General features: G+C 66.2%; 43 protein-coding genes (2 of these 43 only partly in view). 21 read left to right on the top strand and 22 right to left on the bottom strand.

The window, feature by feature from the left end:
• Positions 1-514, top strand: partial view of a translation elongation factor 4 gene (gene lepA / locus ACZ1I5_RS13370; RefSeq protein WP_465169740.1) — the 3' portion only. The gene continues 1,298 nt to the left of window position 1, outside the view; 514 of the gene's 1,812 nt are visible here — the last part of the coding sequence; its start codon lies off the left edge, out of view; the stop codon is at positions 512-514.
• 402 nt (positions 515-916) lie between these two features.
• On the opposite strand, the gene ACZ1I5_RS13365 is transcribed toward lepA, so the two are convergent.
• The 4 genes from ACZ1I5_RS13365 to ACZ1I5_RS13350 form a co-directional block, all read right to left on the bottom strand.
• Positions 917-1,762 carry an IS3 family transposase gene (locus ACZ1I5_RS13365; RefSeq protein ID WP_465169739.1) on the bottom strand — a complete coding sequence of 282 codons (846 nt, stop codon included), beginning with the start codon at positions 1,760-1,762 and terminating at the stop codon, positions 917-919.
• 23 nt (positions 1,763-1,785) lie between these two features.
• Positions 1,786-2,196, bottom strand: a complete 411-nt coding sequence (locus ACZ1I5_RS13360; protein ID WP_465169738.1) for a transposase — start codon at positions 2,194-2,196, stop codon at positions 1,786-1,788.
• Positions 2,197-2,461: 265 nt separating this feature from the next.
• Entirely contained in the window at positions 2,462-3,433 is a 972-nt protein-coding gene (locus ACZ1I5_RS13355; RefSeq protein WP_465169737.1) for a hypothetical protein, read from the bottom strand.
• Between the two features lie 431 nt (positions 3,434-3,864).
• Positions 3,865-5,178 (bottom strand): hypothetical protein, encoded by a 1,314-nt coding sequence (locus tag ACZ1I5_RS13350; protein ID WP_465169736.1) that lies wholly within the window; start codon positions 5,176-5,178, stop codon positions 3,865-3,867.
• 268 nt (positions 5,179-5,446) lie between these two features.
• On the opposite strand from ACZ1I5_RS13350, the gene ACZ1I5_RS13345 reads away from it, so the two are divergent.
• The 6 genes from ACZ1I5_RS13345 (at position 5,447) to ACZ1I5_RS13320 (ending at position 10,269) form a co-directional block, all read left to right on the top strand.
• Positions 5,447-6,277: a DUF1444 domain-containing protein gene (locus ACZ1I5_RS13345; protein WP_465169735.1), complete on the top strand. Its 831-nt coding sequence runs from the start codon at positions 5,447-5,449 to the stop codon at positions 6,275-6,277.
• A 319-nt stretch (positions 6,278-6,596) separates the two neighbouring features.
• The gene (locus ACZ1I5_RS13340; RefSeq protein WP_465169734.1) at positions 6,597-7,307 is read left to right on the top strand and encodes a DUF2490 domain-containing protein; all 711 of its coding nucleotides are present in this window, start codon (positions 6,597-6,599) and stop codon (positions 7,305-7,307) included.
• Between the two features lie 128 nt (positions 7,308-7,435).
• Positions 7,436-8,071 (top strand): 2OG-Fe(II) oxygenase, encoded by a 636-nt coding sequence (locus ACZ1I5_RS13335; RefSeq protein ID WP_465169733.1) that lies wholly within the window; start codon positions 7,436-7,438, stop codon positions 8,069-8,071.
• A gap of 146 nt (positions 8,072-8,217) precedes the next feature.
• Positions 8,218-8,502 (top strand): PqqD family protein, encoded by a 285-nt coding sequence (locus ACZ1I5_RS13330; protein ID WP_465169732.1) that lies wholly within the window; start codon positions 8,218-8,220, stop codon positions 8,500-8,502.
• Complete coding sequence (locus tag ACZ1I5_RS13325; protein WP_465169731.1) at positions 8,492-9,436, top strand: HPr kinase/phosphorylase; 945 nt, start codon at positions 8,492-8,494, stop codon at positions 9,434-9,436. Before ACZ1I5_RS13330 ends, ACZ1I5_RS13325 begins: the two co-directional genes overlap by 11 nt.
• Complete coding sequence (locus ACZ1I5_RS13320) at positions 9,433-10,269, top strand: sulfotransferase domain-containing protein (RefSeq protein WP_465169730.1); 837 nt, start codon at positions 9,433-9,435, stop codon at positions 10,267-10,269. The genes ACZ1I5_RS13325 and ACZ1I5_RS13320 overlap by 4 nt, the downstream gene beginning before the upstream one ends.
• Positions 10,270-10,516: 247 nt before the next feature.
• Here ACZ1I5_RS13320 and ACZ1I5_RS13315 read toward each other — a convergent pair whose 3' ends face one another.
• The 4 genes from ACZ1I5_RS13315 to ACZ1I5_RS13300 form a co-directional block, all read right to left on the bottom strand.
• Positions 10,517-12,367, bottom strand: a complete 1,851-nt coding sequence (locus ACZ1I5_RS13315) for an asparagine synthetase B family protein (protein ID WP_465169729.1) — start codon at positions 12,365-12,367, stop codon at positions 10,517-10,519.
• A 73-nt stretch (positions 12,368-12,440) separates the two neighbouring features.
• Positions 12,441-13,802, bottom strand: a complete 1,362-nt coding sequence (locus ACZ1I5_RS13310; RefSeq protein ID WP_465169728.1) for a PepSY-associated TM helix domain-containing protein — start codon at positions 13,800-13,802, stop codon at positions 12,441-12,443.
• On the bottom strand, positions 13,799-14,374 hold the full coding sequence (locus tag ACZ1I5_RS13305) for a hypothetical protein (RefSeq protein ID WP_465169727.1): 576 nt from the start codon (positions 14,372-14,374) through the stop codon (positions 13,799-13,801). The genes ACZ1I5_RS13310 and ACZ1I5_RS13305 overlap by 4 nt, the downstream gene beginning before the upstream one ends.
• Positions 14,374-16,524: a TonB-dependent siderophore receptor gene (locus ACZ1I5_RS13300; RefSeq protein WP_465169726.1), complete on the bottom strand. Its 2,151-nt coding sequence runs from the start codon at positions 16,522-16,524 to the stop codon at positions 14,374-14,376. Before ACZ1I5_RS13300 ends, ACZ1I5_RS13305 begins: the two co-directional genes overlap by 1 nt.
• 235 nt (positions 16,525-16,759) lie before the next feature.
• Here ACZ1I5_RS13300 and ACZ1I5_RS13295 point away from each other — a divergent pair, with 235 nt between their 5' ends.
• The 6 genes from ACZ1I5_RS13295 to ACZ1I5_RS13270 all read left to right on the top strand — a co-directional run bounded on the left by ACZ1I5_RS13295 (position 16,760) and on the right by ACZ1I5_RS13270 (position 24,771).
• Positions 16,760-18,283, top strand: a complete 1,524-nt coding sequence (locus ACZ1I5_RS13295) for a carboxylesterase/lipase family protein (protein ID WP_465169725.1) — start codon at positions 16,760-16,762, stop codon at positions 18,281-18,283.
• Between the two features lie 128 nt (positions 18,284-18,411).
• On the top strand, positions 18,412-19,722 hold the full coding sequence (locus tag ACZ1I5_RS13290; protein ID WP_465169724.1) for an MFS transporter: 1,311 nt from the start codon (positions 18,412-18,414) through the stop codon (positions 19,720-19,722).
• Between the two features lie 12 nt (positions 19,723-19,734).
• Positions 19,735-20,391: an ureidoglycolate lyase gene (locus ACZ1I5_RS13285; protein ID WP_465169723.1), complete on the top strand. Its 657-nt coding sequence runs from the start codon at positions 19,735-19,737 to the stop codon at positions 20,389-20,391.
• A gap of 345 nt (positions 20,392-20,736) precedes the next feature.
• Complete coding sequence (locus tag ACZ1I5_RS13280) at positions 20,737-21,912, top strand: alpha/beta hydrolase-fold protein (RefSeq protein WP_465169722.1); 1,176 nt, start codon at positions 20,737-20,739, stop codon at positions 21,910-21,912.
• 126 nt (positions 21,913-22,038) lie between these two features.
• Positions 22,039-23,937, top strand: coding sequence for an NPCBM/NEW2 domain-containing protein (locus ACZ1I5_RS13275; protein WP_465169721.1), 1,899 nt, complete (start codon positions 22,039-22,041; stop codon positions 23,935-23,937).
• 132 nt (positions 23,938-24,069) lie between these two features.
• A complete protein-coding gene (locus ACZ1I5_RS13270) occupies positions 24,070-24,771 on the top strand; it encodes an HPP family protein (RefSeq protein ID WP_465173963.1) in 702 nt (233 codons plus the stop codon).
• 156 nt (positions 24,772-24,927) lie between these two features.
• Here ACZ1I5_RS13270 and ACZ1I5_RS13265 read toward each other — a convergent pair whose 3' ends face one another.
• Together ACZ1I5_RS13265 and ACZ1I5_RS13260 are read right to left on the bottom strand one after the other, a co-directional pair.
• Positions 24,928-26,637 carry an alpha-keto acid decarboxylase family protein gene (locus ACZ1I5_RS13265; RefSeq protein WP_465169720.1) on the bottom strand — a complete coding sequence of 570 codons (1,710 nt, stop codon included), beginning with the start codon at positions 26,635-26,637 and terminating at the stop codon, positions 24,928-24,930.
• 1 nt (position 26,638) lies between these two features.
• Positions 26,639-28,393: a flavin monoamine oxidase family protein gene (locus tag ACZ1I5_RS13260; protein ID WP_465169719.1), complete on the bottom strand. Its 1,755-nt coding sequence runs from the start codon at positions 28,391-28,393 to the stop codon at positions 26,639-26,641.
• Between the two features lie 316 nt (positions 28,394-28,709).
• Here ACZ1I5_RS13260 and ACZ1I5_RS13255 point away from each other — a divergent pair, with 316 nt between their 5' ends.
• Complete coding sequence (locus ACZ1I5_RS13255) at positions 28,710-31,331, top strand: glycoside hydrolase family 3 protein (RefSeq protein ID WP_465169718.1); 2,622 nt, start codon at positions 28,710-28,712, stop codon at positions 31,329-31,331.
• A gap of 171 nt (positions 31,332-31,502) precedes the next feature.
• Here the strand turns inward: ACZ1I5_RS13255 and ACZ1I5_RS13250 are convergent, their stop codons facing one another.
• Complete coding sequence (locus tag ACZ1I5_RS13250) at positions 31,503-32,480, bottom strand: MBL fold metallo-hydrolase (RefSeq protein WP_465169717.1); 978 nt, start codon at positions 32,478-32,480, stop codon at positions 31,503-31,505.
• Between the two features lie 138 nt (positions 32,481-32,618).
• Here ACZ1I5_RS13250 and ACZ1I5_RS13245 point away from each other — a divergent pair, with 138 nt between their 5' ends.
• Entirely contained in the window at positions 32,619-34,757 is a 2,139-nt protein-coding gene (locus ACZ1I5_RS13245; RefSeq protein ID WP_465169716.1) for a TonB-dependent siderophore receptor, read from the top strand.
• Here the strand turns inward: ACZ1I5_RS13245 and ACZ1I5_RS13240 are convergent.
• The 8 genes from ACZ1I5_RS13240 to ACZ1I5_RS13205 all read right to left on the bottom strand — a co-directional run bounded on the left by ACZ1I5_RS13240 (position 34,751) and on the right by ACZ1I5_RS13205 (position 44,506).
• The gene (locus ACZ1I5_RS13240; RefSeq protein WP_465169715.1) at positions 34,751-36,658 is read right to left on the bottom strand and encodes an asparagine synthetase B family protein; all 1,908 of its coding nucleotides are present in this window, start codon (positions 36,656-36,658) and stop codon (positions 34,751-34,753) included. The genes ACZ1I5_RS13245 and ACZ1I5_RS13240 overlap by 7 nt on opposite strands.
• 214 nt (positions 36,659-36,872) lie before the next feature.
• On the bottom strand, positions 36,873-37,577 hold the full coding sequence (locus ACZ1I5_RS13235) for a phosphocholine cytidylyltransferase family protein (RefSeq protein WP_465169714.1): 705 nt from the start codon (positions 37,575-37,577) through the stop codon (positions 36,873-36,875).
• A complete protein-coding gene (locus ACZ1I5_RS13230) occupies positions 37,574-38,662 on the bottom strand; it encodes an inositol-3-phosphate synthase (RefSeq protein WP_465169713.1) in 1,089 nt (362 codons plus the stop codon). The genes ACZ1I5_RS13235 and ACZ1I5_RS13230 overlap by 4 nt, the downstream gene beginning before the upstream one ends.
• A complete protein-coding gene (locus ACZ1I5_RS13225) occupies positions 38,659-39,543 on the bottom strand; it encodes a CDP-alcohol phosphatidyltransferase family protein (RefSeq protein WP_465169712.1) in 885 nt (294 codons plus the stop codon). Before ACZ1I5_RS13225 ends, ACZ1I5_RS13230 begins: the two co-directional genes overlap by 4 nt.
• 225 nt (positions 39,544-39,768) lie before the next feature.
• A complete protein-coding gene (locus ACZ1I5_RS13220) occupies positions 39,769-40,419 on the bottom strand; it encodes a DsbA family oxidoreductase (protein ID WP_465169711.1) in 651 nt (216 codons plus the stop codon).
• Positions 40,420-40,499: 80 nt separating this feature from the next.
• Positions 40,500-41,840 carry a c-type cytochrome gene (locus ACZ1I5_RS13215; RefSeq protein ID WP_465169710.1) on the bottom strand — a complete coding sequence of 447 codons (1,341 nt, stop codon included), beginning with the start codon at positions 41,838-41,840 and terminating at the stop codon, positions 40,500-40,502.
• A complete protein-coding gene (locus ACZ1I5_RS13210; protein WP_465169709.1) occupies positions 41,837-44,008 on the bottom strand; it encodes a xanthine dehydrogenase family protein molybdopterin-binding subunit in 2,172 nt (723 codons plus the stop codon). The genes ACZ1I5_RS13215 and ACZ1I5_RS13210 overlap by 4 nt, the downstream gene beginning before the upstream one ends.
• Positions 44,009-44,053: 45 nt before the next feature.
• Complete coding sequence (locus ACZ1I5_RS13205; RefSeq protein WP_465169708.1) at positions 44,054-44,506, bottom strand: (2Fe-2S)-binding protein; 453 nt, start codon at positions 44,504-44,506, stop codon at positions 44,054-44,056.
• Between the two features lie 272 nt (positions 44,507-44,778).
• Between ACZ1I5_RS13205 and ACZ1I5_RS13200 the strand changes: the two genes are divergently transcribed.
• Positions 44,779-48,126 carry a glycosyltransferase gene (locus ACZ1I5_RS13200; protein ID WP_465169707.1) on the top strand — a complete coding sequence of 1,116 codons (3,348 nt, stop codon included), beginning with the start codon at positions 44,779-44,781 and terminating at the stop codon, positions 48,124-48,126.
• Positions 48,127-48,425: 299 nt separating this feature from the next.
• Here ACZ1I5_RS13200 and ACZ1I5_RS13195 read toward each other — a convergent pair whose 3' ends face one another.
• A complete protein-coding gene (locus ACZ1I5_RS13195) occupies positions 48,426-49,748 on the bottom strand; it encodes an alginate export family protein (RefSeq protein ID WP_465169706.1) in 1,323 nt (440 codons plus the stop codon).
• A 90-nt stretch (positions 49,749-49,838) separates the two neighbouring features.
• On the opposite strand from ACZ1I5_RS13195, the gene modA reads away from it, so the two are divergent.
• The 4 genes from modA to ACZ1I5_RS13175 all read left to right on the top strand — a co-directional run bounded on the left by modA (position 49,839) and on the right by ACZ1I5_RS13175 (position 52,670).
• On the top strand, positions 49,839-50,600 hold the full coding sequence (gene modA / locus ACZ1I5_RS13190; RefSeq protein WP_465169705.1) for a molybdate ABC transporter substrate-binding protein: 762 nt from the start codon (positions 49,839-49,841) through the stop codon (positions 50,598-50,600).
• Between the two features lie 273 nt (positions 50,601-50,873).
• Entirely contained in the window at positions 50,874-51,563 is a 690-nt protein-coding gene (gene modB, locus ACZ1I5_RS13185; RefSeq protein ID WP_465169704.1) for a molybdate ABC transporter permease subunit, read from the top strand.
• Positions 51,553-52,167, top strand: coding sequence for an ATP-binding cassette domain-containing protein (locus ACZ1I5_RS13180; RefSeq protein WP_465169703.1), 615 nt, complete (start codon positions 51,553-51,555; stop codon positions 52,165-52,167). The genes modB and ACZ1I5_RS13180 overlap by 11 nt, the downstream gene beginning before the upstream one ends.
• Positions 52,168-52,397: 230 nt before the next feature.
• Positions 52,398-52,670 carry a hypothetical protein gene (locus tag ACZ1I5_RS13175; protein ID WP_465169702.1) on the top strand — a complete coding sequence of 91 codons (273 nt, stop codon included), beginning with the start codon at positions 52,398-52,400 and terminating at the stop codon, positions 52,668-52,670.
• A gap of 185 nt (positions 52,671-52,855) precedes the next feature.
• Here ACZ1I5_RS13175 and ACZ1I5_RS13170 read toward each other — a convergent pair whose 3' ends face one another.
• Positions 52,856-55,123, bottom strand: a complete 2,268-nt coding sequence (locus ACZ1I5_RS13170) for a TonB-dependent receptor (RefSeq protein WP_465169701.1) — start codon at positions 55,121-55,123, stop codon at positions 52,856-52,858.
• A gap of 137 nt (positions 55,124-55,260) precedes the next feature.
• Positions 55,261-56,379: a nucleoside hydrolase gene (locus ACZ1I5_RS13165; RefSeq protein WP_465169700.1), complete on the bottom strand. Its 1,119-nt coding sequence runs from the start codon at positions 56,377-56,379 to the stop codon at positions 55,261-55,263.
• 290 nt (positions 56,380-56,669) lie between these two features.
• Here ACZ1I5_RS13165 and ACZ1I5_RS13160 point away from each other — a divergent pair, with 290 nt between their 5' ends.
• On the top strand, positions 56,670-57,671 hold the 5' end (the start) of the coding sequence (locus ACZ1I5_RS13160) for a TonB-dependent receptor (protein ID WP_465169699.1). It continues 1,443 nt past the right edge of the window; the window shows 1,002 of its 2,445 coding nt (coding positions 1-1,002); the start codon lies at positions 56,670-56,672; its stop codon lies off the right edge, out of view.

Raw genomic sequence — 57,671 nt, 5'->3', positions numbered from 1 at the left:
CCAGAAGAACCTGACCTATGTCGGCGGCCGCGCGCAGGCGACATACGAGCTGCCGCTCAATGAAGTGGTGTTCGATTTCTACGACCGGCTGAAGAGCATCAGCCGCGGCTATGCCAGCTTCGACTATCACCAGATCGGCTATCGCGAGGGCGACCTCGTCAAGATGAGCATCCTGGTGAACAACGAGCCGGTCGATGCGCTGAGCATGATCGTGCACCGCGGCACCGCCGAGGCGCGCGGGCGCGGCATGTGCGAGCGGCTGAAGGACCTGATCCCGCGGCATCTGTTCAAGATCCCGATCCAGGCCGCGATCGGCGGCAAGGTGATCGCGCGCGAGACGATCGCGGCGCTGCGCAAGGACGTGACGGCGAAATGCTATGGCGGCGATGCCAGCCGCAAGCGCAAGCTGCTCGACAAGCAGAAAGAGGGCAAGAAGCGGATGCGGGAATATGGCTCGGTGAGCATTCCGCAGGAGGCGTTTATCGCGGCGCTGAGGATGGGCGACGACGCCTGAGCGCCCGAGACCGGGGAGGGGATTGCGCCAGCAATCGCCGAGCCGGGCGAGGATCAGCGCCAGGCCGGCCGGCGACCGGTCGAGCTTGTCCTCGACCGGATCGTCCGGCGACGCGGCTTTGCCGCGGCGCCACCCGCTATCCCGGGCGGTTTTCCGACTTTTATTTTTCCGCTGTTATGTTGGAGTTTCGGGCGGGAATAGGCGTGTGAATTCAGCGGCTTGATGTCCGTTTTCCCTGTTACACCGTAACAGCGGAAAAACGCGTCGATTTTCAGCGATTTTTTCCGCTGTTCGTGACGAATTCGCAGAGTTCCGGTGACAGTCCACTCAATTGATAAGTCAGTGGGGCGGTGGAGTGCACCCCAGTGTTGAGACACGATAATTAGGGACAGCGCGTTGCTGTCATGGCGAGGGGCTGCTGCGCAGCACCCCTGGCGACATTTCTTCATACTCGTCCGGTGACAGATAGGCCAAGGCGGAGTGCAGGCGCTGTCGGTTGTAGACCTGCTCGATGAAGGCGCCGATCTCGGCCCTGGCATGCGCGAGATCGCGGTAGTCTGCGCCGTTTACCTGCTCCTGCTTCAGCGTCTTCATGAAGCTCTCGGCCATCGCATTGTCATACGGGCAGGCGATCCGGCTCATGCTGGGCAGGATACCGACGGCCTCCAGACGGGCGATGTAATCGCCACACGCGTACTGAACGCCGCGGTCGGAGTGGTGGACCAGCGCACCCGATACGACCGGGCGCCGCTCCAGCGCCATCGCAAGCGCATCGAGCGCCAGCTCCGCGCGCAGGTGATCCGCCATTGCCCAGCCGACCACCTTGCGACTGAACGCATCGAGGATCACCGCGAGATAGACGAACGCCTCGGCCAGGCGGACATAGGTGATGTCCGCCACCCACAGCTGATTGACGGCGGTGGGCATCAGATGACGCGCCAGGTTGGGCCACACCCGCCAGCCATGGCGCGAGTCTGTGGTGGCCGGCCGGAACAGTGGCTTCCTCAGGCACAGCAGGTTGTCCTCCCGCATCAGGCGAAGCACGCGCTTGTGGTTGATGACCCAGTCATCGCGCCTGAGCAGCGCTACGATCCGGCGATAGCCGTAATGCCGGTGCGTGATGCAAAGGCGTTGCAGCCGATCGCGCAGCGCCGTCTCCTCGACCTTGGGGGCGCTATCGTGCCAACGCCGATAGAAAGCGGCCCGGCTCACCAGAGAGAGCCGGCACAACTGCTCCACCGACAGCATCGATCCACAGCCTTGCAGACCTGTCATCGCCTGAATCTGGGCGATGACCCCGTCACGCCATTGCCGTCGCTCGGCTGACGTGACGCCTCGATACGCTGCAAGGCACCCCTGAAAAAATCCAGCGCCACCTGCTGCTCGCCGACCTTGCGCTCCAGCTCGGCAATCTGCTGCCGCGCTTCGCTCAGGTCACGCGCGCGCGCCGCCGGACCTCGCGCCAGCGCCATCGCTGCCTTCTCCACGCCGTTGGGGCGGCCGGGGCCATCGCGTAGCGCTTCTTCGCCACCATCGCGAACCGCATCACGCCAACGGTACAGGATCGTCCGCTTGATCCCCAACTCGCGCGATAGCGCCGTCCCGCTCTCGCCCGCCGCCATGCGAGCGACCACCTCCAGCTTGAACGCTCGGCCAAATCTTCGTCGAACAATCTTGGACATCAAACCCTCCTCCAAAAGGGCTGTCCCTAATTTTACTGTCTCAATCTAGGGGTGCACTCCAGCGGCGATATGAAGCGCGCCCAGTTAAGTGAAGAGCCACTGGAAGCGCTAATTAGTAAACTGGCACCGTAATTCCTGTAATGCGGGATCGTGCAGCGAGGATGATATCTGCTGCGAAAGTCGATTCAGCTGCCCGGTGAGGTAAGTAAGTGGACTGTCACCGGGATTCCCCATGTAATTCCGTAACGCGACGATCCCCCGCAGATCAACGCAGCGGCAACGTGCCGGTGAATGTACCGTCATTACCGCTGTTGCCGTTCAAGCGATTGTTGCCATAGGAATAAATGACACCGCCGCCTGACGCATTCACGCCGCCGCCATTGTTGTTGATGTTGGAATTGTTGACCAATATACCGGCCAGCGTGCCGGCTGCGGTTATGCCGAAGGTTTGACTACCCGCGACCACGACGCCGTCGAGCGAAATAGTCGAAAAGGCGGCGGTCCCGTTGCTGGTGCGGACACCCGTCTGTCCGCTGTTGGTGATATTGGTATCCTTCAGGGCGATGAAGATCGAACCGGTGGTGCTGCTGCCGACCGCCAGAATGCCAAAGCTGGCGTTGCTGAACTGGCTGCGCGATACGTTGGCGCGAACCGAAGCCGCGCCCGTCGGGAAAACGTTGATCGCCCCGTATCCTCCGACGTTGCCGACATTTAAGATCGTGGTGTTGTCGACCGTGAGCTTGGAACTGGCTGCAGGCGAGAAATCGATCCCGGCCCGGGCAAAGTTGCGGATCACCGTGTTGCGCACGATCAGCGAGCCGCCGGCAATAAAATCGATACCGTTAAGGCCGACGCCAGCACCGTCGATTTCGAGGCCATCGATGATGACCACGTCGCTTGCCCCGGCATTGATGATGATGCCCGCCGTACCTGTAGACAAGATGCCGCCGTTGCCGAGTCCGGTGCAATAGATCGTGATTGATTTGGTGATGGTGACGGCGCCGAACCCACCGGGATCAAGGCAGTTGATCTCGCCGCTGACGGCAGTATTGCTGATTGCGCCTGCGAAGGTCTTGCACGGTGCCGTGCGGCTGCATGGGTTCGCATCGTCACCGACGCCCGACACCCAGGTTCGGGTAGCCTGCGCAGAAGCGGGTGCCGCGGCGGCGATGCTCGCCAGGAGGAGCGCCATACCCAGCGCCAGCCAACGAGATAAGCGATTACCCAGAATAGCCATGGTACCCCCCAGAAGAGTCGTGTGTTGACCATAGGTCTCATAGATCCAACAAAGTGGCAACTCTTGATTGATGCATGCCGTGCCAGTGAAATTCCGGAACAACGGTGAGAGCTTCCATTGGGTAAATAGGGGTCCGGTCTTTGTCAGGATGTGGTTGCTGACACCAATCTCGGGTGTCTAGGTGGCGCCGCACGTACTCCACCCGGGAAATACCTTGCTTGTTCCGGAGGACGATGGACGTTTGACGTCTCGGGGGGCCCATCGTGAACTCGTTTTCGTGAGTCGCAAACCACAAGGAAAGTCACGATGAGCGAGCGGCGTCACGCCACGCGACTTGGCAGCGCCCCGCGACGATCGCGTTAGAATTACTCCGCGGGTTCCGGTGACAGACCACTCAATTGACCGAAGCGCGCGGTCGTGCTTGCACGCTCTTAGATACCTGCGCCGCCACCGGCATTCGCAGCCGCGCGCCGATCGCCCAAAGTCCGCGCGATCAGCACCGCCAGCACCGGAATGAGCACCGCGTAGATATATTGCGTCCGCGAGACTCCGATGCCGAACGGAAACCAGATGCCCGGCACGCCGATCGGGTCCAGCAACTCGCCGCCGAAGAAGGCGAGGGTGGTCAATGCCAGAGCGATGAGGGCGTGACTCCGCATCGGCCCGCCCCGGGCGATGCGCGCGCCGATCACGGCTAACAATGCGATCGATCCGAGGCGGCTGACGCTTGTCACGCTCGCTGCGTGAGTTGTGGCAGCGATGATCTGGACCCCAGCGAGCGCGAGCGCCGTCACATCGATGATGCGCCATGGACGCTCGCACCAGCGATTCCACGCCAGCGCCCAGGCGGCCACCGTCGGTATCCACATGAACGTCGCCAGCCACGCGTAGGTGGGCAGGTCCATCAGGTCGGTCCAGGCAGTGATCGCGTTGTTGAGGCGGCGGGCCCCCGTCAATACGAGTGCGATGGCGGCAAAGAGCAGGAAGCCCCGGAAATGGCCGCGCCTTCGGCACCAGAGCGCCAGTCCGGCCAGCAGGAACATCGCCAGCGGCTCGATCGCGTCGACGATATAACCGGCGATCGTCCGCTCCCATTGCGCGCGGTGAAGCCCGTCGCTGACCGGTCGGGGCGCGAGGATGGGCGGGCTGTGCAGGCCGCCGGCTTCGGCACTGGGCGTGGAGCCGGGCAGCATGAGGGTGCGGACGGCGAGTACGCCGCGCGTGCCTGCCGCATCGGCCGGAAGGGCAAAGCGCATCGGTCGCGTGCCGACGACCCTCGGAGGCGGGCCGAGCCTGCCCGAGCCGCCCAGCAGCTTGCCGTTCCAATAAAGTTCGTATCCGTCCTCGACGAGCGTCGGCCCGAGCATGTCCCATGAGGCGCGCCCGGCCGGCACCGTCACCACGCGCCGGTACCAGGCGTAGCCGGTATAGCCCGGATGGCCGTGCGCCATCCAGCCGCCGACATAGTCGGGCAGGCCGACATCGCCGTCATGGCTGCCGGGCGTGGCGGTCAGGTCGATCGTTTCCCAATCGCTGTCGTCCGTTTTGGCGTCTGCCCAGTGCGGATCGCCACCGATGTGGAATCGCCAGGAGCCGTCGAGCAGCGTTGCCGCAGCGCGCAGCGACGGCGGATCGGGCCGGCCGCCGCGCGCCAGATCGGCGATCACGACGGCCCAGGCCAGCAGGGTCGCCAGGGCGATCCAGACGAACAGCGTGCGTCGCGTGGCGTCGATCGGTCTTTGCATGGCGCGGGCAGGTTAGGGGCGGAACGGGCGGGCACGCAACCGGTGCCGGGCGAGCGGGCCATTTGGGCATTCGAGCGTCGGGCACGCCTGTCCCAGCTACCCCATCGAAGGGACCGCCACCGAGTTCGGTGGCGTCAAAGCGCTTCGTATCGACCTGTGCCGGCAGTAGAACCGATTGCTTACCGGCAGATGAGTCGTCGGGTAGGGCGATCATGTGGGTACGGGGGCGAGCATGCGGACAATCGGAACGGCAACGTTATTCGCGATCGTGACGCTGGCAAGTGCCTCCGCGACCGCTGCAAAGGCCCAAACCCTGCGCGACGAAACGATCGCCACGATCAAGGCCGCGTTGCCGAGCGCTGAAATAACGACGCCCGACCCGCTGACCATCAAGATCAAACCGCCCGCCGGCGAAGAGATGCAGATCAACCTCGATCGCATTCAGCACTTTTGCGACATCAACAGCGCTGCGGACTGCGCGATGGAGAAACAGCATTTCCTGGGCGGGATCGCCGAGGCCCTGACGATGGAGGAGGCGATCAAGCCGGCGCAGCTCCGGTTGCTCATTCGCTCCAGTGACTATGCCGCGGCCTATGCCAGGGAAATCGGCGATGCCGCAGAAGGGACCAGCGGCAAGGCGGACCCACCTATTGCCAGACCCTTTGCCGAGGGCGTCTCGGTGATTCTCGGCGCGGATTACCCGAATACGACCAAGATCTCCGGTCATGCCCAGTTGAAGGAACTTGGGCTCGGCGAGGACGACGCCATCGCCCTGGCCACGCGACAGGTGCTGGCAACCCTGCCCAAGCTGCCCGAGCCCGGCGAGGTCGAGGGCAAGCTGCTGGTGGTGGCGGGAATCGACTATGGGGCGAGCATGATGCTCGAACCCGAGCGGTGGCGGGCGCTGGCGCTTGCCACCGGCGGACGGCTGTTCGTCGCCATTCCGTCCGACGACAATGTGCTGATCGGCACCGTCGCGCCGGGCAAGGACCTGCGGAAGATCGAAAAATTGGTGGCGGAGAGCTTCGCCACGGCGGGGCGGGGGATATCGCCCTATGTGTACCGGTGGTCGCCGCAGGGGTGGGTGGTGGCAAAGTAAGGGGTAATTTTACGCGTAGCGCCGGCGTGTCAGGCCTGTTGGAAGCGCGTCAGATGGGAAGCCGTGACGCGCCTGCTTCCGGCAACCGCCGGTATCCACCCCGCTCGCGGGAGCACCGGCGGATGACAGGCGGATGGGGTGCGGCTAGTGTCCCGAACCGGCGGTTCGTTTACCTGCCGTCATGCTGAACGCGTTTCAGCATCCAACGCTCCACAAGCGGCGGCATTGGTCGTTGCGCCTTGGATGCTGAAACCAGTTCAGCATGACGGACTTACATATGTATCGAACGGCCTTCGGATTCAGGACATCAGGATCGTTTATGCCCAGCCGTTCCCGACGCCCGGCCCTGCGCCGCCTGCTTCCCGCTTTGCCGCTCGCGCTGGCCTCGACGCCGGCGCGCGCGCAGCAGGAGGACGAGCAGGTCTGGCTGCAGGTCAACACCAATGTGCCGCTCGCGAACCGGGTGCGCGTCACGCTCGAGCAGATCGCGCGGTTCAGCGACCGGCAGGATGGGTTGTACCAGACCGAATTCGGCGCCCTGCTCGGCTATCGCGTGTCGAAGAAGATCGAGCTGGGGTTCGGCTATCGCTGGGTCGGGGCGCATAACGGCAATAGCGGTGCTGACGAGAACCGGTTGCGCCAGCAGATGGTGGGGACGTTCGGGCCGGTCACCACGCGTTTCCGCGTCGACGAGCGGTTCAACCCGCGGGGTAGCGAGGTGGGTTTCCGCATCCGTCCGCTGATCCGCTACAATCACGAGGTCGGCGACAAGGGCGTCGCGCTGTTCGCCAGCCATGAGAGCTTCTTCCTGCCCAACAGCACCAGCTGGGGGCAGCGCAGCGGTTATGAGCGGATGCGCAATATCGTGGGGGTCACCCTGCCGCTGGGGCGGGCGGTGACGACCGATATCGGGTATCTCAACCAATATCGTCCGGGCCGCAGCGGCGCCCGCGCGCAGATGGACCATGCGCTGAACCTGCAGCTGACGATCAACCTGCGCGGTTTTGCCGGGGCGCACATCAACGACTGACGGGCGCGCGCGACATTATTTCGGCCGACGTGACGCTTGTGGAGCGTTGGGTGCTGAAACGAGTTCAGCATGACGGCAGTTTTGTAGTGGAAGACCTTCAGTTCCAGGCCGCTAACGGCTAGGGGCATGTGCCTGTGTTCGCGTCCAATCCCCTTCAGGACATTCCGCCGCATCGCCGGGTGGCGCGGTTTTTCGGCGAGGCGGTCGTCGAGCGGCTGCTCGCGCATGTCGCGGCGCGGGAAGGCGATTTCGAGACGACCCGGCTGAGCGAGCAACGCGTCGACCGGTCGATCCGCGCGTCGCGCCTGTTGCGCGATTTCGGCGATCTCCGGGCCGAGGTGGAGGCGCGTTTCCGGGGCCTCCTGGAAGAGGCGGTGCGCGACCTGGCCTTGCCGCCGATCCGGCTGGATTCGCTGGAGCTGGAGCTGGTGCAGCATGGCGACGGCGCCTTTTACCGCGAGCATATCGACACCGCGACCGACCGGCCCGGATCGGCGACGGCACGCGTGCTGGCGGCGGTCCATTATTTCCACCGCCGGCCACAGGGCTTTTCGGGCGGCGCGCTGCGGCTGCATGCCATGGCGCCGGGCCCGGACGGGCGGCGCGCCTTTGCCGATATCGCGCCCGATCGCGACCTGCTGCTGCTGTTTCCGGCCTGGGCACCGCATGAGGTGCGGCCGATATCCTGCCCGTCCGGCGCGTTCCTCGACAGCCGTTTCGCGATCAATTGCTGGTATCGCCATCGCTGGGAGAATGGTCGCTGACGCGCAGGTCGCCTGACCCCGTCGCGCGTCGTGTCGCCCGAAAAATCCGTGCCTTGGGTTGCCATCGCGGGAGAAGTATTTGATTGCGCGGGACAAGCCCCGTCGCGGGTTGTTCCTGTACCCCGACGAGCGAGGTCCCGATCCAGATGTCCGATGTTCTGAAGCTCACCGACCGGGTGGTGCAGGGGCGCAAGCAGCTGGCGACCGAGGCGGGCGGCACCATCCTGATGATGAGCGTCGACAATGGCGTCTATTGCGGGCTCGACGCGATCGGCAGCGACATCTGGCGCCGTCTCGACCAGCCCATGACGATCGACGCGCTGTGCGACGCGCTGGCCGCCGATTACCGCGCCGATCGCGCCCTGATCGCCGCCGATGTCCTCGAATTGCTGTCGTCGCTGCACGCCCGGGGGCTGATCGATGTCGTCTGATGCCGGGGCGATGCCGGCCGACAGGTTCCTGTGCGGCTGGCGCGTGCGCACCCGCATCGCCATGCCCGAGCTCGCGCCCTGGACGGGAGACGATCGCCAGCCCGACCTGCTGATCCATAGCGGGACGATTCCGCCGCGGCTGGCGGAGGCTGAGGACGTCTCGCCCCTGCTGCAGGTCAATGCCGAGCGGCAGGCGCGCCTCTCGATCGAGGGAGTCGCGACCTATTGGCTGCGGAGCGATCATGAGATCGTGATCGATCCCGAGATCGACGTGGACAGCCCCGATGTGCGGACCTTTCTGTTCGGCACGATGCTGGGCCTGTTGTGCCACCGCCGCGGCCTGTTCCCGCTGCACGCGTCGTGCGTGGTGGTCGCGGGCAGGGCGATCGCGATCTCGGGCTTCTCCGGCGCGGGCAAATCGACGCTTGCCGCCGCCCTGGTCCGGCGCGGGCACCGGCTCGTCTCCGACGATGTCTGCGCGATCGATGCCGGCGCGGCGGGCGGGCCGGTCGTGCGCCCCGCCTTTCCGCGCGTGAAATTGTGGCAGGATTCGCTCGAGGCGATGCGCATCGCCGCCGACGGGCTCCACGCCAACCGCTTCGGGCAGAACAAATATTATCTGCGGTTCAGCGATCCAGCCGACTTTCAGGCGACCCCGGTCCCGCTGGAATCGGTCTATCTGCTTCAGACGCTCGCCGCGCCGATCGCGGGCCGCGCGGAGATCATGCGCCTGGCGGTCCCGCAAGCGGCGATGGGGCTGCACGAACAGGTCTATCGCAAGCGGACGGCGCTGCGCTGGGGGCGCGCGGCCGAGCTGTTCGCCGCGGTCGGGCAGATCGTCGGCGCGACCGCCGTCCACCGCCTGACGCGCGGCCCCGATCTGACCGGGCTCGACCCGCTGGTGCGGCGGATCGAGGCGCATGTCGCGGCATGAGCGGGGTCGGCCTGATCGCGTCCTATCCGCGATCGGGCAATACCTGGGTGCGCGCGGTGCTGACGGCGCTGGTGCGCGGGGACGGCGCGCTCGATCTCAACGCCCTTGAAGGCCCGATCGCGGCCGACCGCGCCTTCATCGACGATGCGCTGGAGATCGAGACTTCCGACCTGCTGCCCGACGAGGAACGCCGTCTGCGCCCGATCGCGTACCGGGCCGGGCTTCCCGCGGGCAGGCGCGCCTTTCCGATCAAGACTCACGACGCCTGGCTGCCGGCGGCGGGCGCGGCGGAACCGCCCTTTCCCCGCGAGCGGATCGACCGGGTCGTCCTGATCGTGCGCGATCCGCGCGACGTGGTGGTGTCGTTCGCGCGCTATTTCGGGTTCACGATCGACGAGGCGATCGATGCGATGGCTCATCCGCGCTTTTCGCTCGGCACGAGCAGGACGGGACTGCGGCCGCAGGTCTCGCAGCTCGTGTCGAGCTGGAGCGGGCACGCGGCGAGCTGGCTCGGCTCTGGCCTGCCGCTCACGCTCATCTGCTATGAGGATCTGGTCGCCGCGCCGGTTAAGGGGTTCGCGGCGATTGCCGGGGCGTTCGGCCACGCGGCCGATCCGGCGCGTCTGGCGGCGGCGATCGGCGCGGCCAGGCTGGACCGGCTCACCGCCGCCGAGGCGCGCACGGGGTTTCGCGAATCCTCGCCGCATGCGCCCAACCGCTTCTTCGGCCCGGGCACGCCGGGCGGGTGGTCCGGCACGCTGACCCCCGCCCAGGCGGCGCGGATCGTCCGTGATCACGGCGCGATGATGCGCGAATTGCGGTTTATCCATTGAAAACGGGCGTTAACGCCGCGGACACGGCTGTACAGCATGCGACACGTCCGCTACCGGTGACGAGCATCGGAAGATACAGGGGTAAAGCGTGCAGAAACCTCAAGAAGCAGCAGAGACGAAGCCCGCTGCGGCGGAAGCCCCACGCAGCGACTGGCACAAGCCCGTCGCCACCTTCGTTGAGGCCAGCAGCGCCGAAAACGCCCCGGGTTCCACCCCGGACGCGGGCGTGGATTACTCCTGATCCGGATCAGTCGTTTCCGCCTTCGAATTGGCGCAGGAAACGGCCCGTCGCCACGCCGCGCATGAGCGCCAGCCGGTAGCTGCGCATGACGTGCAGGCTATGCCAGCCAGTCTCGGGCCAGCTGTCCAGCAGGCCGCGCAGGCGCGGCAGATCGAGACTGGCGCTGGCCAGCGGGCTGCGCTCCAGCCGGTCGAGTTCGGCCGCGATCTGAGCCCGTTCCGCATTGAGCGTCAGCGCCCAGTCGGCGCCCTGCAATCCCCGGCGGCGTTCGAGCCGGATCTGATCGGGCAGAATCCCCGCCATCGCGCGCCGGACGAGCGAGCGGCTTTCGCCGTGCAGCAGATATTGCTCGGGCGGGATGGCTAGGCAGAATTCGACGAGCCGGCGATCCGCCATCGGATCGCGCTGGACGAAGCCGAAGCGCCGCCGCTCCGCGCGGAACAGCATGCCCGGATCGACCCTGCCGAGCACGGCCATGCGCGTCGCGCGGCTGGTCGCGTCATGGCCGACATTCCCGGCGACCCTCTCGGCTTCGTCGAGTAGCCCCAGATCGTCGGCGAAGCTGGTGCGCAGCGCCGAGAAGTCGCGCAGCCGTTCCTCCGGCCGGCCGATCAGCCGCCGGGTCCGCTGGCGCAGCCGCCGGGGCAGCGCGGGCAGGATCACGCGACCGGCGAGCGCGCGCCAGCCATGGCCGGCGCGGTGCAGCGCTGCCATGTGCCGCCCGAGCGCGATCCACCGGCCGCGCCGCGCGAGATCCGTGAGCGATCCGAAGCCGTCATAGCTGATCGACATATTGCCCTTGCCGGCGCTCAGCATCACGGTGACGCCGCGCTGCTTTGCCGCATGGCCGATCGCTTCGACCCAGGCCTGGTTGACCGGCACCAGCGGCGGCATGCCCGCGGTGCCGGAGACGCGATCGAAGGTGTCGAACAGCGGTTCGGTCCGGTTGGGCACCAGGACATGATCGATATTGGGACAGGCCCGGGCGAGGCGCGCCGCGAGCGGCCCTTCGTTCCAGAGGTGATCGCGATCGGAGCCGCCGTCGAATCCGGCAACGGGCACCGCGGTGAAGCTGGTCAGCCTGAGTCCCCGGGCGGCCAGCTGGCGCGCCGCGAGCGCGGTGACGCTCGAACTGTCGAGGCCCGCGCTCAACTGACTGCCCACCGTGTCGACCCCGGCGATCCGGCACCGGATCGCCTCGTCCAGCAGCGCGCGGGCGGCTTCGGCATAATCGGCATCGCGCGCCAGCCTGACGGGCGGCAGTTCCTCCGGCTTCCACCTCCGGACCTGCCGGACCGCAACCTCGTCGAGGATCGCGACATGGCCGGGCAGCACGCGATCGATGCCGCGATAGGCGGTGCCGGGCTCGTCCTGCGGCAGCAGCGCCAGCCAGCGCGCGACCCAGCGCTGGTCGATCTCCCGCGCGACCTCGGGCAGCGCCAGCAAGCCCTGCGGCTCGGTCGCGAACAGGATGGAACGCCCGTCGCGCCAGAAATGCAGCGGCTCCACGCCGAACGGATCGCGCGCGAGCAGCAGGCGCCGCGTCGCCCCGTCCCAGATCACGCAGGCGAAATCGCCGATCAGCCGCGCCGGAAAGTCGGCGCCCCAACGCCGATAGGCCTGGATCGCGATCACCGCGGCGGACCGGCCCGCGAGACCATCCGCCTGATCGAGACGGCCCTGGAAGAGCGCGACGACTGGGCCCTCGACCGCGATCTGCCCATCGTCGCATGCGCCGAGAAGGATATCGGTCTCGCGGTGGAGGCGGGGTTTGCCGGGGCCAAGCGCCATTGCCCGGAGCGATCGGGCGATATCGGGCATGTCGCCGACGAAATGGAGTGCGCCGGCGATCGTCACGACAAAGCCCCTTGATGAGCGGCCGCGGCTAGCATGGCGGCCCGGGCCGGTCACTAAAGATCGCGCCGCGCGGTCAGGCGGTGGTGACGAAGCCCGCAACCGCCAGCCCCGAGCCCAGCAGCAGTGCCGCCGCGAGCGACCGGCTGAGCAGCTTCTCCAGCCTCCCCGGCGCGGGCATGAACCAGGCCGCGACGAGCAGCGCGGCGGTGGCGAGCCAATAGGTCGCGACGAGCGGCACGCCGTTGCCGGCGAGCTTGCGCAGGATGAAGGTGGCGGCGAGGATCAGCGGCGAGCCCCAGACCACGGCATCCCACATCGCGCGGAGGCGGGGTTCGTCGATGCCGCGGCGGCGGCGCTTGCCGAGCCAGATATAGCTGCCGGTCGCGCAGATTCCGGTCAGCGCCAGGCCTAGGATGAAATAGACGATCTTGACCGGCAGGCCGCCGAAATTGCCGAAATGGAGATTATAGGCCGACGCCGAGGCCTGCTGGCCGAGCGCGCCGTCGGACAGGCCCGCGGTGCCGAGGAAGCGGCCGCGCCCGTCGAAATTATAATATTCGCCAAAGACCAGCCGGCGGTCGGGGGTGCCGAGGATCTGGATATGCTGACCCGCGGTCATCGGATCGTGCAGGGTGGCATAGGTGAGGCGCAGGCCGGGATGATGCGTCTTCATATAGCCGAGCGCGGTCGCGACATCGGGCACGGGCGCGGCCTTCTTGTCAGGCTTGCCTTCGGCGCCGAAGATCGGGGCGTAGACGGCGAGGAGATCGCCGCGATAGCTGAGCTGCGCCACGCCATAAGCGGTGACGCTGGCCAGGCCGATCAGCGCGCCGGTGAGCGCGATCGCGACGGTGAAGGGCAGCGTCCAGACGCTCAGCCGGTTGTGCCAGTCGGCGAGGCCGAGGCCGTTCGCATCACGGGCGCGCAGGCGAAAGGCGTCGCGGAAGATGCGGGGGTGGGCGATGACGCCGGACAGCGCCAGCGCAAGCATCATCACGCCGAGGATACCGACGATGGTGATGCCGACCACGCCGGGGATGTTGAGGATGTAGTGGAGCTCGACGAGGAAATCGGACCAGGCGATCTCCTCCTTGCCCGCGATCTTGCCGCTGGTGTCGAGATGCACCGCCTGGGTGTCGGTGGTGATAGTGGCGCGGGGCAGGGATTCGACCGGCAGATGGACATAGAGATGCGTGGTGCGGGGCTTGCCCGCTTCGCTCGCCAGCACCGCCGCGACGCCGCGCTGGACGGCGTGGGGATCGATCGCGGCCATTTCCGGCGCGTTGGGCTGCTCGATGCGCTGCCATTCCTCGTAGAAGACGGCGACGGTGCCGGTGAGGCTGACGATGTAGAGCAGCATGCCGGCGAGCAGGCCGATCGCGGCATGGGCGGAGAGGGCGCGCTTGACCGTGGACCTTTCGGGGGCGACCGTCATGTCGCCACTCCGGCGACCACCGCGAGCAGGCCGGGCACGGCGCACAGCGCGAGCAGGCGCCATTGCCGCGCGCGGCGCTCCTCCATCAGCAGCGCGAAGGCGAGCAGGGTCCAGGCAAGCGGCATGACGAAGAAACTCGCGACATTGGCATTGGCGTCGCCCGCGCCGGACCAGGCGATGATCCCGCGCGCCGCGACGGCGAGGCCGATCGAGACGATCATCGCGACGAGGATGACGATCGCGAAAGTGCCGATCCGCCGTCCGATCCGCCATGGCTCGCCGCCTTCGGGCAGGGCACCGGCGCGGCGGTTGGAGGCTTTGGCGGTTGTGGCCGGCGCAGTGGCGGCTGCGTAGGCGAGGAACAGCAAAGCCGCGCTCATGCCGAACAGCGACGCGACGGCCGCGCCCCAGGCGCCGGCGCTGAGCCAGCCCAGCACTGCGCCGAGCGCGAACAGGCCCCAGCCCAGGCTGTTCCAGGCCCGCGAGCGCCGGGGCAGGGACCATGCGAAGCGCAGCGCCGCGCTGCCGCCTGCCGCGCTGGCACTCGCCGCGATGAGGAGCGCGTCCGCCATCAGAAGCGGTAGGTCGCGCCGATGGTGAAGCTGCGCGGCGCGCCATAGCGATACTGGCTGTAGAAGCCGATCTGGCTGTAATAGGTCTTGTCGAGCAGGTTCTCGATATTGGCCTGGAGCTGCAGCTTCTCAGTGAGGGCGTAGCGGGCCATCAGGCTGACCAGCGCATAGCCGTCCTGCTGGAAGCGGAAGGCGGCGTTGGTGACCGGGTTGGCGCCGGTCGAATAGGCCTTGCTGCGATAATTGACGCCGCCGCCGACCGTCAGGCCGCTCAGCGCGCCGGGCAGGGTGTAGGTAGTGAACAGCTTGACCAGGGTGCGTGGCTGATCGGTGTTGATCGGCCCGCCATTCTCGTCCTCGATCTTGAAATGGCTGAGGCCGAAATTGACGTTCCAGCCAGGCAAGGGCTTGCCGGTGACTTCGAGCTCGAAGCCCTGGCTGACCGTATTGTCGGCGGCGCGATATTGGCTCACCGGCAGCCCACCGCCGGGCGGTATGACGGGGTCGCCCGGGAGCAGCACCGCCAGATTGTCCTGCTCGATGCGGAACAGCGCGAGCGAGGTCTGCAGCGCTTCGTTAAAGAAGGCGCTCTTCAGGCCGATCTCATAGGCCTTGCCGTCGAGCGGGGCGAGCTGGCGGAAACTGGTGTCCACGGCGTTCTGCGGCTGGAAGATCTTGGTGTAGCTCGCATAGAGCCGGTGGTTCGAAGTCACGTCATAGAGCGCGCCGACATAGGGGATGAAGACATTGTCGTCACCGTAATTGCTGGTGATGCCGAAGGAGAAGCCGGTCTGTTTCCAGCTCGACAGGCGGCCGCCGCCGATCAGCTTGAGCCGCTCGCTGACGTTGAGGCGCAGCGCGCCATAATAGCCGGTCTGCTCGACGCGTTCCTTGACGTCCAGCGAGCCGGTGGTCGAGAAACCGGGATAAGGATAGGCGCTGCCGCCGAGCGTGGCGAAATCCGTGCCGGGCAGGAAGGCGAGCGCCGAATAGGTCGTGTCGTCGCGGTTCTGCACGCTGTGCAGCGCGCCCAGCACCAGCTCATGATCGCGGCCGAACAGGCTGATCCGGCCCTTCACCTGCGCGTCGAAGCTGTTCTGGATGCTCTTGCCCTTGTCCTTGTAGGGATAGCCATACTGGATATCGCCGGTCGCCTTGTCGACCAGGCCGGAGAGGTAGAGCAGCTCGGTGGACTGCGAATTCTTGATCCGGTTGTAATTGGCGGTGACGCTCCAGCCGCCGCCGAAATCATGGCTCAGGGTGGCGAAGATGTTCTGGTTGACGGTGTCCCAGAAGGTCCAGGGCGCCGCGGGCGTATGCGAGCGCGGCCATACCGCGAAGCTGCCATCGGTGTAGAAGCTGGGCAGGGCGCCCCAGGTCGGCGCATCCGGCCGGCCTTCCTGGTGGCTGATGCCGGCGCGCAGCAAGGTGTTGTCGGTGATGTCGGCATCGACCACGCCGTAGAGGACGAATTTCTGGTTCTTGTAGAGATCGATATAGCTTTCGCCCTCTTCGTAGCGGCCGACCGCGCGGACGCGGATGCGGCCGTCCGAAGTGAGCGCGCCGCCGACATCGCCCGAGACGCGCCAGGTATTCCAGCTGCCATAGCTGGCATTGGCATAGCCGGTCCAATCGGTGCCGTCGGCATGCTTGCGGACCAGGTTGACCGAGGCGGACGGGTCGCCCGCGCCGCTGAGCAGCCCGGTCGCGCCGCGGACGATCTCGACGCGGTCGTAAATCGACACATCGGCCATGGTCTCGCCCGCGCCGCCGGCGAGCGTCCAGGCGGTCGGCACGCCGTCCACCTGATAGTTCCGGATCTCGAAGCCGCGCGCGTAGAAGCTGTTGCGGACATCGTCGACTTCATTGACCGTCACGCCGACGCCGTTCTGGATCACGTCGGCGACGGTGGTCAGATTCTGGTCGAGGATGCGCTGCGCGGTGATGATGCTGACCGATTGCGGCGTCTCCCGCACCGTCAGACCAAGGCCGGTCGCCGTGTCGATCTTGTCGGGCAGCGTATAGGTGCCGGTGACGACGATATCGTCGCCTGACTCCACCTTTTCCTCCGCGGTCTGCGCGGCCGCCGGAAAGGCCAGTGCGAGCAAGGAGCCGCCGAGAAGCAGTGATGCAGTGCGTGTCAAAACCATGTCCCCAATATGTGCGCGCGAACCCGGCGCGCCGCCGCGGTTCGTTCGATCCTCGAATCACGGGGTTGCTAGTGCAACTAAGAAGCGCTCGCAATAACAATCGTGCCGGTGCGGAAGGTGGCTGCGATCGCGATAATAAGGGGACCGTCGCCGCGCGCCGGACAAAGCGTCACATATCTCGCATAAGGCTCGCCGGACATTCGGGGAGACGGTGATGGCGATATGGCGGACCTTCATGACGGCCCTGGCCCTTTGCGCCGGTGCCGTCATGGCCAGTGCGGCGATAGCCCGCACCGCCACGGCGCCGACCATCGTCGCGACAAGGGCCGGCCGCGTCGAGGGTGTGGCGGTCGAGAACGGCATCCTCGCCTTCAAGGGCATTCCCTTCGCCCAGCCGCCGCTCGGCGCGTTGCGCTGGCGTGCGCCGCTGCCGGCGCTGCCGTGGCGGGGTGTGCGAAAGGCGGCCGCGCCCGGCCCCGCCTGTCCGCAGCACAATCCGGAAACGGGTGGCTATGGCCCCGATCCGGTGCAGAGCGAGGATTGCCTGACCCTCAATATCTGGAAGCCGCGCGCCGCCGCCGGTCCCCTTCCGGTGATGGTGTGGATCTATGGCGGGTCCTTCGTGCGCGGCGATGGCGCCAATGCCATGGTCGACGGCGCGAGGCTGGCCGGCAACGGCGTGATCGTGGTGACGTTCAACTACCGGCTGGGGCGGCTCGGGTGGTTCGCTCATCCGGCATTGACCCGCGAGACGGCCGTCACCGGCAATTTTGGGATGATGGACCAGATCGCCGCGCTGACGTGGGTGCGCGACAATATTGCCGCCTTTGGGGGCGATCCCGCCAATGTCACCATTTTTGGTGAATCCGCCGGCGCCATGTCCGTGAACCTGCTGATGGTCTCGCCGTCGGCGCGGGGCCTGTTCGCCAAGGCGATCACCCAGTCCGGGCTCGGGCGAATCGACGCCAAATCGCTCGCCGCCGCCGAAACGCAGGGCGACGCCTTTGCCAGGGCAACGGGCGCGGCGGACATGGCCGCGCTCCGCGCGCTGCCGCTCGAGACGATATTGGCAGGACAATCCGCGCCGACCGCGAGCGACGCCAGGCCGGGGCCGATCGTCGACGGCGTGCTGGTTCCGGGGAATGTCGACCGCGCCTTTGCCGAGGGCAGGCAGGCCCCGGTTCCCTGGCTGATCGGCTCCAACGATTATGAGGCTGATCTCTTCCCGGCGCTGCTCGAGCATCCGGACGTCACGGTCTTTCCGCTGATCCCCGAACCGGCGCGCCCGCTGGCGATGAGTCTGTTCGATCCGGGCAGGACCGGGGACGAAAAGGTCGTCGCCGCCAATCTGATGACCGATTATGTCTTCACCGAGCCGGCCCGCTTTCTCGCCGCCGCGCAGGCGCGGCTGGGCCAGCCGGTCTATCGCTATTTCTTCACCTATGTGCCGCACGATTATCGCAGCGCCACGCCGGGCGCGGGGCACGGCGCGGAGATCCAGTTCGTGTTCGGCAATCTGGGGACCTTCCCCTGGTCCAGCAGCACCTATGTGCCGTTCGACCGGCGCATCGCCGCGGACATGGGCCGGTACTGGACCAATTTCGCTAGGACCGGGAATCCCGGTGGGCAGGGCCTCGCGGCCTGGCCGATGGACCGGGGCGACCAGGTGCTGGTGGTCGACGCAGCGGGCGAGCATGCCGAAACAGGGCTGCGCAAGCCGCGCCTCGACCTGCTGGCGGCGGGCGCGAGCGTGAAATAGCGGCGTTCGGCGGAAAGCTCTCCCGCGAAAATCCGCCGACCGTCACATATCCATTACGGAGTCGTTCTATTGCGCCAGGAGCGGGCATGCCGCCGGCGATGATGGGTGATGTGAATGACCGCAGGATCATGACGACGACCATCGAGTCCGTGACGCTGAACAAGGTCGGCGCACGCGTGATCCCCTTCCTTGCCCTACTCTATTTCGCCGCGTTCATCGATCGTTCGAACGTCAGTTTCGCGGCCGAGGGCATGAACCGCGATCTGGGCTTCTCGGCCTATGTCTATGGGCTGGGCGCCGGCATCTTCTTCATCGGCTATGTCCTGTTCGAGGTGCCCAGCAACCTGATCCTCCACCGGGTCGGGGCGCGGCGCTGGATCGCCCGGATCGCGATCACCTGGGCGCTCGTCGCGGTCGCCATGGTCTTCGTGAAAAGCGCGACGAGCTTCTACGTCGTCCGTTTCCTGCTGGGCGTGGCGGAGGCGGGGTTCTTTCCCGGCGTCATCTATTACCTCACGCAGTGGGTGCCAGCGTCGCAACGGGCGCGGCTGATCGGCCTGTTCATGACCGCTATTCCGATCTCGACCGCGCTGGGCGGGCCGATTTCCGGCGCCATCCTCAGCCTGGATGGCGCCTATGGGCTGGCCGGATGGCAGTGGCTGTTCCTGCTGGAGACGATTCCGTCGCTGCTGCTGGGTGTCGCGACGCTTTTCTATCTGACGGACACTCCAGCCCAGGCGACCTGGCTCAACGCCGAGGAAAAGGAGTGGCTCGTCCGCACCCTCGCGGCCGAGGCATCCGAGCGCGAGGCGCGCTACGGCTCCGGCTTCCTGCGCATGCTGACCGATCCGCGCACGCTCCTTTTGTGCCTCGCCTATTTCGGGGTCGAGATCGGGCTGTACGGCGTCATCCTCTGGCTCCCCCAGATCTTTCGGTCGACCGGCATTCCCGTGTCGATGGTGGGTTATGCCGTGGCCATTCCCTATGGGCTCGCCGCGATCGGCATGGTGCTGTGGTGCCGTCATTCCGACCGGACCAACGAGCGGGTACTGCATATCGCGGCGGCGTCGGTCGTCGGTTTCCTCGGCCTCGCGGCAAGTGCCTTCCTTCCCGACGCGCCGCTCCTGTCGGTGGCGGCCATCACCGTCGGCGCCGTCGGCACGCTCGCGATCCTGCCGATTTTCTGGACCTTGCCCGCGGCGCGGCTGAGCGGCCCGGCGGCGGCGGGCGGTATCGCCCTGATCAACGCCGTCGGCAATATCGGCGGCTTTGCCGGCCCCTTCGTGATCGGCTGGATCAGGGACTCGACCGGGGACTTCACCTATGGCCTGCTGGTGGTCGCGGGCGGCGTGCTGCTGACCGGGATCGTCATATGGCTGATGGGCCATGATTCAGCGGCGGAACGGGCGGGCGCCGCGCCCGCCGCCGCCGCGGCATAGACAGGAGGCGAGATGAACTTCGACCCGGGCGAGATCGCCTATGTTCCGACCACGGGCGTCCGAAAGGTCCATGAGACGCCGCTGGTGATGGCCACCGACGAAAGCCTGCAGGGTTATGGCTGCCTGGTCGACGAGCCCGCAAGCTTTCCCATCGAGATCGTGCGCTGGCCGGCCCAGGGCTGGCGGCCGGTGGACGCCAATTCGGGCGACCAGGGGGGCGTCACCGAGGGGCTGTTCGAATTCTGGTGGAAGGGCGAGACGCTCTACGCCCGCAACAATGCGGTGGGCGACAGCTATCTTTTCGGCTGGAGCAACTGGCCCGAAGAGGCGACGTCGGAGGGCACGGGCGGCGCGCGCGACCGGGCGCTCATCTGGCGCGCCAATTATCATCCCGATGGCGGGCAGCTTTTCTATCCCCTGAACGGACAGAGCTTCGTGGTGCCGCTTGCCCTGCCCGGCGACGATGTCACGCCGGACAAGTTCACCACCTTCCGCTCGGACGGGCGGGGCCTCTATATCCATCCGGGCGTCTGGCACGGCGCCTTCGTGCCGATCGACGATCATGGCGAATTCCTGGACCGCCAGGGCCGGGTCCATGCCCGTGTCTCGGTCGATTTCGTGAAGGAATTCGGCTGCTATCTGTCCGCTCCGCTGACGAGCCCGCGCTGACGGGCGGCCGCCGGAGGGCGGTCAGGCCGAGCCGGGGATGTTCGCGGTGACCGCACGAGGTGTGATGGTCGCATATGGATCGGCGAAGGTCATGGCGATCGAGCCCGAGGGTGTCGATCAATAGGCTCGCTGACCGTTTATCGGCCTTCGCTCGCCCATGTGAACGACAGGCAAGCGACCATTTGATTGCGCCGCGATAAGTCTGACAAGTTGGCAGCAGCGTCGCTGGATCGGCCGTATTTCGGCTGCATGGCCTCTTGCAGCGTTGCCGATGTCTTGCAATAAGTCCGAGTAATAAGAGCAACGCGGGCCTCAAGACCGCGACATTCATCCTGGGAGGATCGTTTGAAAAGAGCTGCAGCCATATTGTTTGCCGCGATTGCCGCCGTCGGATCGGCGTCGGCGCAAACCGCCGCGCCGGCGATCGTCGAGGATTTCAAGCCGTCTTCCGTAAACCAGCCGGGGCAACAATATCCGCAGGTCAATTCGCAGGGTTATGTCCGCTTTCGCGTCACGGCGCCCGATGCACAGGCCGTCAAGGTGAGCCTAGGGCTGGGCGGCCGCGGCGGCACCGTGCTGACCAAGGGCGCCGACGGCACGTGGACCGGCACCACCGAGGGGCCGCTCGACGAGGGATTCCATTATTATCATCTGACTGTCGACGGCGGTACGTTCAACGACCCGGGGACGCTGAACTTCTACGGCTCGACGCGGTGGGAGAGCGGCGTGGAGGTTCCGGCGCACGACGCGGATTTCTATGCGCTGAAGGACGTGCCGCACGGCCGGGTGGAGCAGGTGCTGTTTCCGTCCGCCAGTACCGGCACGCAACGCCGCGCCTTTGTCTACACCCCGCCGGGATATGACCAGAACCAGCGCGCGCGCTATCCGGTCTTGTATCTGCAGCATGGCTGGGGTGAGGACGAGACCGCCTGGTCCAACCAGGGCCATGCCAATCTGATCATGGATAATCTGATCGCCGCCGGCAAGGCGAAGCCGTTCATCATCGTGATGACCTATGGCATGACCAACAACGTGCGCCCGGGCAGCCCCGGCGGTCTCGCCAGTTTCGACATCAAGCCGTTCCAGACGGTACTGGTCAAGGAACTGATCCCCTATGTCGATACGCACTTCCGCACGCTGGCCGATCAGCGCCAGCGCGCGATGGCGGGCCTGTCGATGGGCGGTTTCGAAACCAAGCTGATCGCGCCGAAGAATCTCGATACATTCGCCTATATCGGCCTGCTGAGCGGTGGGACGGTCTCGGTCGACGACGTCAACAGCACCCCGGGGTACAAGGACAAGATCAAGCTGACCTTCGTCAGCTTCGGCAGCCGCGAACTCGAAGGCCGGGGTATGGCCGGGCCTCCGGGTGTGCCCCGCGCCGACCCGCGGGCGAACGCAGAGGCGCTGAAGGCCGCCGGGATCAACAGCGTCTTCTATGTGTCGCCCAATACGGGACACGAATTCCTGTCCTGGCGGCGCAGCCTGTACGAAATGGCCCCGCTGCTGTTCCGGAACTGAAAGAGCGGGCCGGCCGTGAGCCCATAGGCGCGGCACCTGCCGCGGCCTGGTTGGGTGGTTTCGGCCGGCCCTGATGATCCCTGCGCGCGGTTCAATGCGCCGGACGCGAACGAGATGGAGAGAGCGATGAAGAAACTGCTGACCGCGGGGCTGATGGCCGCGCTCTCCGGATCGTCGCTGTCCGCCGCTCCGCCCGATCCGCTGGCACCGACCGGGCGCTGGTCGGGCTATACCGCCGGGCGGGCCGCGCTGCCGCCGATGGGGTGGAGCACGTGGAACGCCTTCGCCACCGCCATCGACGAGGACAAGATCATCGGGTCGGCGCAGCAGATCGTCGATAGCGGTCTGGCGGCCAAGGGCTATCGCTACATCAATATCGACGATGGCTGGGCGCTGAAGCGTCGGATGCCGGATGGCCATATGATCATCCGCACCGACAAGTTTCCATCAGCGCAGGTGGGCGGCGACACCCCCAGTTTCAGGCCGTTCACCGATCGGCTCCATGCGATGGGCCTGAAGGCGGGCATCTATTCCGATCTGGGTCGGAACACCTGTTCCGAAGCCTGGTCGCCGACCGACGACGATCTGCCCAAGGGCAATGTCCTGGAACGCGAGGTCGGTCTTTACGGGCGCATCGATCAGGATATCGCGCTCTATTTCGCCAAATGGGGCTTCGACTTCATCAAGGTCGATGGCTGCGGCCTGCGCGATTATGCGCCCGACAATGACCGGGTGCGCTCCGGCAAGTTCCGCGCGCTGGGGCCGATCCTGGATTCCGGCGCGGTGACGCGCACCGACATTCCCGCGATTCAGGCACTGTTCCGGCAGATCAACGCGGCGCTGTCACGCGAGAATCCGGACGGCGACTATCTGTTGTCGCTGTGCATCTGGGGCGCCGCGAACGTGCGCGCCTGGGGCAAGGATTATGGCGGGATTTCGCGCACCAGCGACGACATCTCGCCGGCCTGGGGAAGGCTGCTGGTCAATTACGACACGGCGGTGACGCGGTCGCTCTATGCCCATCCCGGATCCTGGAACGATCCCGACATGCTGCACATCGGCGCGGGCGACTTCGACGCGGATCACCTGACCGAGGCGCGATCGCATTTCGCGCTCTGGGCGATGCTCAACGCCCCGCTGATGATCGGCACCGACCTGCGCAAGACGCCCAAGGCGCTGCTCGACATCTTCGGCAATGCCGACATCATCGCGCTCGATCAGGACCCCGCCGGCAACCAGGCGACGCTGGCCTATGATTCCAGCGACCTGCAGATCCTGGTGAAGACGCTGGCGTCGGGCGACAAGGCGCTCGCGATCTTCAACCGAGGCTCGGGCGACTATGACGTCGATCTGAGCGCGGCGCATCTCAGGTTCAGCGACGCAGCGCCGGTCGAACTGACCGATTTGTGGAGCAAGCGGCGGACCAGCTTCACCGGCAAGACCAGGCTGCGCGTCAAGCCGCGCGAGACGCTGATCTTCCGCGCCAAGGGCCTTCGTACACTGCAGGGGGGCTATTATCTGTCGGAACAGCCGGGCAGCGTGAACCCGGCGATCGACGGCGTCGTCCGCCCGACCGTCGACCCCACGATCTTCCGCACGGCGGCGGGATGGGCGGGCACCAACGGCGCCGGCGACAGGCCCACCTATGCCGGCTGGGGCGGCGCGCGCGCCGACAGCGCGCCTTATGGGCAGGTGCTCCACGTCGCGGGAAAGCCGTTCGACGCAGGCATCGGGGTTCTCGCAAACTCACGGCTGGAGGTGCGGAATAGCCGCGCGCGGCGCTTCACCGCGATGGTCGGCGTGGACGATAGCGCGACGGACAAGACCCACCTCGTCACCTTCGCCGTCTATGGCGACGGCAAGCTGCTCGCCACCAGCCAGCCGCTGAAATGGGGCACGGCGGCGCGGCCGCTCTCGGTGCCGGTTGTCGGCGTGAAGCTGATCGAACTGGTCGCGCGCAGCAGCGGCGCGGACAACCATCGGCTGCCCGTCACCTGGGGAGAAGCAGCGCTGATGGAGCGCTGACACGACGGGCGTGCCGGCGTGGGGGGAGGGTACCTGTCGTCGCGGTGCACCCGGATAGAATATCTGCGTAGCAAAATCGCGCGCCGTCGAGGAGAGAGCGCCCGTCCTGCCGCATTCGGAGCGTCGATGAGTATCAGTTTTTTCAGGCCGTTGCTGGCGGGCGCCCGTCTTGGCGACAGGGTCGTCGCCAGTGTCGGCGCAACCATCTGCATCGCCCTGACGATCGTCGTCTGTGCGCAGTTTCCGATGGCGCCCCACAATCTGCCGATCATCCTGGCGCCGCTCGGCGCCTCCGCGGTGCTGGTGTTTGCGGTTCCGTCCAGCCCGCTCGCCCAGCCCTGGCCGGTGGCGGGCGGCAACACGCTCTCGGCACTGGTCGGGGTGGCCGCGTTCCACGCCATTCCGGAGCCGACGATCGCCGCCGGCGTCGCGGTCGGCGCGGCGATCCTGGCCATGTCGCTGTGCCGCTGCCTCCACCCGCCGGGCGGCGCCGTGGCGCTGACCGCCGTCATCGGCACGCAGGACATTCATGCGGCGGGGCTGGCGTTCGCCTTCGCGCCCGTGGCGCTCAATTCGATCGCGCTGGTTTCGCTCGGGATGTTCTTCCATCGCGTGTCCGGCCACAGCTATCCGCACGTCGCTCTCCCGATCGGGCCGCCGCTTCAGGCGTCGGGGCTTCATCTCGAGGATATCGACCGGGCACTGGCCGACCTTCCCGACAGCTTCGACATCGGCCGCGAGGATCTCGACGTGCTTCTCTCCCGCGCCGAAGTCCATGCGATCGAGCGCCGGAGCGGGCGGGGCGCGTCTGTTCCGGGGAAGCTATCCCGTTAGAGCGTTTTCGAGCTGAATTGATCCAACGCCGTTCGGCCCCGGACTTGATCCGGGGTTGTCGAAGCCCTGCTCTTTCTTCCGCAAAAGAAAGAACAGCCCTTCGACAAGCTCAGGGCGAACGGGAGGGGAAGTTCCAGTAGCTAAGTTTCGCTGCCCTTATTCCTCCAGGCTATGATATTTCCGCAGGACCGGCGGCGGCGCGGCCAGTCGGGCGAGCTGCGGCGCGAGGTCCTTGGGCGGGATCACCACCTCGACCAGCGCGGGCACGTCCGTCAGCCCGCCGATCTCGGCCAGCGCGGTGGCGAGCTGGTCCGTGGTCTTCACGCGGTAGCCTTTGGCACCGAACGCCTTGGCCAGCGCGAGATAGTCCCAGTCGGGCAGCACGTCGAAGGGCGCGAACTCGCCTTCCGGCGTGAAGGCCTTGATGTCGACGAATGCCTGTTCGATCGCATAGCCCTGGTTGCTCATCACGAACACCACGGCGGGGACCTTGGCCCGGGCGAGGCTCGATATCTCCTGGCAGATCATCATGAAGCCGCCGTCGCCGGCGATCACCCAGGGGCGCTTGCCCGAGGCCAGCGCCACGCCGAGCGCGCAGCCGGTTTCGTGGCCGAGCGAGCCCCAGGCGGCCTGCGCGACGAAGCTGTCGCGCGGCAGGCCCATGAGGTTGCCCCAGACATAGAGCGAGGTGCTCTCGCCCAGGATGAGCACGCTCTCGTCGATCAGCTTCTCGTGTTTCAGCCAGTGGGAGAACTGGCGGTAGAAGACATTGTAGGTAAGGCCGTGGCCGGCGCCCTTCTCCGCGGTCTCGTCGGTGTCTTCGGGGACGTCGGGCGCCTCGAAGCTGCGCGGGAAGGCGTCGTCTTCCTCGAAGCGGGCGACCAAAGCCGCCAGGAAATCGGCCAGCGTGATCTGCGCGAAATAATCGATGCCGACGCGGGTATCCTCGTCGTTGCACGACACCATGTCGGCATAGCGCGCGGCCATGATGTCGAGATAATCGTCGGTGATGATCGCCCCCAGCGCGACCGGGCAATCGCAGGCGCCCATGATCGTGCGGGTGAGCGCGGGCGAGGCGGGGCCGGCATAGGTGCCGATGAACTGGGCCTGCGCCTCGTCCAGCACGGTCTTGCCGAGGCTGGTGGTGGTGAAGGGCAGGCCGCTGACATCGACCAGCTTCTGCGCGAGCTCCTGCAGGCCGAAGCGCTGGATCTCGACGCCGAACCACAAAACCGGCTGTTCGGCGCTGAGGATGCGGCCCCAGGTCGCGGCGATCGCCTTGGCCAGATAGGTCGCGTTGCTGGTCTGCGGCACCGGGGCGAGCGTGCCGACCGGATCGGCGCAGGCCTGAGTCCAGACATTCTGCAGCACCTCGAGATAGATCGGGCGGCGGAAGGTGAGCATCGCGGTGATCGCGCGGTCGATCTGGGCCGGGGCGAAATCGGGATCGACGACGATCTCCGACGCGACCGTGACATGGGCGAACAGCTTCGCGTTGACCTCCAAATCCCCGGTCGAATGATGGAACAGGATCTGCTGCTGGCGTTCGAGCAGCCGGTTGTTGTTCGATGGTGCGGCGGAGATGATCGCGACCGGCACACGCTCCACCCAGGAGCCGGCGGCGCAGTTGAGCGCGCTCATCGTGCCCACCCCGTACTGCACGCAGGCGGCACCGATGCCCTTGAAGCGGGCATAGCCGTCCGCCGCATAGCCCGAGCCGAGTTCGTTGATGTTGGGCACGCGCTCGATCGCGGGATCGTCGTCGAGCGCGTCGAGGAAGGGCGAGGCATAATCGCCGGGGACGGCGAAGACATGGCTGAGACCGGCCTGTTTCAGGCGCTCGAGGATATAGTCGGCGACGTTCATTTCAGCCCTCCTCGACGGCGCACAGGCAATTGGGGGTGATCGACGAGAGCATCGTCCCGCAATCGAAGCAGGGCAGGCAGGCGTCCAGATCGGTGCCGCAGCCGACACAGGGATCGCCGGGCGGGCAGGGGTTGGGCATCAGCGCGTAGCTCGGGTCGAGCCAGGTCGGCGGCGTCATGCCGAAGAAATCCTGCAGGGTGGATTCAGCGATGTCGAGCGCGCCTTCTACCCAGCCCTGGCCGAGCGAATAGGCCTCACCCACAATGTGGATGTCGTATTTGGCGACGGGCTTGCGCATCTGGCACATGATCTGGTCGAGGCGGAAATTTGCCTTCCATTCGTGCCAGCCGCCACCATAGGGATCCTCGTTCCAGGTGTGATAGACCGCGGCATAGGGATCGGGAATCTGCGGCAGGGCATGGACCTGCGCAACCTGGCGGTTGGCGACATCGACCATTTCGGCAGTAGCGCGGAAACCGGTCTTGGGCGCGATCGGGAGCACGTTCTCGACGCCGCCCTCGAGGCAGGCGGGGCGATAGCCTTCATAGGCCTTGCCGCGCTCCAGTCCCTTCCAGAAGGGCACCGTGCCGAGATCATTGTAGCTGGCCATGAGCAGCGAGTTGAGGAAGGGCTCACCGCTCGGCTGTTCGCCCTCGGTGCCGAAATAATAGACCTGGCGGACGGGGAGGTCGGTGACGGAGCGGCCGGCGACCAAGCCTTGCGAGCGCCACCAGGGGGTCTCGTACGCGAGCAGCAGCTTGAACGCGCTCTGGATGAGGACCGAGGGGATGTTCTTCTTGAGCCAGGGATCGTCGAAGAAATCGCTCTTGATCAGTTCCAGGCTGCGGCGCGGCATGGCGAGGATCAGCTTCTTGCAGCGGACCTTGATCGTCTTGTCGGTGTCGACATCGCGGGTCTGCTTCTCGTCGTCGGTATGCGTCTGGCGGAAGATCAGCGTGTAAGGCCAGTCGCCGGTGCCGAGGATGATCTCCTCCAGCCGGTGATTCATGAAGACGCGCTTGCCCTTGGGCGTCTTGCCGGGGAATGTGTCGTTGAACTCCCTGGCGAGCTGGATCGGGAGCTGGTCATATCCTTCCGCGAGCGTGAGGAACTGAGTCTCGTCGCTGTACTCGGTGGCGGGAAGCTGGGTGACGGCGCAGGCATTGGCGACGTTCGCCTCGTATCCGCCGGCGTCGCGCATGAACTGATAGCCCTCGTTGGAGAGCACGCGGAACATCAGGTCCCAGAAGCCGTATTTCCACATCGGCTTGCCGAACACCTTGACCTGCATCTGCTGGCACAGGCTGAGATTGGCGAAGCCGGGATAGAGGTTGTTCATCACCTGCACCTGCAGGTTGGTCGGGCCGAGGCCGCGTTCCGACCAGGCGAGGTTGTAGGGGACCTTGTCCGGATCATCGAGCTCGTGCAGCCGCAGGTGCTTGCCGCGCAGATAGAAGAGGTTGCAGTTGGAGCCCACGGGTGCGGGCGCCCCCATCGGGAAATCCTTGGTCTGCAGATTCAGGTGCTTGACCAAATCGGCGACCATGATGTGCTGGGTCGGGATATAGCGCATGCCGCCAAGCTCGGCCTTGACGTTGGGCAGGCCGGGTAGGGTGGTGGTGTAGAGCCGGCCGCCGATGCGGTCCGAATATTCGAACAGGCCGATCGCCTGCTTGTCGCCGCGATCCTGCTGGAGCCGCCACGCGCTGTACGCGCCGGACACGCCGCCGCCGACTATCGCCACATCGAGATCCATGCTGCCCTCCCCATTTCAGACACAGCGCGGCACGCACCATCGACGGAGGTCGAGCCGCTGATTTTTTCCAAAAAATGGTCTGTGCCGAACGAGGGGACGCTAGCGCTGGGGGTCCGGGGTGTAAATCTGGCCGGGGCGGGAAACGAAACCGAAACTGGGGCTAGTTGGCGCTGGGCGCGGCCGGAGAGCGGGGGGCGTTCCCGCGGGATCGGGGTTCGTGCTCTGGCTTTTTCGCGACGCGCCGATATCTCCACCGAAGGACTGGTACCGCTACCATTTTTTGGTTAGACCGCTCCAAAAGGCGGAGAGGGATATCATGAAATTCAAGCTATTGGCCGCAGCCGCGACGATGTCGTTCCTCGTATCGGGCGCCGCAATTGCGCAGGACGTGCCGGCGACCCGCGCCGCGGGCGGCAATGTCGAGCAGCGCGCAGCGGCGATCGTCGCGAAGATGACCCTGGAGGAGAAGGCGGCGCAGCTGGGCAATGTCGCACCCGCCATCCCGCGGCTCGGCGTACCCGCGTATAACTGGTGGAACGAAGGGCTGCATGGCGTCGCGCGCGCCGGGATCGCGACGGTTTTCCCCCAGGCGATCGGCATGGCCGCGAGCTGGGACACCAACCTGATGGGCAATGTCGCCGACACGATCGGCACCGAATTCCGCGCCAAATATGTCGAACGCGTCCATCCCGACGGCAGCACCGATTTCTATCGCGGGCTGACCGTGTGGTCGCCCAACATCAACATCTTCCGCGATCCGCGCTGGGGCCGGGGGCAGGAGACGTATGGCGAGGATCCGTTCCTGACCGGGCGGATCGGCACTGCCTTCATCAAGGGCCTGCAGGGCACCGATCCCGATTATTACAAGACGATCGCCACCTCGAAGCATTTCGCGGTGCATAGCGGTCCGGAATCGAACCGGCACCGCGAGGACGTTCACCCGAGCGCGCACGACCTGGAGGACACCTATCTCCCCGCGTTCCGCACGACGGTGACCCAGGGCAAGGTCCAGTCGATCATGTGCGTCTACAACGCGATCGACGGCGTGCCGGGCTGTGCCAATGATTTCCTGATGAACCAGCGGCTGCGCAAGGACTGGGGCTTCAACGGTTATGTCGTGTCGGATTGCGGCGCGGCGGCGAACATCTATCGCCCGGACAGCCTGCATTACCGCAAGACGCCGGCCGAGGGTGTCGCGGTCGGGTTCCAGGCGGGCATGGACGTGATCTGCGGCGATTATCGCAACCATATGACGACGGACGCGGATTCGATCGTCGAGGCCGTGAACAAGGGACTGTTGCCGATCGCGACGGTCGACCGGTCGCTGGTGCGGCTGTTCTCGGCGCGCATCCGGCTCGGGCTGGTCGACACGCCTGTCCGGCCCTTCGCCACCATCACCGCGGCGGATAACGACACCGACGCCCACCGCGCGCTCTCCCGCAATATGGCCGAGGCGTCGCTGGTGCTGCTGAAGAACCAGGGCAATCTGCTGCCGCTGGCGGGCGTGCCGAAGACCATCGCGGTGATCGGGCCGAACGCGGATTCGATGGATACGCTGGTCGGCAATTATTACGGCACGCCGTCGCGACCGGTGACGGTGCTCGACGGCATCCGCGCACGCTTCCCGCAATCGACGATCGTCTTTGCCGAGGGCACCGGGCTGGTCGGCCCGGCCGAGCCGGCAGTGCCCGACAGCGTGTTGTGCGTCGATGCCGAGTGCAGGACGCCGGGGCTGAAGGCGGAATATTTCGCTGGCACCAATCTGGAGGGTGCGCCGGTCGAGACAAAGACTCAGGCCAACGCCATCATCGAATGGAATGGCGACAAGGCGGCCTCGGCGCGCTGGACCGGCACGCTGGTGGCGCCGGAGAGCGGTGAATATCGCTTCCGCTTCGCGAGCGAGAATGGCTACCGCGTATATGTCGGCGACAAGATCGTCGTGGACGAATGGGGCGTGGGCGACGCGCCCTCGATCCTGTCGGGCGCGATCACGCTCGAAAAGGGCAGGAAATATCCGATCCGGGTCGAGGGCTTCCAGCGCGGCGCGCGGGGCGAGCAGCATCTCGTGTGGAGCCCGCCGAGCCAGAATGGCGACGATGCGGTCGCGGCGGCCAAGTCGGTCGATCTGGTGGTGTTCGTCGGGGGTCTTTCGGCGCGGATCGAGGGCGAGGAGATGAAGATCAAGGCGCCGGGCTTTGCCGGCGGCGATCGTACCAGCCTCGACCTCCCGGCACCGCAGGAGGCCTTGTTGAAGCGCGTGCAGGCAGTCGGCAAGCCGACCGTGCTGGTGCTGATGAACGGCAGCGCGCTGAGCATCAACTGGGCGGATGCGAACGTGCCCGCGATCGTCGAGGCCTGGTATCCGGGCGAGGAGGGCGGAAACGCCGTTGCCGGGCTGCTGGCGGGTGATTTCAGCCCGGCCGGGCGGCTCCCCGTCACCTTCTACAGGAGCGCCGAGCAGCTTCCGCCGTTCGAGGATTATGCGATGGCGGGGCGGACCTATCGTTACTTCAAGGGCGAGGTGCTGTATCCGTTCGGCCATGGGCTGAGCTACACCAGCTTCGGCTATGCCAATCCGCGGGTGCAGACGAAGGGCGTCGTCACCGTGTCGGTCGACGTGACCAATAGCGGCGCGCGCGATGGTGACGAGGTGGTGCAGCTGTACCTGTCGCATCCGGGGGTTGTCGGCGCGCCGGTGCGGGCGCTTGAGGGCTTCCAGCGCGTGCATCTGTCTAAGGGCGAGACGCGCAGCGTGACCTTCACGCTCGACGACCGGACGCTGAGCGTGGTCGACGACAAAGGCGTGCGCAAGGTCGTGCCGGGCATGGTGGATGTCTGGGTCGGCGGCGGTCAGCCGGTGTCGCGGCCCGGCATGGCGCAGGCGGCCGGCGTGAAGACCAGCTTCAAGGTAACCAGGTCGGCGGTGCTGCCCAAATAAGGATATCTGGCGCAGCTCTGGAAAAGGGGTTTGCCGCGGCGTGTGAGCCGATGCGCCGCGGCAAACCCCATGCAACCCCGCTATCGCCGGAAAGGATTTACCCGAGCGCCACGGAGCCGGGAAACGACCGTCGACGGAGATGCGACGGGTGCGATGAAGGTGCTGCTTACCTCAGAACCGGTAGACGCCGCCCGCCTCCGCCGCGACGAAGTGCGCGGCCGCTATCGCGGCGGCTTCCAATGCCGCCGCCAGCCCTTCGACCGGGGCATCGCGCGGTTCGTCGGTGAGCTGAAAGGTACCCCAATGAATGCCGAGCGCACGGGCCGCGCCGACGTCCTGCAGGATCGCCACTGCCTCGGCCGGATTGACATGCTGGTCGGCCATGAACCAGCGCGGCTCATAGGCGCCGATCGGGATCAGCGCGACGTCGGGCGCGCCGTGGCGGTCGCGGATGTCGCGGAAGATCGCGCCATCGCCATAACCCGTGTCGCCGGCGAACCACACAGAGCCGGCCGGGGTGTCGATCCAATGGCCCGCCCATAACGCCATGCGCCGGTCGCCCGGGCCGCGCGCCGACCAGTGGTTGGCGCGAGTCAGGGTCGTGGCCAGTCCGGGGGCGAGCTCGATCCGGTCGTGCCAGTCGCCGACCGCGATCCGGGCATCGGGTACCGCGCGCCGGACGATCGCATCATTGCCGAGCGGCATCACCATCAGCGGCGCATGCGCGGCGTGAAGCCGGCGAAGCGTGGCGAGATCGAGATGGTCATAATGGTTGTGACTGAGCAGCACGGCGTGGATCGGCGGCAGATGCTCGAACGCGACGCCCGGCGCGGTCACGCGTTTCGGGCCGACATTGGAAAAAGGGCTCGCCCGCTCCGACCAGACCGGATCAGTCAGCAGGTTCACCCCACCGGCCTGGATCAGCAGCGTCGCGTGGCCGATCATGGTGATCGTCAGCCGTTCCGGCGCGGGGTCGGGGCGTGCCTGCTCGACCGGCACCCTCTTCGGCCAGCGGGCCGGGCGTTCGCCGAGCTTCCAGCGGAGTATCTGCGACAGGGCGCGATCGGTGGCGGGCTGGCCTGGATTGAAGAAGCGGACGCCGTCGAAATGGTCGCTAGGCGGCGCGGTGAGATAGCGGTTCTTCGGCATCGCCGCGGTTCTGACGCATCGCGGCTTGCAGCGCCAGCGTCGCTTTCAGGCGCGGTATCGTTAATGATAATGCGATTGACTCGCATTATAACTATCCCCTAGCGGCCGGCGCATCACGTCAGCAAAGGATCCGCCGAAATGAAACCGTCCGTGCGACATGCATTGCTTGCGACCGTCTTCAGCCTGTTGCTGCCGGGCACCGCGCTGGCCGCCGGGCCGGGGGACGAGGATGTCCAGGACCGGGGGGACATCATCGTCACCGGCACGCTCGACACGCCGAGCGCGGCGGCCACCGGCCTGACGCTCACGCCGCGCGAAACGCCGCAATCGGTGACGATCATCGACCGGACGCGGATCAGCGATTTCGCGCTGACCAACGTCAACGATCTGCTGAACCAAGTGGTCGGCATCAATGTCGAGCGGGTCGAGACCGATCGGACCTATTTCAATGCGCGCGGCTTCGACATCACCAATTTCCAGGTCGACGGGATCGGCCTGCCGCTGCTGTGGGGCATCCAGTTCGGCGATCTCGACACCGCGCTGTTCGAGCGGGTCGAGGCAGTGCGCGGCGCCAACGCGATCATGACCGGCATCGGCAACCCGTCCGCGACGATCAACTATGTCCGCAAGCGCCCGACCGACACGCTTCAGGCCAATCTGTCGGCGCAGCTCGGTTCCTGGGACCAGAAGCGCGTGGAAGCCGATGTCTCGGTGCCGATCACCGATACGCTCTCGGTCCGGGGAATCGTCGCACATGAGGACCGCGATTCCTATCTCGATTACAATCATGTCGACCGGAACGTGTACGGCGCGCTGCTCAGCTGGGAAGCGACGCCGCGGCTGAAGGCGACGGTCGGGTACAGCCGGCAGGACAATCGCGCGGACGGCGTGTTGTGGGGCGCGTTGCCGCTGACCTATACCGACGGCAGCCGGATCGATTTCCCCGTCTCCGCTTCGACCTCGGCCGACTGGACCTATTGGGACACGCACGACCAGAGTGTCTTCGGCGAGCTCGCCTACAGCTTCGCCGGCGGCTGGTCGGCCAAGGGCGTGTTCACCTACAAGCGCTTTACCGAGGAATCGAAGCTGCTCTACGCCTATGGCTATCCGGACAAGGCGACCGGGCTCGGCGTCGGCGGCATGTCGGGCATCTATCCGTCAACCTATGACCAGTATCTCGGCGACTTCACCGCCTCGGGGCCGATCAAGCTGTTCGGGCGCGAGCATGAGCTTGCATTCGGCGTATCGACCGCGCGATCGGATGGGCTGGAATATGAGAATTTCTCCTCCGATCCGATCGACTTCCCGGCGGTGCAGGACTGGGGCCGGGTGCAGGTCGCGGAGCCGGTCTATCCCGGAGCCTATCTCGCGGCGGATTATGGCGACCGGCTGACCCGCGTCTATGGCGCGGCGCATCTCAACGTCGCGGACAATCTCAAGGCTGTGGTCGGCGCCAGCGCGATGTGGCTGACATCGACCGGCACCTCCTATGGCACCGATCAGTCGCGCGACGACAGCGCGGTCAGCCCCTATGTCGGCGCGGTCTTCGATCTCACGAAGAACGTCTCGCTCTATGCGAGCTATACCGACATCTTCAATCCGCAGGCCGAGACCGGCATCGACAACCGCAAGCTCGATCCCGCGGCGGGCAGCAGCATCGAAGGCGGCATCAAGAGCGAATGGTTCGGCGGCCGGCTCTACGCCACCGCATCGCTGTTCCGCGCCAGGCAGAAGGGCCTCGCCTCGGCGATCGGCACCTATGGCGATCCGGACGGCCCATGTCCGGAAGGGCCGATCGGCGACACCTGCTATGCCGGGGTCGATACGACATCGAAAGGATTCGAGATCGAGGTCGCCGGGCGGATCACCGATCGCTGGAGCGTGAGCGGCGGCTATACCGGGCTGAAGATCGAAGATCAGGCGGGCAACAAGGTACGCACCTATCTGCCCACCAAAACGCTGAAGCTCGCCACCAATTATGTCCTGCCTGAGCTCAACGATCTAAAGCTCGGCGCGCAACTGCGCTGGCAGAATGCGATCAGTTATGCCGATGCCGGCGTACAGGCCTACGGCGTGGTCAACGGCGACGTGATCCTGAAGCAGGAAGCTTATGCGGTGGTCGACCTGATGGCGGGCATTCGCCTGATCGACCGGGTGCGCGCGACGGTGAATGTGCGCAACGTGACGGACAGGAAATATCTCGGCAGCCTGATGTGGGGCCAGGCCTTTTACGCTGCGCCGCGCAGCGCGAGCGTCACGCTGAGCTTCGCCTATTGATCCGGTGACGCACCGGCCTTGCGCATGAAATGACCGCCGGAGAGGCCGCGGAGCAGGGCGAGGCGGTATTTCGCGTGGATCTCGGGCGCGTTCCAGTTCCCGCTCGGCCAGTCGGCGATCAGGGTGCGCAGCATCGCCAGGTCGAGCGGACCCGCGCTGTCGACCGCGGCGGCGATCCGGTCGAGTTCCGCCGCTGCCTCGTCCCGGGCTCCGGCGAGGCCTTCGTGCCAGTCGGCTGCCTGGAGCCCCTTGCGCTGCGCATTCAGCACGGCGGCGGGCAGGCGATCGGCGAAGGCGTTGCGGGCGATCGCGCGGGGGCGGCCGTCGCGCAGATATTCGGTCGCGGGGATGGACAGGCACAGCTCGATCAGGCGTCGGTCGGCGCTCGGATCGCGCGTGTCGACGCCCCAGCCGGCGAGATAGCCCTTGTTGTAATTGCCGAGGTCAGTGCGCTGCAGCGCATGGACTCGCGCCGCGACGGGATCGCGCGGCGGGCGATAGCTGAAATCGGCATCCGCCCGCGCGGCGCGCGCCGGATTCACTGCGCTGTGGTCACGCAGATCGAGACGGCGGCCGCGGGTACGGTCGAGCAGGCGCCACAGGCTGGCGGGAAGCCATGGCCCGATCGTATGCGCGGCGCTGTTGCGCAGGGACACGCCGTTGCTCCGCAAGTCCCGGAGATGGCGTGCGAGCTGGATGAGACGGCCGCGGGCGAGAAGATCGGGCAATGCGGAGAAACCGGTGAAGCTGAAGCTCATATTGCCCATCTGGCCGGTGAGCATGACCGTGACGCCCCGCCCCTTTGCCGCGTCCATGATCGCGTCCATCCAGGCGCCGTTGCACAAGTTGAGCACCGGACGGTCGAACAGCAGGACATTGCGGTCGAGCGCCGCGAGCGGAGATCGGCCGCCGGTGCGGACCAGCACATGCGCCATGTTCGGATAGAGCCCGGCGACGGCGCCGGCCATGGGGCCTTCATCGGCGACATGGTTGCGCGGGACGGCGCCGTCATAGCCGGCACGGGGCACGGCGGTGAAGGCGGCGAGCCGGCCGTCGGGGGCGAGCAGCCGCGCGGCGGTGGCGGCGACGGCGCCGCTGTCCAGCCCGCCGCTGAGATGCGTGCCGGCGAGCCCGCTGATGCTCCTGAGGCGCGCGGCGACGGCGCGGTCGAGCTGTTCGCGGACCGCCTCGTCATAATCGGCGGCGGTGCGGAGCCGGAGTAGTGGTGGCGCGGGGTTCCAGTAACGGTGCGTCGAGAGGCCGGCCGGGGTGACCGCGACGACATGGCCCGCCGGCACGCGCTCGACGCCCTCGTAGAAGCTGTGTCCGCCGGTTTCGGGAAGCAGGGCAAGGAATTCGGCGACCATGTCCTGGTCGGGCCGGGGCGGGATCTCGGGCAAGGCGTGCAGGCCCTTGGGCATCGAGGCGAAGGCAAGGAAATCGCGGCCGCGATGATAATGGAGCGGGCGCTGGCCGAGGAAATCTCGCGCGAGCAACAGGCGGCGCGTGGTGCGGTCCCAGAAGGCAAAGGCGAAATCACCGGCGAGGCGGTCGACCGCGGCCTCGCCCCAGCGGACGAGGGCGGCCATCAGGACGGCGGCGTCCGACTGACGGACGAGGTCGGGCAGCGGGAAGTCGAGGTCGCGCCAGAGATCCTCGCGATTGTCGAGGCGGAGATCGGCGACCAGGGCGAAGCGGCCGTGATCGATCACCACCGGGCCGGTGTCGAAATCATCTTCCGGCAACGTCGCGTGGAGATCGCGGCCCATGGCCAGCACATCGTCAGCCCAGCAGCCGGGCTTGCCGCTGCCGTAAAGGCGCTGTGCATCGAGCATCCGGCCGCAGGCACCGGACAGGTCGGGACAGCCGGCAAAGCTCAGCATGCCGGCGAGGGCGGTCATCGGACGGTGTTGGGCGTGGATGTGAGGCGCATTGGGAGAACGGTAGCGGCGTCCGGGCTAGGCCGGAAGCTCTCGCAAACAGGCATTTCCAACCCTTCTCCGTTCGCCCTGAGCTTGTCGAAGGGCTGTTCTTCCCTTTTGCCGCGAGAAAGGAAGAACGGGGCTTCGACAAGCTCAGCCCGAACGGGAGAGGGGTGGCGGGCTCCCGCCCCCGCTACGCCGCTTGCGAGACCCACCGCTCCGCCAGCACATGCGCCTTGGGATCGTCCACGTCGATCCAGCTAATGCCCGTGCAATCCGCCACATGGGCGAGGCCCTGGCCGGCAAGATACCCAACCCCCGCACTGAGCGATGGCGCCTCGAAGCGTTTCAGTGCGTCGAACAGGGCAGGGCCGATCGCGAAGACGCCGGTGTCGAAGCAATCGAACACCTCGATGCCCTTGCCGATCGCGACGATCGCGTCGCCGTCGGTTGCGACCCGGGTGACGTCCTCCATGTCGACCGCTTCCTGTTCGAGCAGCCGGTCGATGCCGAGCGTCAGGCCGCCCTGCGCACCTGTTTCGGCAAGTCGCCGGTAGAGTGCAGGATCGACGAGGTGATCGCACATGGCGAGCAGCGCGTCGCCACCCCGCGTCGCAGCTTCCGCCGCAAGCACGGACACGCCATTCGGTTTGCGATAGTCCGCCGACATCACGGTCTCGACCGTCACCGGCCAGTCGCGCGCGCCAAGAGCAGCGGTGATCGCCTCCGCGCCATAGCCGAGCACGACGATGACGCGGCCGATGCCCGCTGCCGCAAAGCCGGTGATGGCGTGTTCGAGCAGGGTCTTGCCGCCCACGACGCAGAGCGGCTTGTAGGGTGCCAGCGCCCGCAACCGGCTGCCTTCGCCGGCTGCGAGCAGGATCGCGGTGTCGATCACGCCGCGATGAATTCCTCGACGGCGATCTGGGCGAGGTCGTCGGTCATCTGCGTGCGCGGATGCTTGCAGAAATAGGCCGAAGCGCCGTCGATCGGGCCGCCCAGGCCGCGGTCGAGCGCGAGCTTGGCGCAGCGGATCATGTCGATCGCGACGCCGGCCGAGTTCGGGCTGTCCTCGACCGAGAGGCGCAGCTCCAGGTTCATCGGCACGCCGCCGAACAGCTGGCCTTCCATACGCAGGAAGCAGATCTTGTTGTCGTTCTGCCACGCGACATAGTCGGACGGGCCGACATGGATGTTCTCGTCTTCCAGGCGCTCGGCGGCGACCGACTGGACGGCTTCGGTCTTCGAAACCTTCTTCGAGGCCAGGCGCTTGCGGTTCGACATGTTGAGGAAGTCGGTATTGCCGCCGGTGTTGAGCTGATAGGTGCGATCCAGCTTCACGCCGCGCTTGGCGAACAGGTCGGTCAGCACGCGGTGAACGATGGTCGCGCCGAGCTGCGCCTTGATGTCGTCGCCGATGATCGGCACGTTCGCATCGCTGAAGCGCTTCGCCCATTCCGGGTTGCTGGCGATGAACACCGGGATGTTGTTGACGAAAGCGACGCCCGCTTCGAGCGCGCATTCGGCGTAGAACTCGCTCGCTTCCTGCGAGCCCACCGGCAGATAGTTCATCAGCACGTCGGTGCCCGATGCCTTCAGCTCGGCGACCACTTCATCCTTGGTCGGCTCGGCCAGGTCGGCGACCAGGAAGGTGCGGTCGTCGGCATAATTCTCCATATGCTCGGCGACGCCGTCGAGGATCTTGCCCATCTTCACCTTGGTGCCGGTCGGCTTGACGACCGGCGAGAAGATCGCGGTGCAATTCGGCTTGGCAAAGATCGCCTCCGCCACGTCCTTGCCGACCTTGCGCCTGTCGACGTCCCAGGCAGCGACGACCTGGATATCGCTCGGACGGTAGCCGCCGAGTTCCCAGTGCATCAGGCCGACATTGTCATTGGCGCCGTCCCGGTAATGCTCCAGGCCCTGCACCAGCGAGCTTGCGCAGTTGCCTACGCCCACCAGGGCGATCCGAATGCTGTTCATGGTCGATTGATATCCTTGGAGTGAATAGAAAAAGAAGGTGTGGCACCCACGGGTGCGGTTGCCGAGAACTGACGCAACAAAACGGCCTCGATATGGCGGTGCCAGCCGATGCCGATGGCGGTGACGAGAAACAGGGGCACGAGCTCGAACCACCAGAACCAGCGCGGATCGCCGGAAAGGCAGGCGAGGAAGATCGCATAGACGCGGACATTGGCGGTCAACAGGATCATCAGGCGCATCGGCCCCGCCGCCCGTGCCGAATAGGCCGTGGCAAGCCGGGGGGCGATGGCGCGGTCCTCGAACAAGGCGTCGAAGCGAGTCGAGGCGCGATCGATCGAGGTGGCGATCCAGTCATAGGCCCGGACCACCAGATTGCCCGATCCGGCAACCACCGGTCCGCGCGCCAGCCCACGCGCGCGGCGGTGGAAACGGGCGCGTTCGCCCTCATACAGGCTGGACTGGACGATATGGGCGCCGCCGGCACCCAAGGCCCAGGCCCAGCCTTCGCCGGTGCCGATCGAGGTGGCGATGACGACGTAGATCAGGATGAACACGCCGTGATCGCACACGCCGTCCAGAATCCGGCCGATCGCGCTGGCGGTGTTGGTCGCGCGGGCGACCATGCCGTCGAGTCCGTCGGCGATCAGCCAGCAGATCGAGAGAGCGAGACCGGCCACAGCGAAGCGCCAGTCATGCCATTGGGCATAAGCGGCGGCGGCCATGATTCCGAAACCGAGCCCCATCACGGAGACCAGATTGGCGGAGACGCGGTGCTCCACCGCCCAGGGCAAAAGGGCGCGCCCGGCAGGGTGAATGATCCAGAGGTTGGTAGGATCCTCTATCCGGCGATCCCGCGACCCGTCCGGTGGAGGCGTTGTCATGCGGACGTCATATATTCTTCACCACGCCGAAGTCCAAAGAATGTTAATGTAGCACAGGAAATTCGCGCCAGACCGTTAGCCCGGAATGTCCCGGAACGGGAGGAGAAAGCGGTAACAAGCCGTGATTCGCGCCAGAATGGCGGTGTCGATCCTGCAACACGCGTTGCGCCGCGCCCATGTCCCACCAACGCATTCCCCATTGTTGTCACCGCGACTCGGTGGCGTTCACGCCGTCTCGGCCGCGATCCTGCGCAATGCCTGTTCGAAGGCCTCGGGCGGCTGGCCGCCGGAGATGAGATAGCGATCGTCGATGACGATGGCCGGCACGGCGCTGATGCCGCGCGATTGCCAGAGCTGTTCGGTGCGGCGAACCTCCTCGGCATATTGGCCGGTCGCGAGAACCTCGCGCGCCGCCGCCGGATCGAGGCCGGCCTTCTCCGCCGCCGCGACCAGCACATCATGGTCGGACGGGTCCTGCTGGTCGGTGAAATAGGCGTCGAACAGCGCGTGCTTGAGTGCTGCCTGATGACCCTCGATTTCGGCCCAGTGGAGCAGGCGGTGCGCGTCGAACGTGTTGTAGATGCGGCTCTGGTCGGTGCCGCGCATGGTGAAGCCGAGCTCGGCCGCGCGGGCGCGGATCATCTCGCGATTGGCGGCCGACTGCTCCGGCGTGGAGCCATATTTCTCTGCGATATGCTCGACGATGTTCTGGCCCTCGGGCGGCATCGCCGGATTTAGCTCGAACGGCTGGAAAATGATGTGCGCATCGACCACGTCACTGGTCTTCGCCAGCGCCTCCTCCAGTCCGCGCAGCCCGATGATGCACCAGGGACAGGACACGTCGGAGACGAAATCGATCTTCATCGGGCGGGGCATGGGGAATCCTTCGCGAGCGGTGCGCCCCTCATATGAGGAGTGCTGAGCACGATTTCCAATGGAGGGCGAGAAGTTCCCGGTCAGCTCGCCTTGCGCAACGCCGCGACCTGTTTCGGCGTCACGCTGGACGGCTTCGATCCGAAGCGGGCGGTGACATAATTCGCCACGGCGGCGATCTCCGCGTCGCTATAGGCATGACCAAAGGCCGGCATGACCATGTCGCCCTGCGCCGGGTGCCGCCGCGCGCCGAGGATCACCACCTGCGCGACATTGGTCGCCTCCGGATCATTGACCGCGCGCGATCCGTTGAGCGTGGCGAGGCCAGTCAGCGCGCCATTGCCGTTCCAGGCATGGCAGCCGATGCACGCGCCCTCGAAGATCTTCTTGCCGAGTGGCGCGGCGTCGTCCGCGGCGGCCAGACGGTGGCCGACCGGCGCGGGGCCGGGGGCCGGGCGGGGCTGGTCGGACGTCGAGACGGCGGAGACGCTGCGCAGATAGGTGACCATCGCCGCGATGTCCGACGGCGTCAGGTAGCGCAGGCTGAGGTCGACCGCTTCGCCCATCGGGCCGGTGGCGGTGCCGCGGCCGGGCGCATGGCCTTGCGAGAGATATTGGGCGAGCTCGCCATCGCCCCAGTCGCCGACGCCGGTTGCCTTGTCGGCTGTGATGTTGAACGCGCGCCAGCCGGCGGTCACCGCGCCGGCATATTTGCGGCGATTGTCGAGCGCCTGCATCAGGTTGCGCGGCGTGTGGCACTCGCCGCAATGCGCCAGCGCTTCGCTGAGATAGGCGCCGCGATTCCACTCGGGGCTGCGGTCGGTGTTCGGCTCGAAACGGCGGTTCGGATTGAACAGGCCGCCCCAGACCGACATCAGCCAGCGCTGGTTGAACGGGAAGGAAAAGGTGAGCATCGGTCGCTCGAAGCGCGCCGGGGGCAGGGTGGCGAGATAGGCGCGGATCGCCAGGGCATCCGCATCCGTCATCCAGGTATAGGCGCTGTACGGCATCGCCGGGTAGAGATGGCCCTTCGGCCCCTTGCCTTCGCGCAATGCGGCGAGGAACTGCGCATCCGTCCAGCCGCCGATGCCGGTTGCCCTGTCTGGGGTGATGTTGGGCGACCAGATCGTGCCGAAGGGCAGCTTGAACGGCAGGCCGCCCGCAAAGGGCACGCCGCCCTTGGCGGTGTGGCAGGCCTGGCAATCCGCGGCGAGCGTCAGATATTTGCCCCGCGCGACCGGATCGGCCGAGGCGAAGTCGGCGGGTACGCCAGTGACGTTGGGGCCGCGATATTCCGCCAGCGACACGCGGTGCCCGCCGGCGAAATCCATCGCGCCCGGCCCGAAGGCGATCCAGGCCAGGGCTCCGGCGCCGGCCACGACGATGGCGGCGATGACGCTTGCGATGATGCGACGGCGGCTCATGCTTCCTTCCTCCCGGCCAGCACATCGCGGTCGATCGGCAGGTGGCGCAGCCGCTTGCCGGTCGCAGCGAAGATCGCGTTGGCGAGCGGTGCCATCGAAATCGAGGTGCCGGCTTCGCCGATGCCGCCCGGCGCTTCGCCGCTGCGCATGATGTGCACTTCGATCGGCGGCGTCTCGTTCATGCGGAGCATGCGGTAGTCGTGGAAATTGCTCTGCTGCACCCGGCCCTTCTCGATCGTGATCTCGCCGTGGAGCGCCGCGGTCATGCCGAAGATGATGCCGCCCTGGAGCTGCGCGATGATCGTGTCGGGGTTCACCGCAATGCCGGTATCGACGACGCAGACCACGCGGCGCAACGTGACCTCGCCGTCTTCGGAGACGCCGACCTCGGTGACGGTGGCGATCCAGCTGGCAAAGGCGGGCTGCACCGCGACGCCCCGGCCGACGCGCGGGGGCAGCGGACTGCCCCAGCCCGATTTCCGCGCGGCGACGCGGAGCGCCGCCTGGAGCCGGGGCGCCTTGCCGAGCATGTTCAGGCGGAACTGCACCGGATCGACACCCGCCTTGTGTGCCAGCTCGTCGATGAAGCTTTCGATGACGAAGACATTGTGCGCCGGGCCGACGCCGCGCCAGAAGCCGGTCGGCACGGCGGGCGGTTCCTCGCGTACGAAATCGACCCGGAAATTGGGGATGTCGTACGGCATGTCCTGCGCGCAATCGACCGCGTCGAAATCCTGGCCGTTGACGAAGGCGGGCGGCAGCCAGCGCGCCAGCACCGAGGATCCGGTGATGACATGGTGCCAGGCGCTGATCTTGCCGTCCTCGAGCGTCGCGCTGAAGCGGTCGTGCCAGGACGGGCGATAGACGTCGTGCTGGATATCCTCCTCGCGGCTCCACACGACCTTCACCGGCGCGTCGACCTGTTGCGCGATGCGCACGGCCTTTTCGACCTGGTCGACCTCGAGCCGCCGGCCGAAGCCGCCGCCGAGCAGATGATTGTGCACGATGACCTTGTCGAGCGGCAGGCCGGTGACCTTGGCGGCGACTGCCTGGGCGCGGCTCATCACCTGGATGCCAGTCCAGATCTCGCACCCACCGGGCGTGATGTGCACGGTGCAGTTCATCGGCTCCATCGGCGCATGGGCGAGGAACGGCACGTCATAGGTGGCCTGGATCGGATCCTTGCCGAGTGCCTTGGCGACGTCGCCGATATTCTTGGCATTGACGCCGGGACGCTGGCTGGCCTTGACCAGATTGGCGTGGACCTGGGCGGTGTCGACGCCGGCGTTGCTGCCCTCGTTCCAGGTGATGTTGAGCGCGGCGAGACCCTGAAGTGCTGCCCACATATGATCGCCGACCACCGCGACCAGATCGTCGAGCACGACAACCTGCCGGAAGCCGGGCACCAGCTTCGCGGCGTTGTCGTCGACATGGCCGACCTTGCCGCCGAACACGGGGGAATGGGCGAGGGTGGCGAACTTCACGCCCGGGGGCATGGCGTCGATGCCGTATTTGGCCTGGCCGTTGACCTTTTCCGGCGTGTCGAGCCGGCGCAGCGGCTTGCCGATCAGGCGGAAATCCTTCGGGTCCTTGATCTGCGGTTCGGCCGGCGGCTTCAGCCCCGCGGCGCGGCCGGTGAGCGCGCCATAGCCGATGCGGCGGCCGGTCGCGTCATGGATCACTTCGCTCGCTTCGGTGCGGCAGCTTGCGGGATCGACCTTCCAGCCGGCAGCGGCGGCCTGGATCAGGATCGCGCGGGTGCCCGCGGCGGCCTTGCGCAGGGGCAGCCAGAAAGCGCGGATCGAGTTGGAATTGCCCGTCGCCTGCAGGCCGAACACGGGGTTGGCGTAGAGTGCGTCGCTTGGCGGGGCATGCTCATAGGCCACCCGGTGCCAGTCGGCATCGAGTTCCTCGGCGAGGATCATCGAGATCGAGGTGTAGGTGCCCTGGCCCATCTCGACCTGCGGCATGACCAGGGTGACCTTGCCGGCCGGGTCGATGCGGATGAAGGCGTTGGGCGCGAAACCCGGCGTCGCCGCCTCCGCCGCTATGATGCCCGGCGCGACGAAGCCAATGAGCAGGCCACCGCCCACCGCCGCGCCGACCTGGAGCAGGCTGCGGCGGGAGAGGATGGGGCCAGCGGGCGAAAGGTCGGTCAGGACGGACATTGGCAAGGACCTTGAAGGAGCGGGGAGCGCGAAGGTCGGCTGATGTCAGGGCGTGGCGGCGGCCTTGATCGCCTGGCGGATGCGGACATAGGTGCCGCAGCGGCAGATATTGCCCGACATGGCGGCATCGATATCGGCATCGTCGGGCGCGGGCGTGCCGGCGAGCAGCGCGGTCGCCGCCATGATCTGGCCCGACTGGCAATAGCCGCACTGAATGACTTCATGGTCGAGCCAGGCGCGCTGAATGCGGGCGCCGGCGGGCGTCTCGCCGATCGCCTCGATCGTGGTGACCGCACGAGTGCCGAGGGTCCCGACGGGAAGTTGGCAGGAGCGAAGCGGTGCGCCATCGACATGCACCGTGCAGGCGCCGCACTGCGCGATGCCGCAACCGAACTTGGTGCCGGTCAGGCCGAGCAGATCGCGCAACACCCAGAGCAGGGGCATGTCCGCGGGGGCATCCACCTCATGCGCGGCGCCGTTGACAGTCAGCTTGAGCATGATGCCCCCCTTGTCCCCGGTCATAACCGGCCATGGTTGCCACCCGCGATACGCCGGGGCGACACGTTCCAACGTTACGCTACGCCTGCGTTCCGGGCCGCGTCCATCATACCATTGGATGGGTGTGGAAAATAGCGCATGCTGCGTCCCCTGGTGCCAAAGCTTTGCATGATGGCGCCTGGATGACAGATTTGTCATGTAATCGAGCGGGCAATGCCATCCCGTGAATGAAATAGGCGACATCCGATACTGACGATTGCACCGGGAACCCCATGAGCCTCACGCCGATTTTCTATGACGCTTCCGGCCGCCGACGGCGGCGCTTCGCGTTTGCGGTCGGGGCGTTTGTTGCACTGGTCCTGCTGTCCTTCGCTGCACTGGCGCTGTCGATCGGTGCGGTGCCGCGGGCGCCTTTGCTCCCCGTCGATGCCGAGCATCCCGCGCTCACCCGCTTGCCGCCGCCGCACGAGCCGCTGCTCAAGCGGGCACGGCACGGCCTGACGCATTATGCCCGGCTGCTGACCGGCCGCCCGGCGCGCGGCGTGCGGGAGAATGCGCCGATCGCGATCGGCTTCCATGTGCCCTGGGACGAATCGAGCGCCGCGTCGCTGCGCCGGCATATCGAGGACCTCGACTGGCTGATCCCCGGCTGGGTCTCGGTGACGGGCGCCGACCACCGCATCACCGTGTTCCGCGACCAGGCGGGGCGGGCGATCCTCAATCGCGCGCCGCACCGGCCGCTGCTGCTGCCGATGATCCAGAATGCTCTCCAGGGAAACTGGGACGGCAAGGGCATGGCGGCGCTGCTCGACAGTCCGATGCAGCGCCGGGCATTGCTCGACAAGCTCGAACCCTGGCTGGCGGCCAACCAGGCGGGCGGCGCCTTTTTCGATTTCGAGGAGCTGCCGCCCAGCGCGCAGCCCGATTACCGCGCGTTCCTGCGCGAAGCGAAGGCGCGGTTCGGGCGGCATGGCTGGATCGTCGCGATCGCGGTGCCGGTCGGCGAGGATTCGGGCTGGGATGTCAAATCCTATGCCGCGATCGTCGATCGGGTGTTCCTGATGGCCTATGACGAGCATGAACTGGGCGGCGAGGCCGGGCCGATCGCGTCGCAGGCCTGGTTCGAACAGGCCGTCGAGCGCGCGTCGCGCGGCGTGGCGCCGTCCAAGCTGGTCGTGGCGATCGGCAATTACGGTTATGACTGGCATGGCAAGGGCGGCGATCCGCTGGCGATCGACGAAGGCTGGCAGGCGGCGCGGGAATCGAGCGCCATGCCGGTGTTCGACAAGGCGAGCGGCAATAGCGGCTTCGCCTATGAGGAGGGCACTGAGCGGCATGTCGTGTGGATGCTCGACGCGGCCTCGGCCTATAACCAGATGCGATTCCTGTCGCGCGCCGGGATCGGCGCGGTCGCGGTATGGCGGCTCGGCTCGGAGGATCCGGGCCTGTGGTCGATCTTCGGGCGCACGCACCGCACCTTGCCGGCACCATCGGCGATCAATGCGATCCCGGCGGGCACCGATGTCGATATCGAGGGAAGCGGCGAGATCTTGAAGATCGCCGGCGTGCCGGTGGAAGGCGTGCGGCACGCGGTCGCGGCCAAGGACGGATCGCTTGCGTCAGTCGACTTCGTCCGGCTGCCATCGCCCTATGTCGTGGCGCGGACCGGATACAAGCCGGGCGAGGTGGCGCTGACCTTCGACGACGGGCCCGACCCGGAATGGACGCCGCGCATCCTCGACATATTGAAGCGCGAGCATGTGCCCGCGACCTTCTTCATCATCGGCGAGAATGCGCTGACCGAGCGGCCCTTGCTCGAGCGGATGGTGCGAGAAGGGCATGAGGTGGGCAGCCACACTTACACCCATCCCAATCTCGCCGGCGCGACCGACAGCGAGACGGCGTTCCAGCTCAACACCACGCAGCGGCTGTTCCAGGCCTTTACAGGGCGATCGCTGCGGCTGTTCCGCGCGCCCTATTTCGGGGACGCCGAGCCGACCACGGCCGACGAAATCGAGCCGGCGCTGCAGGCGCAGAACCGGGGCTATACCTCGGTCGGCCTGCACGTCGATCCGGGCGACTGGAAGCGGCCGGGCGTGCAGACGATCATCGACGAGACGATCAAGGGCGTCGAGGCGTCCAATGTCGAGCGGAGCGGCAATATCGTGCTGCTGCACGATGCGGGCGGCAACCGCGCGCAGACGGTCGCGGCGCTGCCGGTGATCATCGAGACGCTGCGCGCCAAGGGATACCGGTTCGTGCCCGTCTCGACCCTCGCGGGGATCCCACGCGACGTGGCGATGCCGGTGATTTCCGAAAGCGACCGGGTCGCTGCGGAGACCGATCTGTTCATCTTCGGCGCGATCGGCGCGACGATCACGGCGCTGGGCTGGATTTTCCTGTTCGCCATCTCGATCGGCATCGCGCGGGCGATCACGCTGTCGGCGCTGGCGCTGATCCAGGCGCGGCGCGAGGGGCGGACGATCTTCCCGACGATCGACCCCAACCGCTTCGTCACGGTGATGATCCCGGCGTTCAACGAGGAAACCGTGATCGTGCGCGCGGTGCACGGCGTGCTGGCGAGCGTCGATGTGCGGATCGAAGTGATCGTGATCGACGACGGCTCCAGCGACCGCACCAGCGCCGTGGTGACCGAGGCGTTCGCGCAGGAACCGCGCGTGCGGCTGCTGACCCTGCAGAATGGCGGCAAGGCGCGGGCACTGAACGAGGGGCTGAAGCTGGCGACGGGCGAGATCGTCATTGCGCTCGATGCCGATACGCAGTTCGAGCCGCAGACGATCGCGCGGCTGGCGCGCTGGTTCGTCGATCCGGCGCTGGGCGCGGTGGCGGGCAATGCCAAGGTCGGCAACCGGGTGAACCTGGTCACGAAGTGGCAAGCGCTCGAATATATCACAGCGCAGAATCTGGAACGGCGTGCGCTGGCCCGGCTGGATGCGATGACCGTCGTGCCCGGCGCCGTCGGCGCGTGGCGGTTGTCGGCGATTCAGAGCGTCGGGGGCTATCCCGACGATACGCTGGCCGAGGACCAGGACCTGACCATCGCGATCCAGCGGGCCGGCTGGAAGGTGACCTACGATCAATATGCCGTCGCCTGGACCGAGAGCCCGGAGAGCTTCGCCGGGCTGGCGAAACAACGCTTCCGCTGGGCCTATGGCACGTTGCAATGCCTGTGGAAGCATCGCGCAGTGATGGCGCATGGCAAGCCGAAGGGGCTGGCGCGGGTCGGCCTGCCCCAGGCGATCGTCTTCCAGATCGTGCTGGCCGCCATCTCGCCGATCATCGATCTGGCGCTGATCCTCAGCTTCGTCATGACCTGGATCTCGGTCGAGGCGCATGGCTGGGCGCAGACCCAGCATGATGTCGAGAAGATGCTGATCTACTGGCTGGTGTTCACCGCGATCGACATGCTCGCGGCGGTGATCGCCTTCGCGCTGGAGCGGCGGGAGAAATGGAGCCTGTTGTGGCTGCTGATCCCGCAGCGCATCGGTTATCGCCAGGTGATGTATTATGTGGTGCTGAAGGCGATTGCCCAAGCGCTGCGCGGCCCGCGGGTCGGATGGGGTAAGCTGGCGCGGACGGGTCGGGTGACGGCGAACTGACCTGTTCGTTTCGTCCCCGTTCCGATCCACTTTTTTTCTTCCGCTGTTATGTTGGATTTCAGCGGTATTTTTCGCGTTCGATGCCAATGGCTTGAGGCAGGTTTTCCCTGTTACTGAATAACAGCGGAAAAACATGCTCTAATCGCGCAGTTTTACCGCTGATCCGCAGCAAAAATGCCCCTCTTATTCAACCGACAATGAGAAGGAGCGGCGCGGCGCACCGAAGGCGTCGCGGGGCGCATACCCAGCATTGTTCGTGCTGATGTTGAATCGAACGGATCAGATTTGACGCTCCCGCCCTAGAAGAAGACGGTCGCGTCCATGAAGCCATAGCGCGTGTTGCCCGTTTGCGGTGCGTTGGGCGCGTCTTTCATGAAGCGGCCCTTGAAGAGGATAGCGCCGCCGGCGCCGAGTTGCAGCCGGTCGGGGATCAGCCAGTAGCGCACCCGCGTGTCGATATGCGTGCCGACATAATGACCGGCCGCACCGGACGGGTCGCGTACGCCCGAATTGCCGAAGCTGTCGGTCGCGGTGGCGAGCCAGATCGGGCGCAGGTTGAGATGCAGGTCGAGCCGCGCGTTCGGCTTCGCCTCGATCCGTGCCGAGACGGTCGCGATGTTCGAGCGGATGATCAGCGAATAGAGGCCGGACGGGGTGAATTCATAGGCCGGATCGCCGATCAGCCCGTCGAAGCGGCTGAAGCTGCCGCCGGCCTTGTCCCCGGTCATGTAATCGGCGTTGAACGACAGCCGCGGCGACCAGGCAGCCTTGAAGCTCCAGCCCAAAGCGCCGTGGAACATCCAGGCCGAGACGCGGTGATTGACGAGGTCGCCCACAGCCGGGCTGAGTCGGGTAGTGCCGGTCTGCCATGCACCTTCCATGTCGTAGTCGAGCCTATTCGCCTTCGGTGCGCGCGACAGGCGGATGCCCGAGGTCAGCAGGCGGCGATTGCGGGTGGCGAAGCCGGGCGCATCGGTCTCGATGAAGCGATAGCTGTAGAGCTCGGCCGTGCCGCCCATGACGCCGGCCTTGGTGCCGATCGCACCGAACAGCTGGCGCTCGATCCGTTCCTCGTCCAGTTCGAAGCGGTTGCTGTGCACACCCGCCGAATCCTCCGGCACGCGGGTTTGCGGCATCGTCCAGAAGCCGGTCAGCTTGTCGCCGGCCTTGTTCTTCCAGTCGAGCCGGGCGCCAGTGAAGCTGTTGAAGTCGTTGCGGTTGATCGGCCGCGCGACGAGCCGCCGCGAGCCGAGGTCCATGGTGAAACGCCCGGCCTGCATGCTGACGCCGGAACCGAGATCGGCCGCGACATAGGCCTGGATCGGTTCGAGTGCGTCGACTTCGTTGGCGCTGATCGAGCTGTGTTTGCGTTCGAAATAGACGCGCGAGTCGAGGATCTCGAGGCCGAACCTGATGGGCCCCTTCGTGTAGGTGGCGGAGATGTCGGTGCGGAACAGCAGCGCGGCGTCATCAGCCGGAAGGCCGGCGCGATACTGGCCGTCGATCGCCTCGGCGCGTGCCCGAACGCTGCCTTCGATCGCGACCTTGCCGTCCTCGGCAAACGCCGCCGAAGCACTGCCCAGCGCCATCATGGCCGCCAGGCAGCCGATCCTCTTCCTCACAGGCTCCCCCAGCCAATGGTTTCGGCCGTGCGCTAGGCTATAGAAGGGTAAATCGCCAGAGAAATTGTATACAATGACGGGACGCGTTGGATGAAACAGCTGGTTCGGATGTTCGTGGCGTTGCTGGTGCTGATGGCCGGGCCGGTATGCGCAGCCCCGGCCCGCGCGCCTTTGGTCCTGGCGGCTGCCTCGTTGCAGGAATCGATGACGGCGGCGGCTGACGCCTGGGCGCGCAAGGGGCATCCGAAACCGGTGATCTCGTTCGCCGCCTCCTCGGCGCTGGCGCGGCAGGTCGAGGCGGGGGCGGCGGCCGACCTGTTCGTGCCGGCCGATGAGGAATGGATGGACGCGCTGGCGGGGAAGGGGTTGATCGTGCCGGCGACGCGGCGCGATTTTCTCGGCAACCGGCTGGTGATCGTGGCGCCGGCCGGGAGCCGGGTGACGATCCCGCTCGCACCGGGGCCATTGGCGCGCGTGCTCGGCGCGGGGCCGCTGGCGATGGCGGATACGGAGAGCGTGCCGGCGGGGAAATATGGCAAGGCGGCGCTGACGAAGCTCGGCGTGTGGGACGCGGTCAGCGCGAAGGTGGTGCGGGCGGAGAATGTGCGGGCGGCGCTCGCGCTGGTCGAACGCGGCGCGGCGCCGCTGGGGATCGTCTATGCGACTGACGCGAAGGCGTCGGCGAAGGTGCGGATTGCGGGCGTGTTCCCGACATCGTCTCACCCGCCGATCACCTATCCGATCGCGCGGTTGAAGGCGTCGGCCAATGCGGAAGGGGAGGCGTTCCGGCGGTTCCTCGTGTCGCGCGAGGGCAAGGCGATTTTCGTGCGCTACGGTTTTTCGGCGCGATGAAGCTCGCCCGTCATGCCGGACGTGTTCCGGCATCCATGTCACCGCAGGCGGCAGTGCCTGTGGATCGATGGACCGCGGAACAAGTCGGCGATTATCGCCGTCGGACAAGAGGCCATTGTGTCCCCGCGAAGGCGGGGACCCAGTCTGGGCTCCCGCCTTCGCGGGAGCACAAGGAGGCAGGTGGCGCCGTTTCAGTAATTTCGCTTGCTTGGCTGAAAAGGATAATCACCGAACAAGTCCGGGGTAACGCAGTGGGTGGGGGATGGCACGCCCATGCTCAGCCCTGACGAATGGACCATCGTGCTGCTGTCGCTGAAGGTCGGGGCAGTGGCGATAGTAGTGACCTTGCCGATCGCCTTCGCGTTTGCCTGGGTGCTGGCGCGGTGGCGCTTTCCGGGAAAGGTGCTGCTCGATGCGGTGATCCATTTGCCGCTGGTCGTGCCGCCGGTGGTGACCGGCTGGCTGTTGCTGATCGCCTTTGCGCCTGCGGGGCCGATCGGCGGCTGGCTGATGGACTGGTTCGGCGTCTCGGTGCTATTCCGCTGGACCGGCGCCGCGATTGCCGCGGGGGTGATGGCGCTGCCGCTGATGGTGCGCGCGATGCGCCTGTCGATCGAGGCGGTCGACCGGCGGCTCGAGGGCGCGGCGCGGACCCTTGGGGCGGGGCCGGGCAGGGTGTTCCGTACCATCACCCTGCCGCTCAGCGTGCCCGGTATCCTGGCCGGTGCCGTGCTCGGCTTCGCGCGGTCGATCGGCGAGTTCGGGGCGACCATCACGTTCGTCTCCAACGTGCCGGGCCAGACCCAGACCCTGCCGCTCGCCATCTATTCGGCGCTTCAGCAGCCCGGTGGCGAAGCGATGGTATGGCGACTGTCGGCGATCTCGGTCGCGCTGTCGCTGGCCGCGCTGATCGCATCGGAATTGCTGGCGCGCCGGGCGGGGAGGGGGCTGCATGTCCTTTGACGTCTCGCTGACGAAGCGGCTCGGCGACACCGAGATCTCCGCCGAATTCGCCGCAGGCGAGGGGGCGACCGTGTTGTTCGGGCCCTCGGGCGTGGGCAAGACGAGCGTGCTCAACATGATCGCGGGGCTGCTCGTGCCCGATGCCGGACATGTCCGCGTCGATGGCGAAACGCTGTTCGATGGTGCCGCCGGGATCGACCTGCCGCCGGAGCGCCGGCGCGGCGGCTATGTGTTTCAGGAACCGCGGCTGTTTCCGCATCTCAAGGTACGGGCCAACCTGCTGTACGGGGCGCCGGGCGGAACGGCGATCGGCGACACCCTGGCGTTCCTTGGCATCGACGCCCTGCTCGATCGCTGGCCCCGCAGCCTGTCCGGCGGCGAGGCACGACGGGTGGCGATCGGCCGGGCATTGCTGAGCGCCCCGCGTTTCCTGCTGCTCGACGAGCCGCTCTCGTCGCTCGACCGGCCACGGCGCGAGGAAGTGATGCGGACGATCGAGCATATTCGGGACGGGATGAAGATACCGATCCTGATGGTGACTCACGACCCGGAAGAGGCCGAGCGGATCGGCACCCGGATCGTCGGCTGTAGCGCCGTCCGATAGCGGACAGCGACTGTCCGCCACCGATCATTCCTGTCCGAATCCTGAATGGGAAGGCGCGCCCATGATTGGTGAAAATAGCCAATCTCTTGCAATTTCTGGTTCGTATCGTACCATTAAATCAAGCTAAGTCATTGATTATACGTAACGGTACCTGTTTGGCATGGGTAATGCAGTAGTACAGGTGCGGGTAGCAAATCCCGCCTGTGTTACCGCCAAGGAGGACCCCTGAGATGACCCGTTCGACCCTGACCCGCCCCGCTTTCGCCATTGCCGCCTTCGCGATGCTCGCCACCGCCGCCGTCCCTTCGATGGCAAGCGCGCGCGGCAATGCCAACACCAACGGCAACGCCCAGCCGACGACGACCGAGCAGGCGCCCAAGAAGATTTGCCTCTCGCCGACCGTGACCGGCGACCCCTCGGTGACTGGTTCGATCCTCGCCAAGCGTTCCTGCCGCACCAAGGCGGAATGGGAAGCCAAGGGCGTCATCTTCCAGTCGAAGTAAGCGCTCCGGTCCGCAAGGGCTGAGCCAAACCAAGAGCCGCCGCCCGGTCGACCGGACGGCGGCTCTTTCGTGTTTGTAGCGATGGCGGCGCTCGCCGCGATCCTGGTGTCCTGAATCTGAAGCTCGTTCCCTTACAAACCTGACGGAATTCAAATACCTATCGAGCGAACTTCAGTTCCACGCCACTAGAAGCTGAACTTCACCTCGCCGCCGATGATGCGGGGCTCGTTGATCATGCCGGTCAGGTTGTTGAAGTCGATCGCGCTGATGCTGCGGATCTGGTTGGTGATGTTGCGGGCGAAGGCGCCCACTTCGAACCCGCTGTCCGTCTTGTAGGCGATCTTCAGGCCGCCTTCGAGCAGCGCGCGGCCGCGGAACTCGACCGCTTCGTAGAGGAAGTAGTTGATGGTGCTGCGATACGCCCAGTCGGTATAGACATAGACCTCGCCATTGCCGACCGGCACGCCGTAGCGCGCGGTGACGTTGGCGACCCAGCGCGGGGCCTGGGGCAGGTCGTTGCCGTCGATCTTCGCCAGGCCGCCGACGATCGGATCGATCATCGTGCAGAGCGAGCCGCACGGCCCGACGCCGATCGAGGGATCCCGGATCTCGGTGAAATTATAGCTGCCACTGGCAGTCAGGCTCAGCTCGGGCACGGGCCGCGCCTCGAATTCCGCCTCGACGCCGTAGCCGATCGCGTGATCGGCATTGAGCAGCCGTGCCGAATTGGTGCCGCCGCCCACCGCAGTGAGCTGCAGGTCGTTGGTGCGCGACCAATAGGCATCCAGCGCGAAGCGCACCGCGTTGTTGAGCAGCGCACCCTTGATGCCGCCCTCGCCGGAGATCGTGGTCTGTTTCTTCGCGCTCGTCTGCTTGCTGCCGAAGGTCACGCGATCCTGGATGGCCGGCCCCTGATAGCCCGTCGCCACCCGCGCATAGAGACTGACGTCCGGGTCGATGGCGTAGGTCGCGCTCAGATCCCAGGTGAAGGCGCCGTCCTTGACCGCGAGGCGCGACGGCAAGACGGTGCCGAACAGGTTGGGCGAATAGCCCGAGATACGATCATCGCGCTTGTCGTGCGAATAGCGGCCGCCGGCGCGCAGGGTCAGCGCGTCGGTCGCCTTGTATTCGACCGAGGCGAAGATGCCGTAATTCTCGTTGGTGTTGTTGTGGAAGATGTCCTGGTTGTTGTCCGCCGTGCGCGATCCGGTCGCGGCCGCATAATTATATTCGTGGTAGCGCAGCTTCTGGTGGAAATAATAGACGCCGCCCTGAGCGCTGAAGCCGCCGAAATTCTCCGTCGCGAAGCGCAGTTCCTGGCTGAATTCCTCCGGCCGGGTGACGCCGCCCGTGTTGGACGGGAACAGCGCATTGTTCAGGCCCAGCGCGGGGAAGACATAATTATTGCCGCCGTCGATGTCGCCGGTGCTCTCGACCTTGGCCTTTTCGAACGCCGTGACCGAGTAGAGCGTGCCGACGCCGTCGAAATGATAATCGAGATGGAGGTTGGTGCCCCATTGGCTCATCGACTGGCTGGTATAGCCGTCGAGCGCGACCTTGCTCTTGTCGAAACCGGGCGAGAAATCATTGCTGCCCTGCTTGAACAGGCCGGCGCGGAAGATGCGCGGCGTGCCCTCGAGATCGCGCACGTGGAGATTGACCAGCGCGTTGAAATCCCCGCTCGAATAGCCGAGCAGGAAGCGTGCCGCGGCATCGCGATAGCCTTCGAGCTTCTTGTCGGCGACACCGGTGGTCGAGGTGTTTGTCACCCAGTCGTCGCGCCGCTGGAGCAGGCCGGCGGCGCGGAACGAGAAGCCCCCGCCGAGCGGGCCGCCAACCGCTGCCTCCGCGTTGACCGTGTTATAGGTCGCCCAGGAAGCGCTGGCATAGCCGGAGAAAACGTCGCCTGGCTTGGTCGATTCAAGCTTCACGACGCCGGCCGGCGTGTTGCGACCGAACAGCGTGCCCTGCGGACCGCGCAGCACCTGGACGTTCGCCAGATCGAACACCGGGAAGGATTTGAGCATCGGGCTTTCCAGCGCGACGTCGTCATAGACGACCGACACCGGTTGCGCCGCGTTGGGATCGAAATCGGTGTTGCCGAGGCCACGGATATAGAAGCGCGGGAAAGTGCGGCCGAACGAGGATTCGATCTGAAGGCTGGGCGTGCGGGACGACAGGAAGCGGACGTCCTGGCCGCCGGAATTGAGCACATCGAGCTTCTCCCCGCTGATCGCGGTGACGGCGACCGGCACGTCCTTGCTCGATTCAGCGCGGCGGGTCGCGGTGACGACGATGTCGGGCACGCCCTGCGTATCGGCCGCCTGGGCCGGTTCGTCAGCGGGAGGCGCCGTTTCGGCAAAGGCGGGTGCGGCCAGGGCCATGGCGAGAAGCGAGGCGCCCGCCGCGAGCGAGCGGACGGAAGCGTTGACGCGAGAGGCGTTGGAAAACATCGATATCCCCTATTTTATGGGGCACCCGCTCCCTGCGATCCCGCGAGTCCCGGAATTCACGCGAAATCGTAACATGGCTGCAATGGTCATCAAGGGGAGCTGCGACCGATCCGGCACTTCTTGGCCGGGGCGTTGCTTCAATGTCGCAGTGGCCGCCGGTACAGGGCGCGCATCGCCGCCTCCATCGCGGTCCTGTCCACCGACAGGACGACCTTCTGGGCCTGCTCGCCGAGATGCGGGCGATAGGCATCGGTCCACGACAGGGTGTCGCCATAGCTCGCCCCCTGGCCGGTGTCGAAATCGACATAGAGCGTATCGGCGCGCGTCACGATCTCCGGGTTGAGCCAGACCATCGCGGCGATCTCGTCCCACATCGGATAACCGGGTTCGAGCCCGGTCTGGAGAATGTCGGTGAGCGGCGTCTTCGCGTCCTTCAGGCTGGTCAGGAAGTCCCGCGTCCATTGCGTGCCGGTGGAGGGATCGACCGGGACCATGGTGATCTTCGGCCAGGGCGCGTGGGCGACGATGCGCGCGGCCTCCGGATCCCAGCGGATGTTGAATTCGCGGCGCGGCGTGTTGACGAACTCGCGGGCGAACTGCTCGGCTGAGGGGCCGGTGAGTACCTGATGGGGCAGCAAGCTGCCGCCCATATAGACCAGCTCCTTCACATTGGCGGCGAAGCCTGGGTCGAGGCTCTGCGCGATCGCGATGTTGGTCATCGGGCCGGTCGCGAACAGGGTGATCTGGTGCGGATGGGCACGGACCATGCGGACGAGGAAAGCGGCGGCGATCTCGGAAGAGGCCCTGGTGGTCGGGTTGCCGATCGGCAGCGCCGGCACGACCTCGGGCGAGGCATTGCCCGGATGGCTCTGCACCGTGTCGCCGGGCCAGTAATCGGTCCAGGGGCCCTTGAAGACGAGGCGGCCGTACAATCCCTCCCAGCGTTTCGTCGCTTCCTGGGTGTTGAGCAGCGGATAGGTCGCGCCCGGGACGATGGGGATGTCGGTGCGGTGGAGGATCTCCAGCGTGCGCAACCCATAAGCGGTCGCCGTGTCGCGCCACACCGAGCCGCTGGTGGTGGTGATGCCGAGCACGTCGACGTCAGGCGCCTGGAGCAGGAGGGTGGGCACGCCGTTCAGGCCGATCAGGTCGTCGTCGATCAGGACGAGGCGTTTCGCCGGGGCGGGCTGGGCAAGAGCCGGGGCGGCTGGAAGCAGGGCGAGGGCGGCAAGGCAGAGAGTGAGAAGGCGGCGCACGGCAAGGCCCCTGATGCGAGAGTGGCGATGTCTCTCCCGGTCCGGCGCCTGTCGCGCTTCTGGCATCAAGCATCGCCGGACACGCGTGCGACGTCAACGCGGTGCGGTGGATCGGGCGTTTTCGGAACTTCGGTATGGTGAGCCAGCGACGCCGCAATCGGTCGGCCATATCCAGATCCTGTAAATTAGTGTTGATTATCAGTTAGATAGTTCAAACTGAAAAAACGATAGCGTTCGCTACAAAGTAGCGATAGCTTCCGAGTCGTTATCGCGTTCGGGGAGAGCAGTTGATGACGGCATTGCGCAAGACGGCGTTGCTGGTGGGCGTGGCTGCAATCTGGGCAGTGCCCGCGGCCGCTCAGGTCACGCCGGAAAATCCCACGCCCCCTGCCCAGGCGGAAGGCCCGCAGGTCGAGGACATCGTCGTCACCGCGCAGCGCCGCGAGCAATCGCTGCAAAAAGTCCCGATCAGCGTCACCGCGTTCAGCGCGGCGACCATCGCCTCGCTCAGCGCGGAATCGATCGGGGATCTCGACAGCTTCACGCCCGGCCTCTCGATCAACGACACCTCGGTGACTCAGCCGAGCTTCGCGATCCGCGGCGTGCAGACCGACGATTTCGGCATCGGCACCGAGCCGTCGGTCGGCATCTTCGTCGACGGCATCTATTCGGGGCGATCGGGATCGTCGCTGATCTTCTTCAACGACATCCAGCGCGTCGAGGTGCTGAAGGGGCCGCAGGGCACCTTGTTCGGGCGCAACACCTCGGGCGGTGCGATCTCGATCATCACCAACAAGCCGAGCGACAAGCGCGAGCTGGTCGGCACGATCCAGGTCGGCAATTACAACAAGGTGCGCGCCGACGCGACGGTCAACATCCCGCTGACCGACACACTCTTTCTGCGGCTCAACGGCGTGTCCAATTATCGCAAGGGCTATCTGACCGATGCGCTGACGGGCGAGAAGCGCGAGGGCGAGAACAACAAGTCAGGACGCGCCGCGCTGCGCTGGGCACCGACCAGCGACACCGATTTCGTGCTGACGTATGATCATGACGACACCAACAAGGATGGGCCGTTCGCGATCGGGATCAGCAAGAATGCGCTGAGCACTGATCCCGCGGGCCCCTATGCGAACGATGTGATCGGCGACAAGGAAACCCGAGTCCTGAACGCCGTGTCGTTCACGGCGACACATCATGCCGGGCCGTTGACCTTCACCAGCATCAGTTCGTTCAAGCATTTCGAGACGCACAACCGCGAGGACGAGGACGGCACGGCCGACCCGACGCGT

The sequence above is a fragment of the Sphingomonas sp. BL-S-30 genome, assembly GCF_055521475.1.
The sequence above is the reverse complement of the archived record's forward strand: the minus strand, read 5'-3'. Positions and strand labels throughout refer to the sequence as shown.

Bases quoted from the DNA above. Each gene is read 5' to 3' on its own strand.
- ACZ1I5_RS13300 (WP_465169726.1), bottom strand. From the start codon at position 16,524: ATGGTTTTGACACGCACTGCATCACTGCTTCTCGGCGGCTCCTTGCTC.
- ACZ1I5_RS13255 (WP_465169718.1), top strand. From the start codon at position 28,710: ATGAAATTCAAGCTATTGGCCGCAGCCGCGACGATGTCGTTCCTCGTA.
- ACZ1I5_RS13305 (WP_465169727.1), bottom strand. From the start codon at position 14,374: ATGGCGGACGCGCTCCTCATCGCGGCGAGTGCCAGCGCGGCAGGCGGC.
- ACZ1I5_RS13260 (WP_465169719.1), bottom strand. From the start codon at position 28,393: ATGGATCTCGATGTGGCGATAGTCGGCGGCGGCGTGTCCGGCGCGTAC.
- ACZ1I5_RS13215 (WP_465169710.1), bottom strand. From the start codon at position 41,840: ATGAGCCGCCGTCGCATCATCGCAAGCGTCATCGCCGCCATCGTCGTG.
- ACZ1I5_RS13360 (WP_465169738.1), bottom strand. From the start codon at position 2,196: ATGTCCAAGATTGTTCGACGAAGATTTGGCCGAGCGTTCAAGCTGGAG.
- ACZ1I5_RS13230 (WP_465169713.1), bottom strand. From the start codon at position 38,662: ATGAACAGCATTCGGATCGCCCTGGTGGGCGTAGGCAACTGCGCAAGC.
- ACZ1I5_RS13245 (WP_465169716.1), top strand. From the start codon at position 32,619: ATGAAACCGTCCGTGCGACATGCATTGCTTGCGACCGTCTTCAGCCTG.
- ACZ1I5_RS13220 (WP_465169711.1), bottom strand. From the start codon at position 40,419: ATGCCCCGCCCGATGAAGATCGATTTCGTCTCCGACGTGTCCTGTCCC.
- ACZ1I5_RS13325 (WP_465169731.1), top strand. From the start codon at position 8,492: ATGTCGTCTGATGCCGGGGCGATGCCGGCCGACAGGTTCCTGTGCGGC.
- ACZ1I5_RS13170 (WP_465169701.1), bottom strand. From the start codon at position 55,123: ATGTTTTCCAACGCCTCTCGCGTCAACGCTTCCGTCCGCTCGCTCGCG.
- ACZ1I5_RS13310 (WP_465169728.1), bottom strand. From the start codon at position 13,802: ATGACGGTCGCCCCCGAAAGGTCCACGGTCAAGCGCGCCCTCTCCGCC.
- ACZ1I5_RS13295 (WP_465169725.1), top strand. From the start codon at position 16,760: ATGACGGCCCTGGCCCTTTGCGCCGGTGCCGTCATGGCCAGTGCGGCG.
- ACZ1I5_RS13340 (WP_465169734.1), top strand. From the start codon at position 6,597: ATGCCCAGCCGTTCCCGACGCCCGGCCCTGCGCCGCCTGCTTCCCGCT.
- ACZ1I5_RS13350 (WP_465169736.1), bottom strand. From the start codon at position 5,178: ATGCAAAGACCGATCGACGCCACGCGACGCACGCTGTTCGTCTGGATC.
- ACZ1I5_RS13330 (WP_465169732.1), top strand. From the start codon at position 8,218: ATGTCCGATGTTCTGAAGCTCACCGACCGGGTGGTGCAGGGGCGCAAG.
- ACZ1I5_RS13275 (WP_465169721.1), top strand. From the start codon at position 22,039: ATGAAGAAACTGCTGACCGCGGGGCTGATGGCCGCGCTCTCCGGATCG.
- ACZ1I5_RS13175 (WP_465169702.1), top strand. From the start codon at position 52,398: ATGACCCGTTCGACCCTGACCCGCCCCGCTTTCGCCATTGCCGCCTTC.
- ACZ1I5_RS13355 (WP_465169737.1), bottom strand. From the start codon at position 3,433: ATGGCTATTCTGGGTAATCGCTTATCTCGTTGGCTGGCGCTGGGTATG.
- ACZ1I5_RS13365 (WP_465169739.1), bottom strand. From the start codon at position 1,762: ATGCTGTCGGTGGAGCAGTTGTGCCGGCTCTCTCTGGTGAGCCGGGCC.
- ACZ1I5_RS13320 (WP_465169730.1), top strand. From the start codon at position 9,433: ATGAGCGGGGTCGGCCTGATCGCGTCCTATCCGCGATCGGGCAATACC.
- ACZ1I5_RS13205 (WP_465169708.1), bottom strand. From the start codon at position 44,506: ATGCTCAAGCTGACTGTCAACGGCGCCGCGCATGAGGTGGATGCCCCC.
- ACZ1I5_RS13225 (WP_465169712.1), bottom strand. From the start codon at position 39,543: ATGACAACGCCTCCACCGGACGGGTCGCGGGATCGCCGGATAGAGGAT.
- modA (WP_465169705.1), top strand. From the start codon at position 49,839: ATGAAACAGCTGGTTCGGATGTTCGTGGCGTTGCTGGTGCTGATGGCC.
- modB (WP_465169704.1), top strand. From the start codon at position 50,874: ATGCTCAGCCCTGACGAATGGACCATCGTGCTGCTGTCGCTGAAGGTC.
- ACZ1I5_RS13240 (WP_465169715.1), bottom strand. From the start codon at position 36,658: ATGACCGCCCTCGCCGGCATGCTGAGCTTTGCCGGCTGTCCCGACCTG.
- ACZ1I5_RS13265 (WP_465169720.1), bottom strand. From the start codon at position 26,637: ATGAACGTCGCCGACTATATCCTCGAGCGCCTGAAACAGGCCGGTCTC.
- ACZ1I5_RS13200 (WP_465169707.1), top strand. From the start codon at position 44,779: ATGAGCCTCACGCCGATTTTCTATGACGCTTCCGGCCGCCGACGGCGG.
- ACZ1I5_RS13180 (WP_465169703.1), top strand. From the start codon at position 51,553: ATGTCCTTTGACGTCTCGCTGACGAAGCGGCTCGGCGACACCGAGATC.
- ACZ1I5_RS13290 (WP_465169724.1), top strand. From the start codon at position 18,412: ATGACGACGACCATCGAGTCCGTGACGCTGAACAAGGTCGGCGCACGC.
- ACZ1I5_RS13285 (WP_465169723.1), top strand. From the start codon at position 19,735: ATGAACTTCGACCCGGGCGAGATCGCCTATGTTCCGACCACGGGCGTC.
- ACZ1I5_RS13250 (WP_465169717.1), bottom strand. From the start codon at position 32,480: ATGCCGAAGAACCGCTATCTCACCGCGCCGCCTAGCGACCATTTCGAC.
- ACZ1I5_RS13210 (WP_465169709.1), bottom strand. From the start codon at position 44,008: ATGTCCGTCCTGACCGACCTTTCGCCCGCTGGCCCCATCCTCTCCCGC.